The following is a 57,671-nucleotide window of genomic DNA, read 5'->3' as shown; positions in this document are numbered from 1 at the left end:
TGAGCCCGTTCTGCAGGCGGGCTTGGTTTACTTTCCGAGGACTCCAGATGGCATACTCATATACCGAAAAGAAACGGATCCGTAAGAATTTTGGTAAATTGCCCCAAGTAATGGATGCACCGTACTTACTATCGATTCAGGTCGATTCGTACAGAACATTCTTGCAAGATGGCAAAACTCCAAAAAACCGCGAAGATATCGGTCTCCAAGCCGCATTTCGTTCAGTTTTTCCTATCGAAAGTTATTCTGGCAATGCTGCTTTAGAATTTGTTGAGTATAGCCTTGGTAAACCTGAGTTCGATGTACGCGAATGTATTCTTCGTGGTTCGACTTATGCGGCACCAATGCGCGTTAAAATTCGTTTGATTATTAAAGATCGCGAAACTAAATCAATTAAAGACGTAAGAGAACAAGAAGTCTATATGGGTGAAATTCCACTCATGACTGAAAACGGTACATTCGTCATTAATGGTACTGAGCGTGTAATCGTATCTCAATTACATCGTTCACCAGGCGTTTTCTTTGATCACGATAAAGGTAAAACCCACTCAAGTGGTAAAGTGTTGTATTCAGCACGTATCATTCCTTACCGTGGTTCATGGTTAGACTTCGAATTTGATGCGAAAGACTTAGTTTACGTACGTATTGACCGTCGTCGTAAATTACTTGCTACTGTTGTGTTACGTGCACTAGGTTATAACAACGAACAAATCTTGAACTTGTTCTATGAAAAAGTACCTGTGTATCTTGATATGGGCAGTTACCAGATTGACCTAGTACCTGAACGTTTACGTGGGGAAATGGCTCAATTTGATATTGCTGACAATGACGGTAAAGTTATTGTTGAGCAAGGTAAACGTATTAATGCTCGTCATGTACGTCAAATGGAAGCTGCTGGTTTAACAAAACTTTCAGTTCCTGATGAATACTTATATGAGCGTATCACTGCTGAAAACATTACTTTACGTGATGGTGAAGTAATTGCTGCGAATACTTTGTTAAGCCATGAAGTTATGGTGAAGTTGGCAGAAGGTGGTGTTAAACAGTTCAATATCTTGTTTACGAACGATATTGACCGTGGTTCGTTTGTTGCTGACACTTTACGTGCAGATACAACGGCTGGTCGTGAAGAAGCATTAGTTGAAATTTATAAAGTAATGCGTCCAGGCGAGCCGCCAACAAAAGAAGCTGCTGAAAACTTATTCAACAACTTATTCTTCTCTTCTGAGCGTTATGACTTATCTCCAGTAGGTCGTATGAAGTTCAACCGTCGTTTGGGCCGTCCATACGAAGTTGGTACTGACCAGAAGTCACGTGAAGTAGAAGGTATTTTATCGCACGAAGATATCATTGATGTATTACGTACATTAGTTGAAATCCGTAACGGTAAAGGTGAAGTCGACGATATCGATCACTTGGGTAACCGTCGTGTACGTTCTGTTGGTGAAATGACTGAAAACCAATTCCGTGTTGGTTTGGTTCGTGTTGAACGTGCAGTTAAAGAACGTTTAAGCCAAGCAGAAACAGATAACTTGTCTCCACAAGATCTAATTAACGCTAAACCAGTTGCTGCTGCAATCAAAGAATTCTTTGGTTCAAGCCAATTATCTCAGTTCATGGACCAAAACAACCCATTATCTGAGATTACTCATAAACGTCGTGTATCAGCGCTTGGGCCTGGTGGTTTAACACGTGAACGTGCGGGCTTTGAAGTACGTGACGTACATCAAACTCACTATGGTCGTGTATGTCCAATTGAAACGCCGGAAGGTCCAAACATTGGTTTGATCAACTCGCTTTCAGTATATGCAAAAGCAAATGACTTTGGTTTCTTGGAAACACCTTACCGTAAAGTGGTAGATGGTCGAGTAACCGATGCAGTTGAATACCTTTCTGCGATTGAAGAAGTAGGTACTGTTATTGCACAGGCCGATTCTGCAGTAGATAAAGATGGCAACTTAACAGAAGAGTTTGTTTCTGTTCGTCATCAAGGTGAATTCGTACGTATGCCACCAGAAAAAGTGACGCATATGGACGTTTCTGCTCAGCAGGTCGTATCTGTTGCTGCATCACTTATTCCATTCCTTGAACACGATGATGCGAACCGTGCGCTTATGGGTTCAAACATGCAACGTCAGGCAGTTCCTACTCTACGTGCGGATAAACCGCTTGTAGGTACAGGTATGGAAGCGAACGTTGCACGTGACTCAGGTGTGTGTGTGATCGCAAACCGTGGTGGTGCAATTGAATACGTAGATGCTTCTCGTATCGTTATTCGTGTAAACGAAGATGAAATGATCGCTGGTGAGGCGGGGGTAGATATCTACAACCTCATTAAATATACGCGTTCTAACCAGAACACTTGTATCAACCAAAATATTATCGTGAATTTGGGCGACAAAGTTGCTCGCGGTGATATCTTGGCAGACGGTCCGTCTACAGATATGGGTGAGCTTGCGCTTGGTCAAAACATGCGCGTTGCGTTCATGACTTGGAATGGTTACAACTATGAAGACTCGATCTTATTATCTGAGCGCGTACTTCAAGAAGATCGTTTAACTTCTATTCATATTCAAGAATTATCTTGTGTAGCGCGTGATACTAAGTTAGGTGCAGAAGAAATTACTGCCGATATTCCTAACGTTGGTGAAGCTGCACTTTCTAAACTTGATGAATCAGGTATCGTTTATATCGGTGCTGAAGTTACAGCAGGTGACATCCTTGTTGGTAAAGTAACGCCTAAAGGTGAAACTCAGTTAACTCCTGAAGAAAAATTGCTTCGTGCAATCTTTGGTGAGAAAGCAGCTGACGTTAAAGATTCATCTTTACGTGTTCCATCTGGTACAAAAGGTACAGTTATCGATGTTCAAGTCTTCACTCGTGATGGCTTAGAGAAAGATGACCGTGCATTGGCGATCGAAAAAGCACAACTTGATGCTTACCGTAAAGACTTGAAAGAAGAATACAAGATCTTTGAAGAAGCAGCTCGTGAGCGTGTAATTCGTTTGCTTAAAGGCCAAGAGTCTAATGGCGGTGGTTCAACTAAACGTGGTGACAAACTCGTTGAAGAAGTGTTATCTGGTTTAGAGCTTGTTGATTTACTTGAAATTCAACCGGCAGATGAAGCAATCGCTGAGCGTTTAACTCAAATTCAAGTGTTCTTAAAAGAAAAGAGCGCAGAAATTGATGAGAAATTCGCTGAGAAGAAACGTAAGCTTGCAACAGGTGATGAATTAACAACTGGCGTATTGAAAGTTGTTAAAGTTTACTTAGCTGTTAAACGTCGTATTCAGCCTGGTGATAAGATGGCTGGTCGTCACGGTAACAAGGGTGTTGTATCTAACATCTTACCTGTTGAAGACATGCCACACGATGCTAACGGTGTACCAGTAGATATCGTATTGAACCCGTTGGGCGTACCATCTCGTATGAACGTGGGTCAGATTCTTGAGACTCACTTAGGTATGGCGGCTAAAGGGCTTGGTGATAAAATCGAGAAAATGTTGAAAGAACAGCGTACAGTTTTAGAACTGCGTGAATTCTTAGACAAGATTTATAACAAAGTCGGTGGTGAGCAAGAAGATCTTGATAGCTTAACTGATGCTGAAGTCTTGGCACTTTCAGGCAACTTACGTGCTGGTGTACCTTTGGCTACTCCTGTATTCGATGGTGCTGAAGAAAGCCAAATTAAAGACTTGCTTGAGTTAGCTGGTATCTCTCGTACAGGTCAAACAGTATTGTTTGATGGCCGTACTGGTGAACAGTTTGATCGTCCTGTAACTGTGGGTTACATGTACATGCTCAAATTGAACCACTTGGTTGATGACAAGATGCATGCGCGTTCAACTGGTTCTTACTCTCTTGTTACACAGCAACCGCTTGGTGGTAAAGCACAATTCGGTGGTCAGCGTTTCGGTGAGATGGAGGTCTGGGCACTCGAAGCTTACGGCGCAGCATATACTCTCCAAGAGATGTTAACTGTTAAGTCGGATGACGTTGAAGGTCGTACACGCATCTATAAGAATATTGTAGATGGTAACCATTATATGGATCCGGGTATGCCTGAATCGTTCAACGTATTGACCAAAGAGATCCGTTCTTTAGGTATCAACATTGAACTGAAAAATGGTGATTAAGTCGTAAGACTCACGATTTTTTAGGTAAAAACAATATTTGTGACCCAGTCGGGTAAGCGTTGCTTCCCGACACACGGAGAAAAAAATTGAAAGACTTGCTCGATATCATGCGTAAGAAAACGGACTCAGATGGTCATGCACCAATTGAGTTTGACCGTATCCGTATTGGTCTTGCGTCACCAGAAATGATTAAGTCATGGTCTCATGGTGAAGTTAAAAAACCTGAGACAATTAACTACCGTACTTTTAAACCTGAACGTGACGGTTTGTTTTGTGCCAAAATTTTTGGTCCAGTAAAAGATTACGAATGCTTGTGTGGTAAATACAAGCGTATGAAATACAAAGGCGTCATTTGTGAAAAATGTGGCGTTGAAGTAACTACAGCGAAAGTTCGTCGTGAACGTATGGGTCACATTGAACTTGCTTCTCCAGTTGCACATATCTGGTTCTTAAAATCGTTCCCGAGCCGTATCGGTTTATTATTAGATATGACACTTCGTGATATCGAACGTGTATTGTATTTCGAATCATACGTTGTAACTGACCCAGGTATGACTCCGTTTGAAAAGTATCAACTTTTAACAGACGAAGAATACTTCAATGCACTTGAAGAACACGGTGATGAATTCACTGCGAAAATGGGTGCAGAAGCGGTTCAGGACTTGTTGAAAGATATCGATCTTGAAGCTGAAATCGCACGTTTACGTGAAGAAATTCCTCAAACAACTTCTGAAACGAAGTTGAAAAAAGCGTCTAAGCGCTTGAAATTGATGGAAGCATTCAAAGATTCAAACAACAAGCCAGAATGGATGGTGATGAATGTACTTCCGGTACTTCCACCTGATTTACGTCCATTAGTTCCACTTGAAGGTGGTCGTTTCGCGACTTCTGACTTGAACGATTTATACCGTCGTGTCATTAACCGTAACAACCGTTTGAAGCGTCTTCTTGACCTTGCTGCTCCAGATATCATCGTACGTAACGAAAAACGTATGTTACAAGAATCTGTAGATGCATTGCTTGATAACGGTCGTCGTGGTCGTGCAATTACTGGTTCTAACAAACGTCCATTAAAATCTTTGGCAGATATGATCAAAGGTAAACAAGGTCGTTTCCGTCAGAACTTATTAGGTAAGCGTGTTGACTATTCTGGTCGTTCGGTAATTACTGTAGGTCCTACTTTACGTCTTCACCAATGTGGTCTTCCGAAGAAAATGGCACTTGAATTATTCAAGCCATTCATTTTCGCGAAATTACAAGCTTCAGGTCAGGCAACAACCATTAAAGCTGCGAAGAAAATGGTTGAGCGTGAAACTCCGGAAGTTTGGGACGTTCTTGCTTCTGTAATTCGTCAACACCCAGTAATGTTGAACCGTGCGCCAACACTTCACCGTTTAGGTCTTCAAGCATTTGAACCTATTCTTATTGAAGGTAAGGCAATCCGTCTTCACCCACTCGTTTGTGCTGCGTTTAACGCCGACTTCGATGGTGACCAAATGGCGGTACACGTTCCATTGACACTTGAAGCACAGTTAGAAGCTCGTGCATTGATGATGTCAACAAACAACATCTTGTCACCAGCAAACGGTGAGCCAATCATCGTTCCTTCTCAGGACGTTGTCTTGGGTCTTTACTACATCACACGTGATGCTGTAAATGCCAAAGGTGAAGGCATGGTGTTCGCGGATACTCATGAAGTAAACCGTGCACTTGCTACTGGTCAGGTTGCGATCCATGCGCGTGTTAAAGTACGTGTACACCAAACTGTTATCAATGAAAATGGTGAACGTGAACACCAAACTATTATTGTTGATACAACACCTGGTCGTTGTTTGCTTTGGGAAATTGTTCCACAAGGCTTGAGCTTTGACATGATCAACCTTGAGATGACTAAAAAGAACATCTCTAAATTGATCAACTCTTGCTACCGTAAACTTGGTTTGAAAGATACAGTTATCTTTGCTGATCAATTAATGTACTTGGGCTTCCGTCAAGCGACTCGTTCAGGTGTATCTGTAGGTATGGAAGACATGCTCATTCCACCTACTAAGCACACAATTATTGATAAAGCAGAAACAGAAGTTCGTGAAATCGAACAACAGTTCGAACAAGGTTTCGTAACTGCTGGTGAGCGTTATAACAAAGTTGTCGATATCTGGGCGCGTACAAACGACCAAGTTGCTAAAGCAATGATGGATAACTTGTCTTATACACTTGTTAAAAACAAACAAGGTGAAGACGAGAAACAAAAATCATTCAACAGCATCTATATGATGTCTGACTCGGGTGCCCGTGGTAGTGCGGCGCAGATTCGTCAGCTTGCTGGTATGCGTGGTTTGATGGCAAAACCGGATGGCTCGATTATTGAGACTCCGATTAAAGCGAACTTCCGTGAAGGTTTAACAGTACTTCAGTACTTTATTTCAACACACGGTGCGCGTAAAGGTTTGGCCGATACAGCATTGAAAACTGCGAACTCTGGTTATTTGACTCGTCGTCTTGTAGACGTAGCGCAAGACTTGGTAATTACTGAACCTGACTGTGGTACAGCGGGTGGTTTAGTAATGACTCCATTCATTCAGGGTGGTGATGTCATCGAGCCATTACGTGACCGCGTATTGGGTCGTGTAACTGCTGAAGACGTACGTCGTGCATCTGATGATGAAGTTGTATTACCTCGCGGTACGTTAATTGACGAGAAAATCGCAGCTCAGCTTGAAGAAGCTGGTGTCGATGAAGTTAAAGTACGCTCAGTAATCGCATGTGAATCAACATTCGGTGTTTGTGCCCGTTGTTATGGTCGTGACCTCGCACGTGGTCACTTGGTGAACCCAGGTGAGTCAGTCGGTGTAATGGCTGCACAGTCAATCGGTGAGCCGGGTACACAGTTAACGATGCGTACGTTCCACGTTGGTGGTGCTGCGAGCCGAACTTCTGCTGCGAACAGTGTTCAAGTACGTAACAAAGGTACTGTACGTTTCCATAACGTGAAAACTGTACAACATGCAAAAGGCCACTTGGTTTCAGTTTCACGTTCAGGTGAAATTGGTATTGCCGATGATTTAGGTCGTGAGCGCGAGCGTTATAAACTTCCGTACGGTGCAAGCATCTTGTTGAAAGATGGTGAAGCTGTAGAAGCTGGCGGTATCGTAGCGACTTGGGATCCGCATACACATCCATTAGTAACAGAAGTTGCTGGTAAAGCGCGCTTCAGCCAAATCGCTGATGGCGTAACTGCAACATCGAAAACTGATGATGCAACTGGTATGACTACTGTTGAAATCTTGCCTGTAACAGCTCGTCCTGCTTCTGGTAAGGATTTACGTCCTGCAATCGTGTTGGATACAACAGATGGCGGCGAACAGTTCTACTTCTTGCCACAAAATACAATCGTAACTGTCCGTGACGGCGAAACGATCGGTGTGGGTGACGTTATTGGTCGTGTACCACAAGAAACATCACGTACTCGTGATATTACCGGTGGTCTTCCGCGTGTAGCTGACTTGTTCGAAGCGCGTAAGCCAAAAGAGCATGCAATTCTTGCTGAAGTATCAGGTGTTGTAAGCTTCGGTAAAGAGACTAAGGGTAAAAACCGTTTGGTAATTACTCCTGATGATGGTTCTGAGATTTACGAAGAATTGATTCCAAAATGGCGTCAAATCAACGTATTCGAGGGCGAGCATGTGAACCGTGGTGAGACTATTTCTGATGGTCCACAAAACCCACATGACATCTTGCGTTTGAAAGGTGAAGTTGCATTAACTAACTACATCGTGAACGAAGTTCAAGACGTTTACCGTCTCCAAGGTGTAAAAATCAACGATAAGCACATTGAAGTTATCGTACGTCAAATGTTGCGTAAAGTTGATATCACTGATGGCGGTGATACAAGCTTCATTAAAGGCGAGCAAGTGGATTACATCCGCGTTGTTCAAGAGAACCAAGCTGTCTTGGCTCAGAACAAGTTCCCTGCGAAGTTTGAACGTCAATTGATGGGTATTACGAAAGCATCGCTTTCTACTGACTCGTTCATCTCTGCTGCATCGTTCCAGGAAACAACTCGTGTGTTAACTGAAGCGGCTGTAACAGGTAAAGAAGATGATTTACGTGGCTTGAAAGAAAACGTTGTAGTAGGTCGTTTGATTCCAGCAGGTACTGGTCTTGCATATCACTTAGAGCGTCGTCGTCAAGAAGCAGAAGCTGCAGAGCATGAGCTTCATAATGACTTCAGCGAAGTAGACCAAGCATTTAGCCAAGCATTAAACTCTGAACAATTCTAAGTTTAGACTGGCACTAAAAAAGGCACCTTAGGGTGCCTTTTTTATATACATTTATTTATAACAATTTTAAATTGTAATTACATAAACATATTAAAGAGCCATTATTTTATTACTTAAGCGGGATAAAGACTCCACAAAAACACATTAGGCTACCTGCTTATGAAGACTGGAGTAAATCTAATGAAAAAAATGATGATGATTGTTAGTGTTGGCCTGATGTCTACAACTTTGTTTGTTGGTTGTCAGAATGCAAGCCCAGAAAGTCAACGTATTGGTTCAGCTGCTATTGGTGGTGGTGCAGGTGGTGCAGTAGGAAAACACGTGGGCGGTAATATAGGTGCAGGTCTAGGAGCGGCACTCGGTGCAGGTGTTGCGGCTAATGCAAAAGGGTCTAGCAGTAAAACTGTACGTAATAGTGCAATTGGTGCTGGTGTCGGCGCTGTATTAGGTGGAGCAATTATTGGTGGCGATGCTGGTGCTGCTACAGGTGGAGCATTGGGTGGTAGTGCCGGTGCAGCCTATGAAGAGAAGAAAGGGAAGTATTAAAAGTATCCTTAATAATTGTTAAACTATAGAAGTCTTTATGTGATTAAAGACTTCTTTTTTATAATTAAAATTTTGCTTAATAAATATAAAAGGCAGAGCTTTACAAAATATCAATCGATTAGGACAGACGGATAACACAATCTGATCAAATTCCTCATAAAAGGGGATTATTCTTTTCTCTAGAACAGATCATTGTGAGAACGGTCATGAAAAAAACAATTGGATTAGTTTCTGCTTTAATGTTGTCTACACTTATGTTCACAGGCTGCCAAAATATGAGCCCATCTGACCAACGTATTGGTGCAGCAGCAGCAGGTGGAGCACTTGGTGGTGGTTTAGGTAACCATGTAGGTGGAGGTATTGGTGCAGGCTTAGGCGCAGCGGTAGGTGCAGGCGTAGGCTCTAATACCCAAGGCGGCAGTAAACAGACAACGACTAAGAGTGCGATTGGTGCTGGTATCGGTTCAGTCGTAGGTAAAGCACTGATTGGTGGTGACTCTGGTGCTGCAATTGGCGGTGCGATCGGTGGTGGTGCTGGTGCTGCGATTGAAGAGAAAAGATAAAAAATTAACAAATAAAAAAATAAGCGCTTTTAGCGCTTATTTTTTATTGAGGAAAAGGTTTCGCTTTTTTACGTCTGATATAAAGCGTTTTTTGAACCTCTGCAATTCTTACCCCAGATTCATCAAAAATGTTTAGATGATATGTTCTTAAAACAGGTTCATAGTTCTCGGCAAGTTCACGAATTTGTTCTATTTCAGCTAAATCAACTCGAATATCTGCATGTACAGTACTGCGTCCTGGAGAAAGAAAATTGATTTCGGCAGCTTTGTCCCAAACAATATATTTTGATCCGAGATGATGCATAAGAATCATCATATAAAATGGGTCAACCATTGAATAAAGGCTTCCACCAAAATGTGTACCAACTAAATTTTGGTTTTTCCAAGTCAGCGGCATTTTTACACGCACATGGCAAAGTTCTAAATTCATGATTTCAATATAAATCCCTGCACCACGATAAGGGGGATAGTGATTAAATAGAAATTTTGAAATCGTAGGATTGTTCTGAAGTCTTCTTAAAATAGCCATAATAGTCAATTTTTTTTATTGCAACAGTATTCATACTAGATAAGTATCATCTTTTTTATATTGATGGCAATGCTCTATCCGACTAACGACATGATCGATTGAAAAACAAGATAGGAAATGATTATGCAGCCAAAAGTTCATACAGTAACAACAAGTGATCAACAAACGCTTTGTGCTAAAACATGGGGTGACGAAAAAAATACTCCCTTAGTTTTAGTACATGGCTATCCAGACAATCAAGAAGTATGGGAATCAATCATTGAGCATTTGATCAATGACTTCTATATTGTTACTTACGATGTGCGTGGAGCTGGTTTGTCATCTATACCAAAACGTATACGTGATTATCGTTTAGAGCGTTTATCTCTAGATCTCCAAGAAGTTGTTGATGAGTTATTACCAAATCGTCAATTCCATATGGCTGCACATGATTGGGGATCAATTCAGTCTTGGGAGTCGGTCACCGAGCCTAAGTTCAAAGGTCGTTTATTATCATACACCACCATTTCTGGACCATGTCTTGATCATGCCGCTTTATTTTTACGTGATAAATTTAAATCTTCACCAGCTCAAATCTTAAAAATATTAACCAAATCTTGGTATATCGGGGCATTCCATCTTCCGTTATTAGCACCCATAGTATGGTCTCTATTTAGCCCAGAAAAATGGGGTAAAGTTCTTACTCAGCTAGAAAGGAAAAGTAATTTACCTTTAAATAATAATATTAATGCTGATGGTAAATATGGCATTAATTTATATCGTGCCAATTTTATTCCCCGCTTAACTGACCCACGTCAACGTTATGCGCAGTGCCCAGTAAAAGCTGTTATTTTAAAATATGATACTTTTGTAAGCCCAGAATACATTACTGAGGCCATGCCAAAGTGGGTTGAAAAATTTGAATATGTAGAGCTTAATGCAAATCACTGGGCCATTCTGAGTGAGCCAGAGAAAATAGCAACTCATATTCGTGAGTTTATTAAAGCTCAAGCGTAACAGTGAAATAACTGCATAAAACTGTTAATTCGGCGATATTTTCGGCTTCATAGATATGAATCTGCTAGAATATCGCCTTTTGTTTTGCTCTGAACTTATTCATGAATGCTGTCGTTATTGCGATTGCAGTGATGTTCTTATTATCACTGGCGCGCGTTTCTGTCGTACTGACTTTAGTGGTTTCTGCCATTGTGGGTGGCCTCGTAGCAGGTTTAAGCCTTTCTCAAACCGTTGAAGCTTTTAACGCTGGTCTTGGCGATGGTGCTGAAGTTGCACTTGCCTATGCAGTGTTAGGGGCATTTGCTCTGGCGCTATCAAAATCTGGTTTACCTGATTTACTTGCCCATAAGCTGATTGGTTTATTGGGAATGGAAGCCGGGAAAAGCCGTCAGACTAAAGTGAAGTATCTCCTCTTAGGTATTTTATTAATTTCTGCTATTTTCTCTCAAAACCTTATTCCAGTTCATATTGCCTTTATTCCTGTACTGGTTCCGCCACTGTTACGGGTAATGAACCATTTAAAATTAGACCGCCGCGCCGCAGCCTGTGTACTTACGCTAGGTTTGGTTGGTACTTATATTTTTCTTCCGGTTGGATTTGGTGCAATTTTCCTTGAACAGATTCTGATGGGAAATATCAACAAAATTGGGGCAGCGTACGGCTTACATGTTGATCGGGCAATGATGCCAATTGGCATGGCCATTCCTGTTTTAGGTATGGTGTTAGGCACCTTGGTTGCTGTATTTATTAGCTACCGTAAACCAAGAATTTATGCTGATCGTGCGATTACACCTGTGACCACGATTGATCTAGATAAACCTCTTCGCGCAACAACCCAGGATGAAACAGCTGACTTAAAAGCAGATGCTGAAGAGTTAAAGCATGAAGCAGAGCAAGCACCAGTTATTGCAAAGAAAACGATCTTGATGGCATTGCTCGCAATTGGCTTGACGCTTGCTGCGCAGCTATATTCAGGTTCGATGATTTTGGGTGGTTTAGTCGGTTTTGCTGTTCTATCTACCGCCGGAATTTTTAAATGGCAAGATGCAGATGATGTCTTTGTACAAGGCATGCGAATGATGGCTTTAGTGGGCTTCATCATGATTTCTGCTGCCGGTTTCGCCTCAGTAATGACTCATACTGGTGATATTAATCAGCTAGTAAATGGTGTAGTCGAGATTATTGGAGATAACCGCGCGCTTGCTGCTTTCCTAATGCTTTGTATTGGCTTATTTGTGACAATTGGTATTGGTTCATCTTTCTCAAGTGTTCCTGTATTAGCTGTTATTTACGTGCCTTTATGCGTGCAGTTTGGTTTCTCACCATTAGCAACGATTGCACTTATTGGTACAGCAGCAGCATTAGGTGATGCTGGCTCACCAGCCTCTGATTCAACCTTAGGGCCAACAGCTGGTTTAGGCGTAGATGGGCAACACGATCATATTTGGGATACAGTCGTACCTACCTTTATTCACTTTAATATTCCGCTATTAATTTTTGGCTGGATTGCTGCAATGGTTTTATAAAGTTTTTATAAAATATTAAAGTATAAACCTTCTTAATCATGATCTTTAGATTTAAATTAAGAAGGTTTTTTATTGTCTAAATAAAACATGTATTTAAAATAAATTATATTAAAATACTCGGAATTTGAAAGTATATTAAAATAGTTGGTAATATAAAATAATCTTGATTAATGAGGTTGGGATAAAAACCTATTAAAATAGTTGGATAATATATAATTTTATTTAAAACAGTAGTTTAAAAATAAACTATAAAATAATTTTATAATGAGTATTGCATGGTTTTAAAATAAATGTTTATTATAAATATAAATAAGGTTGGAGATATTAAAGTGTTCAAAAAAGCTTTGGTTATTGCATTAATGGGGATGTCTTCTTTTACTTTTGCTGGTAACTGGCAAGTGAAATTTGGTGGTAGTGTTATTGCTCCATCTGAAGATACAACAACACCTTTAGGCGTGGTAAAAGCAGATCATGAATATGCATTTACACCATCGGTAGAATACTTTTTTGGTCAGTCTCCATTTTCGGCAGAATTATTATTAGCAACGCCTATTAATCATGATGTATTGCTAGATGGTAAAAATGCAGCACGTATAAAACAATTACCACCAACAATTACTGCAAAATATCATTTTAAAAACTCTACACGTTTCACACCGTATATTGGTATTGGTGCTACAGCATTTATTCCTTGGGATGAAGAAGGTGCAGCGGTAAAGGTTAAAGAAGATTTTGGTTTGGCAGGTCAAGTTGGTTTTAATTTCCAACCTGCTGATGCTAAAAACTGGGGTGTATTTGTAGATGTACGTTATGCTGATATTAGTCCGGAAGTAACAATTGATCCATCAATTGCTAACTACAAGTTTGATCTAGATATTAATCCTTTTGTTTATACTTTGGGTTATAGCTATAAATTTTAAGCATAATAATAAATAGAAAAATATAATAATAAACCTAGACTCAGGCACCTCACATATATTTTATGTGAGGTTTTTTTATGGATTTTATATGCACTAAAAAAAGCATAAAACAGACAGTTTTACACATATTTTCTGCAAGTTTTTTTCTAAACTAATTTCTATTCATTACAAGCATGGGAATAAAAACATGAATAACAAATTAGCGATTTGTTTAGCACTTTTGAGCGGTATTGCTTTTACTCAAAATTTACAAGCTGCAAGTTTTTCGTGCGATGCTGCAAAAACGAAAACGGAAAAAAGTATTTGTAAGAACCGTTCTTTAAATGATGCAGATGTAAAAATGGCAACGACATATCAAATCGTTCTGCATGCTTTACCTATGGGTGGGCGAGATAACCAGAAAGATACCCAGCAGCAATGGCTGAAAAAAAGAAATGCTTGTGCTGCCAATGTAAGTTGTATTAGCAAAGCTTACCAACAACGTCAAAAGCAGTTAGATACGATATTGCAAGATAGGGTGTTAAGCCACGGCCCATTTTAATTAGAGTAAAAATTTTTAATATTCAGGATTGAAAAATTCTAGAAGTACTCCATTCATAAAGCATTCGAGAACAAACAGCTTCAAAATTTAAGGAGTGATTTATGAGTGAACAAGCATCACAAAATTATAGTTTCCAAGCAGAAGTTGCCCAGCTTTTACATTTAGTGACGCATTCTCTCTATTCTAACCCTGAGATTTTCTTACGTGAGCTTATCTCTAATGCATCAGATGCATGTGATAAGTTACGTTTTGAAGGAATTAATCATCCTGAATATTATGAAAATGATCCAGACTTACATGTACGAATCAGCTTAAATAAAGAAGATAAAACCTTAACGATTTCTGATAACGGTATTGGTTTAAGCCAACAAGAAGCAATTGATAACTTAGGTACAATTGCTAAGTCAGGCACTAAAGATTTTATGTCAAAATTGACTGGTGATCAAAAAGCAGATGCTCAATTGATTGGTCAATTTGGTGTTGGTTTTTATTCAGGTTTTATTGTTGCAGACAAGATTACGGTTGAATCACGCCGTGCGGGTCTAGATGCATCTGAAGGGGTGCGCTGGATTAGTGGCGGTACAGGTGAGTTTGAAGTTCAGCAAATTGATAAAACTTCCCGTGGTACCGACATTATTCTTCACTTACGTGATGATGCGCTTGATTATTTAGAATCTTATAAAGTTAAGCAGATTGTTAATAAATACTCTGACCACATTAGCTTGCCAATTGAAATGCAAAAAGAAGTTTGGCAAGAAGAAGAGGTTGCGGAAGGTGAAGAGCCTAAAGGCGGCCAAATGGTTAAAACTGACGAGTGGGAAGCGATTAACTCGGCAAGTGCTTTATGGACACGTAATAAAAGTGAAGTGACTGAAGAGCAATATATTGAGTTCTATAAAAACTTAACTCATGACTTTGAAGCACCACTGGCTTGGGCACATAACCGTGTTGAAGGTAGTACGGAATATACCCAATTACTCTATATTCCAAGTAAAGCTCCACATGACATTTTTACTCGTGAAGCAAAAGCGGGAATTAAACTATATGTAAAACGCGTCTTTATTATGGATGATGCGGATAATTTAATTCCGAACTATTTACGCTTTGTTCAAGGTGTAGTGGACAGTGCTGATTTGCCGCTTAATGTTAGCCGTGAGTTGTTGCAAGAAAGCCGTGATGTCAAAACGATTCGTGAAGGTAATGCACGCCGTGTATTAACTGTACTTGATGGTTTGGCTAAATCGGAAGATGAAAAAGACCAAGAAAAATTCAAGACTTTCTACAGTGAATTTGGTTCAGTACTTAAAGAAGGCTTGGGCGAAGACTTTGGTAACCGTGAACGTATTTTAAAATTATTACGTTATGCGACTTCAACAAATGATGAAGTAACGACTTCTTTTGCTGATTATAAGGCACGTATGAAAGAGGGCCAAAAAGCCATCTATTATGTGACTGCTGACAGTCTAGCAGCAGCGAAAAACTCGCCGCAGCTTGAGTTGTTTAAGAAAAAAGGTATTGAAGTGTTATTAATGGCAGAGCGTGTTGACGAATGGGCAATGAATTTTGTCCAAGAGTTTGACGATACGCCATTAAAGAATGTATCTAAAGGCGCGGTTGATTTAGGTGATTTGCAAGATGCCGAAGAGAAAAAGGCACTTGAGCAAGCGGCTGAACAGTTTAAGCCTGTGGTTGAGAAATTAAGTGATTCGTTGAAGGCTAAAACTAAAGAAGTACGTGTAACAACTCGTTTGGTAGATTCTCCTGCATGTTTAGTAACAAGTGAGGGTGAGTTGTCTCCTCAACTTATTCGTATGCTTAAACAAGCGGGGCAAGCTGTACCTGAAATCAAGCCAATTTTAGAAATTAACCCTGAGCATCCTTTGGTGAAAAAACTTGAAGGTTCAGAACAGTTTGATGATTTGGCAAACGTGATTTTTGATCAGGCTGTGATTGCAGAAGGTGGTTTACCAGAAGACCCAGCAGCTTATGTGAAACGTATTAATAGCTTATTGTTGAAATAATTTTTTGATATAAAAAAGCCTCTGAACTGTCAGGGGCTTTTTTTTGTGGATAAAGAAAGAGTTATCCACAATTTGGGAATTTATGATTAAAAATTAGCTTCTAGATTTATTTGAACGCTGAGTTGGTGTTTCGGATCATCATCAATATGGTTAAAAAAATTAAGATCATTTTGCATAAAAATCCAATCTCTCCATATCGGTTGGCGCCATGAAATATAAGGACCCCAGCTATTTAGTCGAATATCATTTTTAGTATATACGCCACCGCTATAAATACCGTAAGTCAGGCTATTATCTTTCACAAACTCAAATTGTTGAAAAGTCCAATTGCCCCAGTTGTAATCTTCATTTTCGCTCTTGTTCACATTAAATTTATTAGAAAATAATGTGTTATCTTGCATTTTTTGCGTTAGGTTTAGCGTGGTTTCAGTGTAGTTTCGGCTGGTAGAGCCGTAACGAAAGATCTGTTCTGTATCAATTCTAATGTTATGTCTCAAATTCCATTTCTTCTTTGCTAAAAATTGTACGTAGATATCACTATCTGAATTTGAGCCTAAATCGAGGTCATTTTCAAAAGGCATCCATGTTGAAATGGTGGCCCAGCTCGCACTCAGTGGATTTGTGACTGAAACCTGAGTTGATGAATTCTTCTTCTTTCTTTTACCCAAAGCTTTATACGTTTGTTCAGGTTGAGTCGCACGTTTCCATAACGTATCATTTCCAAATACAGCCATAAGCTCTTGAATTAAACCAGCATCAGATAAAGTATTGTTTGCTTCTACTTCACAAGGTGAGCGTGAAAGTGATTGTCTTTTTACTTTAGCGAAACTCGTAGAAGAATAGGGATAACGCCGTGACCGTTGGTGTTTTAAAGAGTTATAAAAAAAATGAGTATGTGGAAGTAAAGCTAATACACCTAAACTATAAATACAAATGAAGACTGTCGATTTATTTTGAAATGGAGAAGAAAATTGATTCATTTTTAAAGATAAGGAATCAAAAACAAAAATTAGAACAGTACTTTAGAAGGCTAAGCTTAAAATTTTATTTAAAAGTATTTTGTTATTTATCACCTTGGATGAGGTCCAAGGTGATGTTTGCTAGCTTAGAAAAGTGCTTCTAAACGTAAGAAGGTGCTGACAAAATGATTACGGTCTTCGCGGTGGTCATTAAAGTAATTTACATCGCCTTGTACAAAGAACCATTCACGTAAAACGGGTTGGCGCCATGAAACAAAGGGTCCCCAACTGTTTAAACGTAAGTCATTGTCGTTGTAATAACCGCTAGTATAAATACCATAGTTAAAACGGTTGTTTGCAAAGAAACTGTGCTCGCGGAATGTTCGGTTTTCCCAAGCTAGATCGTCATCTTGATCATCGGCATAGGTTAGGCTGAACTGATTGGATAAAATCGGTTGATTCGGTCTAGCATGGGTAAGTTCAAGATTAGTACGTAAGTAGTTTTCGCTGTCTATGCCGTAACGATAAATTTGTTCAGCATAAAACTTAAAATCATTACGAAGTTGCCAATCTCTCGATGCTTTTAAACGAACATAAATATCGTCCCCAGAACGAATACCTAAGTCGGCATCGGTTTCGAAAGGCAGTTTTTTAGAAAAATTTGACCAACGTAAGGCAATTGAGCTGTTGTCATCTCGAGTTCGTTTGCCATCTAATTTTTTATTTGGATCTTGATTCGGATTCTGATTAATATTGGCTGGACTGTTATTAAATTCATCATCTAAAGAATCATCACCAAATACCACGCTTAAACGTTTTTCTAGCGTAGGGAGCTTAATTTTACCGCGAATTCTGGGCTTAATTTCAAAGTTGTCGTATTCATTCCAATAGTTATCCACCATTACCCGAATAGTTGCACTAGCTGGTTTTTGTGGATCAACTTCACCAAACCAATTATCAATTTTTTCAGAAGTACGATCGGCCCAATTACGAATTTTCTTTTGCTTACGGTCAACCCAGGTTTGATCTTCTGTTTGTTCGGTAGGTGGAACAATAGGTTGATTAGACTGCTCTGGAAAAATGGTTGGAGTCGCGTCCACCCAGCGCGGAATTTGATCTAACAGATTTTCATCTGAGTTAACTTCGGTTTGTACTCCAGATGATGTACTTCCTACTTGTTGGTTTGTAGAAGAAGAGGCAGTCTCTGCATGAGCGATGCATACTGAACCAAATCCAATAGTTAAAAGTGCAAAAAGCTGCCGGTATGGCATTACATGAAATGTTTTCATATCTATCTTTATGTTTTGTTGTTGTTTCCACTTTTGTTGATTTTTCTAATAAAATCAAGAGGGAGACACAAAAGTTAAGTAAATTTAACTTTTTTTACATATTTGAAATAAATGAAAAAGTTTAAGCTAGTAGCGGTTATTTTTAGCCAAAAAAAATCCCCCAGTGAAGGGGGATGATAGATCAAGGAAACTTTAAATTCCGATCATTAAACACATAAAAAACAGAACATTACAGCGCGAATATTCTAAGCGGCAATAATAAACTGATTTTTAGCAATTAGATAGTTCTTTTTTTAGAACGCTCTATTGCTAAAATGGTGATAAAACATACGATTTGATCACATTTTAATTGTGTTGATCTATTTCTGTGGAATATCACATGATTCATCAGTACAAACAGCTGCATCATCTTGCTCGACTTCTTCAGTATTTGCTTTGATTTGTGCTTTTTCCAAAACTTGTAAAAAGACTTCACGTGGTTGAGCGCCAGCAAGAGCGATTCTTTGGTCGAATACAAAAAATGGCACGCCAGTTACATTAAGCTGCTCACGTGCAATTTTTTCATCATGGCGGACAAAGTCAGATAGTTCGTTGGTATCTAGTACGTATTCAACTTCAGCATTGTCTAAACCAATACGAGATGCAATTTCTTCTACAACTTCACGTTCGCCAATTGCGAGACCTTCGGTCATATAAGCATGGAAAAAAGCTTCTTTAGCTTCATTACCTAAACCTTTGCTTTGCGCAAGGTGAATAATACGGTGTGCATTGAAACTATTGCCTGAGTTCGCCTTTTGCCATTGGAAATCAATACCTTCAGAAGCAGCCATGGCCGCAATATTGCGCTCCATTTCTTCCATCTCTTCATAGGTACGGCCATATTTTTTAGCTAGACGTTCAGTATTTGAAGTGTCATGTTTAGCTGGCGCATCAGGATCTAATTCAAAACTATGCCAGTGAATTTCAAGATCAATACCTGCTTCAGCAGCTACATGCTCAAGGCGTTTTTTGCCGATATAACAAAAAGGGCAAACTACATCAGACCAGACATCTACACGCATGGGAGAATCTCATAAATTTTAATTACCCATCATAATAGGGATGATGGATCAGGATTTAAAGCTTTGAGTAGCGAATACAGTGTTGCGTATTGTGAAATAAATGGCATATAAAGAAGAATAAGCTCTATTTTATAACTATAAAGAGCAAAACTATAAGAAGGGAAATAGGAGGTGTGTATGCGCCGAGTTTTGATTGCGATTGCAAGTCTGATTGTTATCACAAGCATTATTTTTTTCACCTATCAGCATATCAAACAGCAGCAAGCCAAAGACAGTAGTCAAATGTTTGATGTCGTCATGACTGAAAAAATGAATCAGCTTTACGAACAAGCACAAGACTGGTCTAAACCCGTCCAGCTCGATATTCACGATAAGCGTTTGGCAGGACACTATAAGCAAATTTCAGAATTCCTTTTAAGTTATTGGATTCAAAATATTAATGCACGTAATGCATACTTAAGAGAACTCAAAGCAGCCAAATGGGATACTTTCTTAAATGTGGACCGTTTAGATATTGATAAAAAACAGAAGTATGCAGAAACCGAAAAGATGCTAGCCGATGTCCGTAAAGCTTCGGATCAGTATCAGAGTGAATATGAAAAGATTCATAAGACTTTCTTAGCAAAGGTTCAAGAGTTATCTGTTGATGCAGAGATGAGGCAACTCCTTGAAATGAAATTGGGAACACAGCAAAAAGCCGATCAAGATCATGCAATTTTTATGATTGAACTAGAAATTTTAGATAAAGCTGAACAAATGTTTAAGCTTCTAAAAAATTATGAATGGCAAAAAAAAGATCAGATGATTCTTTTTCATGAAAATGCTCAGGTCAAACAGTTTAATGGGCTTTATCAAGATGTTCTAAAACTAAATGCAAAAATTGAAAAAATTAAGAAAAAGAATGTGGCCGCTCTCGAAGGAGATTTAAAAGAATAAGCAAAGCATGAGCATCAAAAATTATGGTTTGGTGCTTTCGACTTTTCCTTTGGTTAAAAAAGATTGTAATAAACTTTGAGAAGTTTGTAGTTTGTTTAACTGCTCAGACACATGCATGAGCTCAGTTTGCAGCTTTTCTTGAACTACTGAACATAGCGTAAATACGCGTTCATCTAAATCAAAACAAGGCAGCAAGACCTGAATATCTTTTAAGTTCATGCCTGCATCATTCAATATTTTAATTTTCTTAATATTTTCAATATCTTTTTGCGTATAACTTCGATAGTTATTACTTGCTCGATGAGGCTGTATAAGCCCTAAACTCTCATAATAACGCAGCATACGAGGGCTTACCTTTGTGAGTTCGGCAACTTTGGCAAGGTTCATAAAATAGGGTTGACCTTAACAGTGGTGTCATAGTTTAGCATGTTTATATCTTTCAAAATGGTACTTGTTCCATGATTAGAAAACTCATTTTATTGGTGTTATTCGGCTTCATGTCATTTGTTGCAAATGCCAAAACAATTGAACTTCAGGAGAAGAGCATGCGTCAAATATTTGTACTTCATGGTTATTCAGCTTCTATAGATGATCACTGGTTTTTAGACCTAAAACATCAAATAGAAGATGAGCATACAACCGTTACCTTAATTCCATTTCCAGATTCTGAGAATCCTGATGTAAATGCATGGCAAAAGGTTTTAGATCAACAGGTCCCTAAGGTGGATGAAAATACCTATTTTGTTGCGCACAGTTTAGGGGTGATTACGTTACTGCACTTTTTACAAAGACATGATTACCAAAAGATTGGAGGAATGATTTTAGTATCTGGATTTTCTGGACCAATCTCAGACTTTTCTCCACTCGATGCTTATATAACAAAAAGTAAAGTCAACACGGATTACTTTAAGGACATAAAGAAAAAGCTGGTGTATTTGTCTGATAATGATGATTTGGTTCCGCCCAAACTGACGATTGAATTGGCGAAAGAAATTGATGCGCCGTACATTACCGTTCCTAATGGTGGACATTTTTTAGGTCGTGAAGGGTATACGTCGTTTCCACAAGTCGTGAATTCTCTAAAAGAGATGCTAGACAGTAAATAAAACTTATAAGATGAATAGCACACTATAAACTAGACACTTTTGCCTAATTTATAGTGTGCTTTATATAGCTTGCAGGTTTTAATAAATAGAAGAACCCTACTATTACATTAAAAATTTTAATTATATTTACCGTTTATCTGAGCCTTACTGAATCAAATTCGACTTTGTTGTAGCCTATTTATAGATACTTTTAATTTAATCATCATCTTTTAGTTGAAATAGGGTGAGTGATTTTTGGAGCAAGTTATGAACTTTCTAAAACAATCAGCCTTCATTGCTGCATTTGCTTTTATGGGTTTACCGACTGTTCAAGCAGAGGAAGTAGCGACTTTACCAACAATTCGCGTTATGGCTGAATCTGAGTTACGTGAAGAGGTGGGTTTTGTACCTTTCCAAGAAGATAAAAAAGTACGTCAGGCGCTGCAACATCATGAGTATAAAATTCATAACGATATACAGAATGCTTTAGTCCCTGAAGGCATGACTACGGTAGATTATCAGCCAGTTATGGCACAGCCTGATTTGTCTCAACTTTCTCCATTCTTACAACAATACATTTTAGCGGTAGCGGGTGGAATACAGTCTTCTGATCCAACCAATGGTATCTTTGAAATGTTAAGACCTTTGAATATTAATCGAAGTAATGTCGATGCTTATCGTGAGGGTACGATGAAAGTTAACCTTAATGACCTCATAAATTTACAACAGCAAATTCAAGATGGGTTAAAAGGCCGATAGATTAAAGAAATAGATTATAAATAATAGTTAGACTATTCAATAAGTAATGAAAATATTTAAAAAAATATATATAACCTTGGTTATATTCGATAAAATTAGAATGGGTTATTTTATAAATTTTATCTATGAAACGTTATCAAGTCTTAGATTTGTTTTCAGGTGCAGGGGGAATGGCTGAAGGATTTCTTCAAGCTGGTTTCGACATTCCTTTTGCTTCTGATAGAAGTCCACAAGCAGCGTTGACTTATGAATATCGTCATAGAGAACAATTAGGTTATAAACTTGATTATTTTTGTGGTGATGTACAAGAATTAGCTGAAGAAAAAAAATTAAGAGAATTTTTAGGGAAAGAGTTTTTTAATATTGATGTTATCTGTGGAGGGCCTCCCTGTCAGGGTTTTAGTATGGCAGGTAAAAGAAATCCAGATGATTTAAGAAATCAGCTTGTCCGTAGTTATATCAATATTCTCAAACAAGTACAGCCAAAGTATTTTGTGATGGAAAATGTCACGGGTATTTTGTCTGCGAAATTTTCTGTATATCAAGGTCAATATCAAGACTATGAAAATGAATTAGTGACTAAAGTTCTATTAAAAGAATTTAGAGAGATTGGTTATGAAAATGTTGTCGTAAAAACTTTGGATGCTAGTGACTATGGTGTTCCCCAACGTAGAAAGCGCGTTATTTTTTTAGGCACACGAGATGATATAAATATCCATCTTCTTCATCCTGAACCATTAAAGACAAATAAAATTTCTGCCAAAGATGCACTCTCTGATTTAGAAAATATAGAAATTGGTTCAAAAGAAGAAGAATATAGAAGAGAGGTTGAATCTGAATATCAAAGGGATTCAAGAAAAGGTCGTACTCCTAACTCTAAAAGTAAAAAAGTTAAAAGCCAAAAATTAGTTAATCATGAGACAAGTAAACATACTCCTCTTGTTATAGAGCGTTTTAATTTACTTTCTCCTGGAGATGACTTTAAAAAAATTTATAATAATTTATCTGAAGATCAGCAAGAACGATATAAAACACGTAAACATAACTGTCGCCGTATGCTACCAAATGAACCCTCACCAACGGTGTTAACGTTGCCTGATGACATGGTTCATTATTCAAAGAATAGGATATTGACAGTTAGGGAGTTAGCACGTTTACAGTCATTTGATGACAGTTTTGAGTTTTTGGGTAAGAGAACAACCGGTGGGGTACTTAGAAAGCAAGAAACACCACAATATACGTTAGTAGGTAATGCTGTCCCACCATTATTAGCAAAAGCTATAGCTTTAGAAATTAAGAAGAATTTAGATTTATTAGGTATAGAAAATTATGACCATAGAAAAGTTGCACTTTAAAACGAGTTCGGGGATTAAAAGTATTGTTGGTAAAGATTTAATTACTGACAAATTTGTTGCTATTTTTGAATTAGTTAAGAATTCTTATGATGCAGGGGCTAAACAAGTAACTATTACCTTTGATAAAGATAAAATCACTATATTAGATGATGGACATGGTATGTCCAAAAACGATTTAGTTGAAAAATGGTTAAATCTTGCTTACTCAGAAAAAAAAGAAGGAACATTGAGTAAAAAAGATCGAGTTTATGTTGGTTCTAAGGGGATAGGCCGTTTTTCTGCAGATCGTTTAGGAGCTAAACTTAAAATAACAACTAAAACTCAAACTGATAAATCTCAGCATGAGCTTCTAATTGATTGGGAGAAATTCGATCTGGATCTAAAAAGCTTATTTGAGGAAATAAGTATAGATTATAAGGAAATTTATGTATCAAATAGTAAGTTAAAAGCATTTACACAAATTGATATTTTTGAATTACATGAAAATTGGTCTCATGATGATATTGCAAAAGTTAAAGAAAGTCTAAGACGATTAAAAAACCCCTTTGTTGATGATGATGGATTTAAAATTCTTTTTATTGATTCAACTGATTTATTAGATGTTAAAGAATATATTAAAAGTAATATTGCAGAAGTTTTAAAAGATAAAAGTATTACGGTTGAAGCAAAATTTGAAGAAGATATTAATGTTAAGCTGTTTGACCGAGGTGAAAAAATTTATGAAATTGAAGCAGATAATACTACCGTACTAAGAACATGCCCCATTAAAGTAAATGTTAACTATTTGACAATATCAGCCAAATCGGCATTTACTAAAAAAATGAAAGTTGAGCCTGTGAATTACGGTAATATATTTATTTATAAGAATAATTTTAGGGTATTACCATATGGGGATACAGATTATGACTTATTTGGTTTAAATATGAGAAAAACACAAGGCCATAGTCGTTATCTGGGTACGAGAGAGATTATAGGGTTTATAGAAATCTATGATAAGAAAAATTCCTTTTTTAAAGAAACTTCTTCAAGAAATTCAGGATTTGTGAATAGTATTTATTTACAAGAACTTCAAAATCTCTTCATGGATTATATTATTCGCCCATTAGAGCACTATATGGATCTGATTTCATGGGGAGAATTTAAACTAGATAAAAATGCAGAGGAAACTCAGGAGGTTTTTTTTGATGAATTAGACCTAAGTGAAACTGAAAAATTTAAAAGATATATTTCACGAAAGAAAAAAATAGTTTTTTTCAAAAATGAATTGAATTTTGAAAATAACAAACCAGAAAAAAAATTAGAAATTTTAGTTGAAAAAATTTCTAAGGATGAAAAGAGAATTATTGAACCAATAGTTAGAGAAGTTAAGAAACAAGTTACCGATTTAAAGAAAGTATCTAAAGAGCAAGAAATAAAGTTTCATAAGCAGGAAAAGGATATTAAGTTCTTAGAACATCAAAATCATAACTTGGCTGCCAGAAACCGGACTTCAGAATCTTATATAGAGCAGATTACACATCATTTTACGGACTTATCAGAGCGAATATATTATGATGCTTCTGATCTTTTTGAAGTTCATAATAAAATTGAGAATGCACAACTGCAGTCCGAAATATTATCGGTAATAAAAAACTTAAAAGGTTATATTATTGAGCTTGAAGATTTTAAAAGTATATTAATTGACACTAATTATGATGTTAAATCTGCTGTTAGTAATTTAAATTGGATTGATATGGCAAGATGGTTCTTTGAACGCAAAAAGAATAATAGAGACTTTAAAGTAATCATTAGTGTAGATGAGAGTTTGAAATTAAAAAAATGGCTGAGAAGTACAAGAGTGCTAGATTTAACAATGATGTTTGAAAATTTTTATAAAAATTCTAAAGAACATGGAGCAAGTTTTTTAAATATCGAATTTTTAGAAGAAAAGATTATATTTTCTAATAATTCAACACCTATCCCTGAAGAACTTTTGTTAAAAGTTTTTGATGATGGTTTTTCAACGAAATATAATGGAAGTGGTATAGGCCTGAATCAAGTTAAAAAATTTTTAGATAGCCAGAGCTTATCGGTAGATGTAAAAAATAGTAATGGTTTAGTAGTTTTTGAGATTTTATAAATGAGATTAGATTTTAATATAGTTCTGATTGATGATGATAAGGATGACTATCCAAGAAATAGAGGGGTTAATAGATTAAAGCAATTGTTAGAAGATCATGTTCGAAAGAAGGGATTTAAACCACTTATTCGTTTTGAAAAGTCATCTCAGCCTATATTAGATCTTAATGAATCTGATAAAAAGAGAGTTGATTTATACTTAAGCGACAATAACTTAAGTAATAACTCTCAAGAAAGAAATATTAATGAAGAAGATGGGGGGATTGAACTATATTTAAATTTAAAAGATCTATTTATTTGTGAGTTTATTCTTTATTCTCGTTCTGATAAATCAACAATTATTAAGAAACTTATTGATGATTTGAATGAAAAGCAAAATCCAAACTTATTTACAAGGTTCTCATTTGTAGAAAGAAATAGTACGAATGAAGAATGGATTAATGATATTTTACGGATTATTGATCATATTATTACAAAGAGGGAAGAGTTAAATAACTTAAGGGGGATTTTTGCACAAGTGATGTCACGTGTACATCATAAGATGGTCGAGAGATATAGAGTTCCAGCTCCTGAAAGTAGCGCTTTAGCTGATACAATTAAGTATGCATTTGATACCAATAAAATTAATCAAGCTGATTACACTGAATTGTTAAGCTTGAAAAATATAAGGAATGGTCTACTTCATAATGATGAGTTTATTTGTCCCACAAGATCAGTACGATGTATTAAGTATATAAAAGTAAGTTATTCTCCTTTAAGAAGAGCAATTACGGAAAATGAAGATTTTATATATGAAGATGAGAGCTTTGAACCTTACCGTAGACGGTTAAATACTCTTTTTGAACGTTTTAGATAAAAAATCCCCGCATTGAGCGGGGATTTTTTTTATCTTGGTGTTAATTAAACACGTTCGATCACTGTTGCAATACCTTGACCAAGGCCGATACACATGGTCGCAAGACCGATTTGAGTATCTTGTTGTTCCATTACGTTCAATAACGTAGTGGTGATACGCGCACCAGAACAACCTAGTGGGTGACCCAAAGCAATCGCACCACCATTTAAGTTAATGATGTCTTGCTTGTCATAAATACCTAAGCCTTTCATTACTGATAAGCCTTGAGCAGCAAATGCTTCGTTTAACTCGATAGTTTGAATATCAGCCATCGTTAAACCAGCACGTTTAAGCGCTTTTTGAGTTGCTGGAACTGGACCGTAACCCATGATTGCTGCGTCACAACCTGCAACTGCCATAGAGCGAATTACAGCGCGTGGTTTTAAACCTAATGCTTGGGCGCGTTCAGCAGACATAAGTAACATTGCAGAAGCACCGTCAGATAAAGCTGAAGATGTAGCCGCAGTTACAGTACCGCCTTTCGGATCGAATACAGGACGTAATGCTTTGAACGCTTCAAGGTTTGCATCTGGACGAATTACTTCGTCGATGTCGCAAAGGATTTTAAAGCCATTTGCATCGTGGCCTTCAACACCAACGATTTCGTTTTTGAAACGGCCTTCTTGAGTTGCAGCCCAAGCACGGCGGTGAGATTCAACACCAAAAGCGTCTTGTTCTTCACGGCTAATGCCATTCATACGACCTAACATTTCAGCAGTTAAGCCCATCATGTTAGATGCTTTTGCATAGTGTTTAGATGCCTCTGGGTTTAGGTCGATACCATGCATCATACCTACGTGGCCCATGTGCTCTACACCACCAATAATGAAAATATCACCTTGGTTTGTTGCAATCTGTGCAGCAGCAGTATGAAGCGCTTGCATAGAAGAACCACAAAGACGGTTTACTGTTTGACCAGCAACAGTTTTTGGTAAGTCAGCCAATAGGCCGATGTTACGGCCAATGTTCATACCTTGTTCTAGAGTCTGGTTTACACAGCCCCAGATCAGGTCTTCAACTTCGTTTACATCAAACTGGTTACGAGCAACGAGTGCACGAACCAATTCAGCAGATAAGCTGTCAGCACGTACATTACGGAACATACCGTTTTTGGTTTTACCCATTGCAGAACGTACGCCATCAACGATGACAACGTCACGTGGATTTAAAGTAGCCATTCACGTTGCTCCTTAACCGTAGAATTTTTTGTTGTTAGCAGCCATGTCGCGCAACATTTGTGGCGCTTCATAAGCCTTACCTAAGTGTGCATATTTGTCGCAAAGTGCAACGTATTCAGCAACACCTGTTTGGTCGATATAACGACATGGACCACCACGGAATGGAGGGAAACCTACACCCATAATCATTGCCATGTCTGCTTCAGCAGCAGTTGCAACGATGTTGTCTTCTAAGCAACGAACTGTTTCGTTACAGAAAGCAAGCATCATACGGTCAATGATTTCTTGGTTATCAAACTCGCGTTTTTCACCAGTGACGAAAGGAGCAATGATTTCATACGCTGTTGGATCAACAGTTTTTGCTTTCTTGCCTTTCTTATCGAGTTCGTATTTGTAGAAACCAACGTCATTCTTTTGACCAAGACGTTTAGCTTCGTACATTGCTTGGATTGAACCTTTGTAGTCTGGCTTCATACGGTCTGGGAAACCTTCAGCCATGACTTCTGCACCATGTACACCCGTGTCGATACCTACAACGTCGATAAGGTAAGCAGGACCCATTGGCCAGCCAAACTTAGACATTACATTGTCAACTTGCTGGAAGTCTGCGCCGTCTTTTACAAGAAGGTCAAACGCACCAAAGTAAGGGAACAATACACGGTTAACCAAGAACCCTGGGCAGTCGTTTACAACGATCGGTGTTTTACCCATTTTTTGAGCAAGCACAACAGTAGTTGCAATCGCTTCTTCAGAAGTCTTTTCACCACGAATAACTTCTACAAGCGGCATCATGTGAACTGGGTTGAAGAAGTGCATACCAACGAAGTTTTCAGGACGTTGTAATGCTTTTGCTAAACGTGTGATTGAAATCGTAGAAGTATTAGAAGCAATAATCGTATTTTCACGAACATTCTTCTCAGTATCCGCAAGTACCATTTCTTTTACTTTTGGATTTTCTGTAACTGCTTCGATCACGATATCAACTTCTTTAAACTCATCGTAGCTTAAAGTAGGACGGATACGTGCAAGGGTTTCACCCATTTGCGCAGGTTTCATTTTCTTGCGTTCAACTTGTTTAGTTAACAAGCTGTTTGCTTCTTTCATACCTAGAGCAAGTTGTGGATTACCAATATCTTTCATGATAATTGGTGTGCCTTTACTTGCTGCTTGGTAAGCAATACCACCACCCATGATACCAGCGCCAAGTACAGCTGCTTGGTTTACAGGGTGTGCACCTTTTTCATATTTTTTAGCAGTTTTCTTAACAACTTGGTCATTGAGGAATAAACCAATCAATGCACCAGCTTGTGGCGTAATCGCAGCTTTTGCAAAACCTTCCGCTTCCGCTTTTAATGCTTCGTCACGCGCAAGGCTTGCACCCGCTTGTAATGAATCAAGTAATAATTTTGGAGCAGGGTATTGAGCAGGGTTTGCTTTAGCAAGCACTGCACCTTTTGCAGTATTGAACGCCATCATTTGTTCAAGTGGGTTCAATTTTACAGCTTCAAGCTTTTCTTGACGTTTTGCTTTCCAGTTTAAACGACCAGAAATTGCCTGCTTAACTAAGTCAGTTGCAGCTTCAAGTAATTTATCAGCAGCTACAACCGCATCTACCGCACCATCTTTTAGGGCAGCAGCCGGTTTTTTAGGAGCAGCCATCGCCATCCATTCAACCGCGTTGTCGATACCGATCAGACGGCTTAAACGTACGCTACCGCCGAAACCTGGGTAAATACCAAGTTTAATTTCCGGTAAGCCCACTTGTGCAGCTTCTGACATCACACGATAGTCACAAACTAAACACATTTCAAAACCGCCACCTAACGCCATACCGTTAATAGCAACAACTTTTGGAATCTCTAAATCTTCAAAGCTATTGAAGATTTCGTGAACAGGCATAAGCCAGTCAACAATCGCTTTTTCGCCTTGTGCGAAGTTTTCACCAAATTCGGTAATGTCTGCCCCAACAATAAATGTCGATTTGCCTGAGGTAACAACTAAGCCTTTAATATCATTATTTGCTTTTACCGCAGCAATAGCAGCTTGGAAATCTTCAATTGTTGCACGGTTAAATTTATTGACCGACTCACCTTGTAAGTCAAAGCGGAATTCTGCAATTCCGTCCGAAAGCATTTGGACGGTAATGGCATTGCCAGCGTGGATCATGCCTGATCTCCTTAGTTTTGGAGGACTTCTAAGTTGATGTTATGAAGCGTGTGCACATCTTAGGTACACATTTATGCTTCGCTAATCTTACGATAACTATATCTAAAAAAAACCTGACAAGTTGTATCAAGCCGTGACGCAAGGGTCATCTTATTTACTATTCAATTCATCTATATGAAATGCATAAAAGAAATCATAAAGATAGGTGCTAGTCCAACACATTTGTTTTAATTTAATTTTTTCTTTATAACGCATCGCAATTATCAAATTTTTATATAAAAACGAGTAACTTTTAAAAGTTAATTTTTTGTCAAAAATGTCAATTGTTAATAGGGTCATCTGTAAATAACAGTAGCAATAGTGATAAATTTTCACTTCCTTAAAGTTATGGAAAAATACACAATATTTAAAATTTTTATTACAACAGTATTGTCTATTATTTGACTTAATTTTTTTACATTCGCTTTTTCTAAGTCAATTTTGTTAAAATTTGCGCCAATTAAATAAACTTCTGGTTTCTTTTACCTTAAATATAAGGTGAAGTTGCCCCTAATCTTTTGAAAGAGTAGCAATATGATTAAGTGGATCATATTAGCGATTTTTGTGATATCAGCATTGTATATCCAACATCGCGGCAAAGTGCGTCACTCGTTTTATCGTCAATTTTTTGACCATTCAACCTTGCTCGCACCGATTAACTTTTTAATGTACATCTTTTCAAAGGTGCCGAATCAGCCTTATATCGACACACAGCATTTTAAAGATTTAAAAGTGCTGGATGAAAATTGGGAAATGATTCGTGATGAAGCGAAAGCTTTATATGACCAAGGTGGGATTAAAGCTTCAAGTACCTATAACGATTTAGGTTTTAACTCATTCTTTAAAACAGGTTGGAAGCGTTTTTACCTCAAATGGTATGAATCGAGTCATCCATCTGCTGCTGAGCTTTGCCCAAAAACTACAGCACTTCTTAAAACATTGCCGACAATTAAAGCAGCAATGTTTACCGAGCTTGCACCTGACAGCCGTTTGGTAAGACACCGTGATCCGTATGCAGGTTCATTGCGTTATCACTTAGGTCTAATTACACCAAATGATGACCGTTGTTTTATTGATGTCGATGGCGAAAGATATTCTTGGCGTGATGGTCAAAGTGTCGTGTTTGATGAAACTTATATTCACTATGCTGAAAATAAGACTGACCAAAACCGTATTATTTTCTTTGCAGACGTTGAACGTCCAATGAAAGTAAAATGGATGGAGCGTTTCAACCATTGGTTTGGTCGTAATGTAATGACTGCGGCAAGTTCACCGAATGAAACAGGCGACCAAACAGGTGGTCTAAATAAAGCTTTTGGTTATATCTATCAAATTCGTATTAAAGCTAAGGCTTTAAAAGCTAATAACCGTAAGTTGTATTACGTCTTAAAATGGTTCTTGATGCTTGGAATTTTCTTCCTGATTTTTGTTCGACCATATGTATTTTAATTAAAGCGCCCGAAAGGGCGTTTTTTTATTTTGATTATTTAAATAATTTGCATTTATTTTATGCATTTAGAAAAAGATTATTAGCATGAATAGTACTTTATTTAAAATTTTAGGTGAATTTTATATTAATTATTGGGATGATAATACAACTGGTAAATATATACCTTTCTTGTACTTAAAAAATTTAAAAATTTGCGTGGAATATAAATGAATACGGTGATAAAACAAGCTTTAGTAATAACTACATTCAGTGCAGCAGTAATATTGACTGGATGTGATAAATCTAAGCCAGAGCCAAAATCAAAAACAGAAAAAGTTGAGGTAGTTTCGGATTGGAGTTGTACACACCCTGAGAATTTAAAACAGATTCAAACTTCTTTGAAAAAAGAATATTTGAAGCAAATTGAACGTAGCTTAAGACAAAGTCAATATCAGGTTGATGCAGATATTCTTAATAAAATTAATCAAGGTTTGAAGTTTGAAATTAAAAATATCCGCACTTTACCATTAGAAGACGAAAGCCAAAAAAATACACAATTAAGCTGTGAAAGCCAATTGGTCATTTCACTGCCGAAAGGTTTACAAAAACGTGCGGAAAAAGCATATATTGAAGAGCTGCGTCATTCTGATGAAGAATCACAGACGCTCAATGACTATTTTTCGGATAATGAATCATCTTTGACTCTTGAAAATGACCAATTGAAAGGTGACTTTTTCTATAACATCACAAAAACAGATAAAGAGGGTTTGGTGTTTGACTTGCCAACTCAAAATAGTGTGATTGAAGGATTGGTTTTTGTTGCCACTAAAGCTGTGCAATATGCAGCCTATGTTAAACAAAATGAGTTGATCGAAGAAAATATTGAAGAAAATCAGCAAATATCTGAACAAAATAATGAAGAGCAGACTGTTTTGGCTCAGGAAGCCATGGATGTTCGTAAAAAAGAATTGGATAGTGACAAAGCGAAGCAAGTGGACCGCTTAAATCAGACTTGGGACAAATTGAGTGCTGAGAAAAAAATTCAATTTAAACAAGATCAATTGGATTGGTTTAAAAAACGTGATGTTGAATGTAAGGTGCTGGCACAAAAGACTGTAGATGAAATTCCTGAAAAAGACTTAGAAACTTACCAAAAGCAATCCGATTATTGGACGGCTGATATGCGTAAACAAAACCAAGAGATGCAATATACACAGTGCTTTACTCAAAAAACGATAGAGCGAACGGTTTATTTAAATAATTTAAATTAATCCTAAAACTCTTTATAAATGCTTAGTCAGTCGTATTGAAAGGAATGCGATTAACCAATTACGGGCAAATACTCTACTTTTACAAGTAGGGTTTTAAGCTCAGTAATTGAATTTGATTTGTAATGTATATTTATACAAATATTAAAGCGCCCGAAAGGGCGTTTTTTATGACATAAAGCATTTAATAACTTTTGTGACCTATTTCACAGTGCTGGCAATTTGTTACAACTATTAAAAGCCAATAGGTAATTTTGATTCTACAATGGCGCGGTTTTTTCGAAGACTGGTCAGCGGAAGTAGGTTTTAAAATGGCTCATGCTCATCACGCAGCTCATGCACATGTTCATCATATCGAAGAGAGAAAAGAAGACCGTTCTCAAGGCGATTTAAAAACAAAAGTGATGTTAAGACAAGCCGCTTCGACGACTGAAAAATCTAAACGATCTAGAACTAAAAATCATAAAACTGAAGATCAAAATATTAATCTGCATAAGTTCTCGAGTAAGCTCGAAAGTATCTCTGCCAACCATAGTAAAGAGAAATGCGCCCAAAATATCCGTATTGCTCTACAAGCGGCTGGAGCAGATGTGTCAAAGCATCCTGTAGCTGCTTCTGATTGGGGGCAAACGCTAGAAAAGAATGGTTATAAGAAAATTAAACCTGCTTTCAACCGTCCACAAGAAGGTGACATTTACATTATTGAGCGAACTAGTGGCCACACTTATGGTCATATTGCAGGCTATACAGGCAATGGTTGGTTCTCGGATTTTCGTCAAAAAACCTATGCTGTCTACAAAGAAAAAGACGTTAAATATAGTTACTATCGTCTAGACTCTTAAGCAAGTACGACACAATCTGTCGGACCATATTTAAATCGCTTTCCAAATTTATGTTCTGGCACAGTAAAGCACTTGAAAAGTAAGGATGAAAACATCACATTAGGTATTCAGTATTAAGCCATGCATGCCAATAGTGAATCAAAACGCTCGTCCTCATATTGAAAAAATTTTAGCCAACATGACCCAGCTTCCAGGTGTTTATAAAATGCTAGGGAAGGAGGGTGAATTGTTATATGTCGGTAAAGCAAAAAATCTAAAAAATCGGGTGTCGAGTTATTTTGTTAAAACGATTGAGCATCCTAAAACACAAGCTTTAGTTGCGCGAATTTATGATATTGAAACTTTGGTTACTCGTTCAGAAACCGAAGCTTTACTCTTAGAACAAAACTTAATTAAACAACACCGCCCGCCGTATAACATTATGCTGCGGGACGATAAGTCTTATGTCTATATTTTTGTTTCGGCTGATAAGCCTTATCCTCGGCTTGCTAGTGGGCGTGGTAAAGGTAAGCACCAAATTGGTAAGTTTTTTGGCCCGTACCCAAGTGCCTATAGTGCACGCGATACGTTACTGGTTTTGCAAAAACTTTTTAATGTGCGTCAGTGCGAAAATAGTTATTTTGCACAGCGCAAGCGTCCATGTTTGCAATATCAAATCAAGCGATGTTCAGCCCCTTGTGTAGGTCTGATTTCACCCGAAGATTATAAAGAAGACGTTAATAATAGTATTCGCTTTTTGCAAGGTGATACCAAAGAGCTTAATCAAGAACTCATTGCCAAAATGGAACAAGCAGCGGCTGAGCTTGAATTTGAAAAAGCTGTTTTTTACCGTGATCGATTGTCTTTACTGCGTGAAGTTCAAGCGCAACAAGCCGTGTTTAAAGTCAAAGGCGAAGCGGATATTCTGGCAATTGCATACCAGGCAGGTGTGACATGCGTGCAAATTATGTATGTACGCAACGGGCGAATGCTGGGTGGAAAAAGTTATTTCCCAGACATGCTCGGTGATGATCTTGGGCAAATGCTCAGTGACTTTATGGCGAATTTTTACTTTCAGGTTGCAGATGAAGTTCCCAATGAGCTTATCGTAAATATTGCTTTGCCTGACTGCAAAGAATTAGAAGAAGCATTGGCACAGCAGTTTGGCAAAAAAGTTCAGATTAAGAATAATGTTCGAGAAACTCGTGCCGAGTGGCTGGAGCTAGCCGAAATGAACGTTCAACATGCCATTAAGGGGCAGTTGAGTAATCATTTAGAGCTTAATGAGCGTTTCCATCAGTTAGAGCAAGTAGTGGGAAGACCTGTCGATCGTATTGAGTGTTTTGATATTAGTCATACCATGGGGGAAGCCCCAATTGCCTCATGTGTTGTGTTTGATCAAGGGGGCGCTCGTAAGCGTGACTATCGCCAATTTGCGATTCAAGACATTACAGCAGGCGATGACTATGCTGCTATGCGTCAAGCCTTAACACGACGTTATAAAAAGGCCATATTGCCTGATTTGCTGTTGATTGATGGTGGTAAAGGCCAGCTCCATATGGCAATGGAAGTCATGCAAGAGCTTGGGCTGGACGCTTTTATGGTAGGTGTATCTAAAGGTGAAGGGCGTAAACCCGGACTTGAAACTCTGCATTTTACCGATGGCACAAAAATCCAGTTACCGGAAGACCATAAGGCATTGCATTTAATTCAGCAGGTGCGTGATGAGGCCCATCGTTTTGCGATTACCAAGCATCGTGCTAAACGTGACAAACGTCGAAGTACCTCAGTTTTAGAAGCAATTCCAGGGTTAGGGCCAAAGCGCCGTCGAGATTTATTAACCCATTTTGGTGGGATTCAAGGTGTTTTAAAAGCATCTGAAAAAGAGCTTACCCTTGTGCCTGGTTTTGGTGAAATGATGGCAAGAACGATTTATAAAATTCTGCATGAATAACGATAGGTTTCTATGCCGAGTGACCAAATAGTTGGCATATAAGTAGAAGAATGATCATTCACATTCTCTTTAAAATGATGAAAGATGTTTCATCAAGAGTCGGAGTGCTTTAGGGAAGTGAATGTCATTACTGCAATTGTTTGAAGAAATAAAGCAAAAGGAATCGATTGAAATACCCGAAGGGTGGTTACAAGGACGAACTGTTTTTGGTGGTCTTGTTGCTGGACTACTCATGCAAAAAGCTTGCTGCAATATTCAAGATCCAAATAAAAGATTATTAAGTTGTAGTGTTACTTTCGTGGGCCCTGTACAGCAGGGACCTGCCCAATTGACTATTGAAATTTTAAGAGAAGGAAAGTCGGTCACTACACTTGAAACACGTTTATGGCAAGATGGGGCGGTACAAACGATTTTGGTCGCAAGCTTTGGTGTGCCTCGTGCATCGAATATTGAAGTGCGACATGAGCCTATCGTTCCAGTTTATAGGCAACCTGAAGAGTTGCAACCTATTCCTTTTGCTAGACAAATGCCAGAATGCTATCAACATTTTGATGTATGTTGGGCAGAAGGTCATTATCCTGTTACAGGAAGTCAGTATGCTGACTTTGGAGGATGGTCAAGGTTTAATCCCGATAAGCATGAAAATCGTCAAATGACTTTGCCAGATTTAATTGTTTTGATGGATATTTGGCCGCCTGGTGTCTTGCCAATGTTTAAGCAAGTTGCTCCTGCGAGCTCTTTAACTTGGCACATTACCTATGTACATCCGTTTCCACATCAATTGTGTGACTGGTTTAAATATAAAGTGGTAACTGAATATGCAGGTGAAGGTTATTCCACAGAATATGCCCATCTTTGGGACCAAAATGATCATTTAATTGCAATTTTACGGCAAACTGTTACGGTATTTACCTAAGCAGTCCACTTCCTCGATTCATATATTTCGTATAAAGTGGCTGTTACAGATAGATACAATATTGAAGAAAGTATTTTTGTCTGTTACAAGATGCATGAAGACTTAATTGGCGGTGTTTATGACCACAGGGCGAATCCTGAATATCCCAAATATCCTAACATTAGCGCGTATCGCGCTTATTCCTGTATTTTTGGTGATCGCGTATTGGCCGCCTGCAATGGGTATTGGTGAGCATGAAGGAAGTATGAGTCGTCATATTATCTTGACGGCTATTTTTGTGTTTGCTGCTATTACCGATTGGTTTGATGGCTATTTGGCACGAACTTTAAACCAAACTTCAGCATTTGGCCGTTTTTTAGATCCAGTTGCAGATAAGCTCATGGTGGCGGCTGCACTGATCGTTTTAGTACAGTGGAATCCAACGATCTCAATGGCTTTTGCAGCAATTGTGATTATTTCACGCGAAATTACAGTTTCTGCTTTACGTGAATGGATGGCGGAACTTGGCGCACGAACCAGTGTGGCAGTATCGACTGTAGGTAAATATAAAACAGCCTTTCAGATGATTGCCATTAGTGTGTTCTTACTCAATTGGCAGCCTTTAGAAATGCTCGCATATGCTTTGTTATATACGGCAGTCATTTTAACTTTATGGTCAATGTTTATTTATCTTAAAGCAGCTTGGCCTTATTTAAAGCAACCTTAAGTGCTGCATATTGAATGATTAAGCCTTTCTACAATGAAAGGCTTTTTTTATTTTTAAAGAGTGCAAGAATTGGGTCGTCATAGGGCTTTGGCTACTTTAATGTAAGATATAAGTGCTAAGGAGGTGACACATGCAAATGCTTTCTTCTCGGCAATTTGCTGTAATTGCCACTGTGATTGAATATTTATATGAACATCTAGATCAGCAACCCAGTCTTGACGATGTTGCGAGTCATATGAATTTAAGCCCAAGCTATATTCAACGCCAGTTTCAGGAATGGGTAGGGATTAGCCCCAAAAAATTTGTGCAATATATGAGTTTGCAACAGGCCAAATATCATCTGTTGCAACAACGGAGTTTATTGGAAACTGCTTTAAATACGGGGTTATCTGGCACAGGACGTTTACACGATCTGTTTATTCAGCTTGAAGGCATGACGCCTGGTGAATATAAACTGCAAGGTGAAGGGGTTACACTTAATTATTCGATTGAGGCAAGCCCCTTTGGTGAGTTGTTGGTGGTCAGTAGTGAAAAAGGGATATGTTCTATTCGATTTATCGAAACTCACGACAATATTGAACATCTTATTCAACAGTCCTTTCCAAAGGCTCGATTAAAAAATCAGTCGCCGATTTGGCATCAACAAATTGCAAAGTGGTTTGAACAGGATTTTTCAGAACATTTACAGCAAAAACTTCCTCTTAATTTGGCTGGAACTCCATTTCAGCTACAAGTATGGGAGGCCTTGCTCACAATTCCAGAAGGCCAATTGCGTACTTATCAAGATATTGCAGAGCAAATCGGGAAGCCTAAAGCAGTTAGAGCCGTTGCTACTGCAATTGGACAAAATCCGATTGCATATCTGATTCCTTGCCATCGAGTGATCCGTGCCACAGGCATGGTTGGAGAATATCATTGGCAAAAGGGGCGTAAATTGGCATTGTTAGCTTGGGAGATGTCAAAGCAACACGGAGAAACTGTATGACCTTGGATTTATTTTCTCCAGAGCCTTGTGAGAATTTATTACCCTACGATGGTGAAGTTCAGGACTATGGTTGTATTTTAAGCCCTGAAGAAGCTGAACAATATTTTCACTACCTTTACCGACACCTCGCATGGAAACATGATGAGGCTAAGTTGTATGGCAAGCACTTTATTACAGCTCGAAAAGTTGCATGGTATGGAGATGACTACTATCAATATAAATATTCGGGTGTCGCACGTGATTCTTTACCTTGGGACAAAGCACTCGCCAAACTAAAACAACAGGTAGAGCAAATACTTTCAGAAAAATTTAATTCTTGTTTGGCAAATCTTTATGAAGATGGAACTCAAGGTATGGCTTGGCACAGTGACTCGGATGTTTCTTTGGCAAGAACGACAACAATCGCTTCTTTAAGCTTTGGTGCTACCCGTAAATTTTCTTTTAGGCATATTCAAAGTAAAGAGAAAGTTGAATTGTGGCTACAGCCAGGCCAACTCATTGTGATGCGTGGTGAGACTCAACAATATTGGCAACACCGTTTAAATCGCTCAACAAAGATTTTACAACCACGTATTAATCTTACTTTTCGGCAATTTAAGTTTTTATAACCTTCATTAAAAAGCGGGCAAGAAAAAAGCCCATGATGGCAGCATGAGCTTATTCCTCTGAGGGGGATGCTTCTACTGATGAGCTGCTGATGAAAAGAATCATCAATAGGAGCTAAAATCATAATATGAGAATATTATGAGATATTCAATGTTTTAAAGTGTAAGAAAAGTTTAAATTATCATAAGATGGGGTTTTAGATTTCACCTTTTTCAGATAATTCCATAAAACGTTGTTCAATAAGTGCTGCATTTTCTTGCAAAATTTCGATGAGCTTTTCAACATTTAAAAAATCAAAACGATTTTTAGAGGCAACTAAAGTCAAAGCTAAAGGTACTTCTTTGTTTGAAAAACGAACAGGAACCGCTAGACCTGAAACATTTGGGTCAATCTCACCTTGTGAGAAATAGAACCCTTGTTTTTTAATTTTACGCATACGCTGAATAAAGCTTGGTTCATCTTCAGCAAAACCTGATTGTTTTAATTCTTGCTGGTAACGGTGGTAGTAGTCTTGCATGCGCTGCTTACTTAAATGCGAAACCATTGTTTTTGGAGATGATCCAACGTAAATCGGTCTTGGGCAGCCTCGGCCATATGAAAGTAGCTCAGTGTCTTTAAATATTTCATGATGTATGTCAATGCAATAGTCATCATTTAAATAGGTAAGCAAACAGCACAGTTCGGTACGCTCTACAATATTTCGCATAAATGGCGTGCTGATTTGAACCAGTGGGTCGGTTGTTCTAGATATATAGTCAAGAACTGCAATTTTTGAGCCTAAGGTATAATCGCCAGAGGTTCCATTAATGCGTTTTAATAGATCAGCTGATACTAGCTCTTTGAGGTAACGGTAACTCGTTGGTTTGGACAAGCCAAGTTCTTCGCAAATAATATCGACATTAATGATTGGACGCGAAACTGAAAATAGGTCCAGTACGGTTAAAATTTTGCCAAAACTTGAAATTGCCATAATGTCTTGTTCGTATCCTTTAACAACGAGTCATCTTTGAGTTTTTATAACAGAAAAAAAGAAGATTTGTCTCAATTCTAAAATAAATGCCTGATTTGAGTATTTTACTCTGACAAAGAGAAAACTTCTCTCGGCTTATACATCATATACGATAATTAAAAAATATATCAAATTATCAAATAGAGATATTTTAGTTGACTAAATCGCTTTATTTTGAAAAAATTGCCAAACAAAATATCTAATCGAGAAATTGGTCGGTTCTAGATTGATTTCTTGATACCTCTTCTTTCCAAAGCTTGGCCGTTTAAATGGCGCCCAAACTGAAATCATCTCTGCCAATCAGGCGAGATGTGGAAAAATCATTGTATTGAAGGATGCTCCTCATATCATTTGCTTTGAGGCAAATGGCAAAGTTGTGTTGTCTTTAGAAAGACAATCAAATATTGAAGGGCATGCTCATCAGTTCAAATCTGTATTTGAGATGAGTTCATGTTATTAAAGCAAATACTGGCGTTCCGCCCGAGTAGGCTTGATCTGATCTTTGCCTTAAAAACATTTATTGCCGGAATGTTGGCTCTATTTGTTTCGTTTGAATTAGATCTGATTAACCCGATGTGGTCGATTGGTACGGTCCTGATTATTGCCAATCCATATTCAGGAATGGTGTCCTCTAAATGTGTCTATCGAGTGGTAGGGACAATTGGCGGAGCTGTGATTGCCTTAACTCTAACACCACATTTAATTAATACACCTTGGATATTTACCGTGGTGTTGTCGTTGTGGGTGGGTTTTGCGCTTTATGTGTCGTTACTTGATCGTACTCCACGTAGTTATGCTTTTATGCTGGCGGGTTACTCGACAGCCATGATCGTCTTCAATGCGATTACCTATATTGATCAATACAATATATTCGATATTGCTTTAGCTCGGGTTATAGAAATTTCGATTGGTGTGATTTCAAGTGCAGTGGTTTCTGCCACGATTCTTCCAATGCATATTGGCTCGGCAATTAAACAGCGGGGGATAAAAACCCTAAAAGATACAGAAAATCTGTTTGCTAATTTATTAAATACAGATTCGCAGCAGAACAATACTCAGCTCTTGGCTGCCATTACTCGCGACACCACAGATATTCATGCTTTGGCAGTACATTTGAGCTATGAAAAGGGCGAACTGCATGGTATGACCAAACCCTTGCAGGAAATGCTTCATCAAATCTCAATGGTGGTGGCTAATCTAGTCGCTTTATCTGAGCGTATTAAGCAGCTTAAAGAACTTCGGTTTATCGAGACTCATGCAGAAAAACTGCAACAGCTTTCAGCTCATGTTGTACAGTTTTTAGAGCAAAAAGATCTGATTATTGATGAAAATATTTTGCAGTTGCCTGATGGGTTTGAAAGCGATTTTGCAAGTTTGATGGAGTCGGCTTCTACACATCAACAAGTTTTGGTTGCAGCCATGAAAATGGATGTGCGCCATTTCATTAGCAATGTGTTAGCCGTTAAAGTCTTGTGGCAGCGAATTCAGCAAGGTAATAAAGAAATTCCTGACAACATTACCCCAATGACGACCAAATATCCAAGTTTGCACCGTGACCATGGTGTGGCAATACGAGGTGGTATCAGTGCAGTCCTTATTACATTTATTGTGACTGGAGTCTGGATTGTTTCGGGGTGGAAAGCTGGATTTATGATGGCACAGATGGGCGCAGTAACCGCCTGTATTTTAACGGCCTTAGATAACCCGGTTCCGGTTCTGCGTATTTTTATCTGGGGCAGTATAGCTTCAGCAGTTTTAGTCTTTGTTTATGCATTTGGTATTTTTCCGCATGTCACAACTTTTTGGGAACTTGGACTAGTTTTATTACCGATGTTCTTATTCGCAGTGTCTATGATGGCTAACCAGATGCTGATGCCAGTAGGTATGGTGTTGGGTATTAATACCATGATGGGACTAAACCTGCACAATGCTTATAGCATGGATGCAGTGTCTTATCTTGATAGTTCATTTGCCATGATCTTAGGTGTTTTAGTGTCTTTGATTGTCATTGATGTTGTTCGCGCCATGTCACCAGACACGAGTGCAAGCCGTATTTTAGCCTTGCATTACCGTGCCATGCGACAAGCGATCTATCTGCCATATGGTCTTGATTTTAAAGTTCATCTACGCAGTATGCTAGATCGGATTGGGATTCTAAACAGCAAAATGGTGCAATCAGACGAGATTAAAACTTCAATTCATCAGGCCCTGATTGAGTCGAGTAGTATTGTTGATTTAAGCCGATTGCAAGAGTTAGCCAATCAGTTTCCTCAAGCATCTGAACTCACTCAGCATATTGGCGATTTGCAACAAAATCTGGATGAGCTGTTTAGAGCTAAAGAAAACGATGAAAATGATACGACCGCTTTAGTAGAGCGAATCTACCGAGCGTTATTTGAATTAAAACAGCTTGCTTCAAATGTTGAAGATATGACTATGCGACAAAGACTACTCATTTCACTGAACAATATTGCTTATAGCATGTGCCACGTTTCATCAGAGCAAATGAATGAAAACAGCACCCTGAGAGGAGCCACAGCAAATGGGTGAGTTTAATGTTTATGGTATTTATGTGCCTTCTTTGCTCGTTCAAGCACTCTTGGCATATATCTGTTTCCGTGGGTTAAGTCCTTTAACAAATAAGTTGATTGCACAAGACTGGATTGCATTACCTAGTATTTTTAATTTGTGTTTTTACCTATTACTGCTTTTGGTAATACATCAAATTTTTGTTGGGGTCGGTGCGTAGAGATGTTTGCGAAATTAAAGATTGAGTTAGGTGAGTGAAATGAATCAGGTGGATTTGAAAAAAGTCATCCGTCCAGTAATTTTGATTGTCGCATTAATGGTGGCGGTCTATACCATTGTGCATTTATGGAATTACTATAATGCAGCGCCGTGGACGCGTGATGGTCGAGTTCGTGGTGACGTTATTCAAGTATCTTCGGATGTCGCGGGGCTTGTGACAGAAGTATTGGTTCAAGATAACCAGACTGTGAAAAAAGGTCAGGTGCTCTTTAAAATTGATGTTTCTCGCCGAGCTTTAGATGTAGAGCAGGCAAAATCTGATTTAGCAAAAGCAAATGCAGCATTTGCCCAAGCGCAAGCTGGTTTAGCACAAGCAAAAGCGAACCTGATTAAATCGGATACGAATATTAAGTTAGCCGAAAAAAACGCAAGCCGCTATTCAAACCTTATGGATGGCGCCATCTCTAAACAAGAACAAGATCAGGTTTTTGCAACACGTGATCAATCTCATGCTGAACATGAGCAACTCCAAGCTGCTATCCAACAAGCGGAAGCAACTGTTAAGCAACAACAGGCTCTTATTGAGGCGGCAACGAGCAATTTGCATTTGGCTGAGCTTAATATGCATCGTGCTGCGGTAATTGCCCCAGCTGATGGTACTTTATCTAACTTTGATATGCGCCCAGGTAACTATGTTCAAGTTGGTCAGGCTGTTGCAGCATTACTTGACCGTAAACAACTCTATGTTGTGGGCTATTTTGAAGAGACTAAATTAAACCGTATTCATGTTGGTGATCAGGCCAGTGTACAGTTAATGGGGGATAGCCAGAAAATTAAAGGCCATGTACAAGGTATTGCATCGGGTATTGAAGATCGTGAACGCTCAAGCAGTTCTAAACTTCTTGCCAATGTAAATCCAACGTTCAGTTGGGTTCGTTTAGCGCAGCGTGTGCCTGTGAAAATCGTATTGGATGAAACACCAAAGAACCAGCTTGCTTTTGTCTCTGGACGTACGGCAACTGTACATATTATCGAGAAATAAAAAAGGAAGGCTTTAGCCTTCCTTTTTAATATTACGGGGTTAAACCGACCGGATTTCGATACCAACTCTGAATGAGTAAGGCGGCTGCAAAACTATCTGCAGAAAGTTTTTTTGCTCGACCTTGCTCTTGGTAGAAACCGAGTTCTTCTCGTGCTTCACGTGTAGTTAGACGCTCATCTACCATTAATGTTTCAATATTGGTTTGATGGCGTAAACGTCTCGCAAATTTGCGGGCACGTGTAGAAAGTTCTGACTCGCTATCATCCATATTCAGAGGCAAACCAACCAAAAATAGATCAGGTTGCCATTCTTTCACGATTTTTAAGAGCTGATCCCAGTTTGGAATTCCATCTTTCATCACAAATAGAGGGAGGGGATTGGCACTTTCAATTGAAGACTGGCCAATCGCCATTCCCATTTTTTGAGTACCAAAGTCAAAAGCCATAATCGATTTTGATTGTGTTTCGGTCATTAAGCATGTCCGATTTCAGATGCTAACCATGCACGATCTACACCGATCTTTTTATAAGCTGCATCCCAACGATCGTCATAAGGCAGGTTAAAAATTAGGTCCATATCGGCATCACAAATGAGCCAGTCACCGCGCGTAATTTCATCTTCTAACTGGTTTTTACCCCAGCTCGCATAACCTAAAGCAATTTGATATCGGCCGACACCTTCATTGTGGGCAATCGCATCAAGAATATCTTTACTGGTAGTAATACAAACATTTTCACCTACAGCAATAGATGAATGCCATGTCGGTTGTCCAGTATGAAGAACGAATCCAGCCTCGGGACGTAATGGCCCACCTTGTAAAACCACATGTGGATTTACATTGTCTGCTTCAATGTCGAGATCATTGAGTAATTCTTTAATTTGAATGCCGGAAGGGCGGTTAATAATAATGCCTTGAGCACCTTCTTCATCATGACGGGCAAGATAAATTACAGTGTTTGCGAAAAAGTCATCTGCCATTTCTGGCGGGGCAATCAGACAACGGTGAGTCAGATATTGTTTGGTCACCTAAGCGGTTCTCCCTCAAAAAATGTCACTAGAGGGTCTCTCGACCCTTTTATCTATATAGGTTCTTTTTATCAACATACAAGAGTTAATCGGATTTCGCCAATCTTTTTCTCTCATTTTTTATTAATTTGAAGAAGCCTGAAATTTAAGTTGGCGTAATTGTTTTGCGTGTTGCAAGGTTGTTTCATTAATTTCAACACCGCCTGACATGCGAGCTAACTCAAAAATGATTTGATTTTCGTCTAGTTCCACAATTGTACTGCTTGCCGGATCAGTTTGTTGCTTTTTAACTAATAAATGCTGATCTGATTGTGCAGCAACTTGTGCTTGGTGAGTAATACATAAAAGTTGAACATGTTGGGCTAAGTCGGCAAGTAAACGACCTACAACTTCTGCTGTACCACCACTAATCCCGACATCAATTTCATCAAACACTAACACTTCTGCTTCGGTTTTTTCAGCGTTCATCACTTGCATGACAAGTGCAATACGTGAAAGTTCACCACCTGAAGCTACTCGTGCTAATGGTTGAGGAGGAATACCTTTATTGGCAGTAAATAATAGTTGAATAAAACTCAAACCTTCAGCGGTAGGTTGCTCTAATGGTTCAAACTTAAACTCGAAGTGTGCCTCTGGTAACGCTAAAGGCTTCACTTGTTCAGTTAATTGCTTCGCAAGAGGAGCGGCAGCTTCACGACGAATATTGTCTAAATGCTGAGCTTTCTCCAAGAACTCCTCATGCGACTTTTCAACTTGTTCTGCCAATGTTTCTGGGTCTTCAAGTTGATGTAATTGCTCAAGCTCGCTTTGCCAAGCTTCATACTCTTCTTTAAGCGTTTCTGGTTGAGTGCGGTATTTACGTGCTAAACGATGGAAAACTTCAAGTTTAGAGTTGAGCTCCTCCATTCGTTCTGGATCAAAACTTTGACGATCAATAAATTGACGCAAGTTTGCCGTTGCATCATCTATTTCACTTTGAGCATTCAGTAAAGAATTATAGATCTCGGAAAGTTGTTCGCTACGGCCCGCGTGGGATTCTAATCTACGAATAATCGAAGACATTTCTTGAGTAATGTTTTGCTCAGCTTCATCAAGCACATTTAAGCTGTAGCTACAATCTTGCATGATATGTTCATGATGACTGAGGCGATCGAACTCTTGCTCAATTTCTTTATAGTCAGTTTGAATGACCTCTTCGAGCTCTTCAATTTGATGCTCTAAAGTACCAATGCGTTGTAGGCGGGGTGCTTGCGCATCTAAGGCTGCTTGATGCAAACGAATGGTACGTTGCCATGTGCTATAGGCTTCACGTACATCATTTGCTTCAGCATAAAAATTGTTATAACGATCTAGCCAATGCTTTGGATAAGGTGGTTCAAGCAGCTGCTGCTGGCTGTGCTGACTATAGAGCTGAACCAGCAAACGGCCTAATTCTTTGAGTTCAGATAGACTACTTGGGCGTCCATTGACCCATGCTTTGCTGCGTCCAGTTGCGAAAATCACACGACGTAAATGAATTTCCCCAGAATCATCATCTAGCTCGTGGTCTTGGAGCCATTTTGCTTCAGGACTATTATGTTGATAGGTAAAAACAGCGGTAATATCCGCTTTGTCCGAACCATAACGGACATAATTTGTATCTGTACGTTCCCCTAGGCAGGCAGAGAGTGCATCCAGTAATAATGATTTTCCGGCACCTGTTTCGCCTGTTAGAACATTAAATCCTTGTTCTATATCAATAGCCAAATGATCAGCTAATGCAAAATTAATTAAAGTTAAATGTGTGAGCATAAACGCATCCAACGCGCCAAATTATGGGTTAAAGATAGAGAAGTTTTGAATTTGCTACAAGTGATCTATTATTCTAACTGAAATTATAGAACAGCAAGATTGCGGATATTTACAATGAAAAAAACATTAAGCTTACCGAAACCACCAATAGGGATGATCAACCGCCATAAAAAAAATAATCCTGCGGAAATGAATAAAATTCTAAATCAGCATTTTAATGCATTTAAACAGGCAGCAGCACAAGGGGATTATGCCAAAGCTTATCAACATGTTAAACAAGCTGTTAATTTGGTTCCCAAGCATGCTGGCGCCTTATCAGATTTAGCTTATACCGAATTGCGCTTAGGCCGTTATAACGACGCCTATCAACATTATTTACAAGCGATTCAAGCAAGTGGAGCTAACGTAAATACAAATTTATATGATGGACTCACAGAAGTTTGTCATCATTTAAAGAAAAAAGAAGAAACAATCAAATTTGGACGCTTGGCAATTGCAACTAAAAAAGAATTAGCGAAGAGCGAACCTGTTTTGGCAATTCCCAATCATGCACCACCAGCATTTAGTGCAAATCCTCAAGAAAATATTATTGCTTTTTCATTGTTTGGGGCAAACCCTCGTTATTGTGAAACCTCTATTTTAAATATTCAGCTAGCCAAACAAATTTATCCTGAATGGACGTGTCGCTTTTATGTCGATGATACTGTGCCAGTACTGGTGCAACAGCGTTTAAAAGAGAAGGGCGCGCAAGTTATTCAGGTTACAGATTCTCAAAAACAGCTATCGGGTCTGTTTTGGCGCTTTTTGGTAATGGATGATCCGACAATTAAGCGTTTTCTGATACGTGATGCCGACTCCATTGTCTCGCACCGCGAAAAAGCAGCTGTAGATGCTTGGCTCAAGAGTGATAAATGGTTTCACTTAATACGAGATAATTATTCTCATACCGAGTTAATTTTGGCGGGAATGTGGGGTGGATGTACGGGGATTTTTCATAATATTGAAGCACATATCAGGGATTATATTGCCACCGGACGTTATCTGGATAATCGGGTGATGGATCAGCATTATTTGCGCTACTGTATTTGGCCGACTTTAAAACAAAGTGTGCTTATACACGATAGCCAGCAATTTGATTCAGATGCTATCGATTTTCCAGATTATGATCTGGCGTTAATGCAAAGCGACAGCGAAAATTTTCATGTAGGAATGAATGACGGTTCACCGGTAGTTGCTACAGCAGTTGCCCATCCAACTGCACAGAGAGTGTGTTGGGTACTTCTAGATGAAAATCAGGTCGAAGTTTGCAGATACGATGCAATTGTGTCGAATAGTCGAAATATTGAGATTAACTTACCTTATGCTTTTGCCAAAAAAATTCAGGCACAGCAGTGGAAATTACAAGTCTATCCGTATGAAAACTGATTGATTAGTTATTTAGGCACAATTAAACTACATTCATCATAATTTATATAAATACGGCATTATCTGGAGAGTGTGCATGAGTTCAACCCAATTTGATCATGTAACGGTCATCAAAAAATCAAACGTTTATTTTGGTGGAGCATGTATCAGCCATACCGTGCAATTTGAAGATGGAACAAAAAAAACACTAGGTGTTATTTTGCCGACTGAGCAAGCTTTAACTTTTGAAACCCATGTTCCTGAGCGTATGGAAATTATTTCAGGTGAATGCCGTGTAACAATCGCGGACAGTAATGAAAGTGAGTTGTTCCGTGCAGGCCAATCATTTTATGTGCCTGGTAATAGTCTTTTTAAAATCGAAACTGATGAAGTGCTCGATTACGTGTGCCATTTAGAAGGCTAAGAAATTCCTATTCAAATCGGGTACACTATGCCCAAAGAAATCCTGTGAAGTTGGCTTTGCAGGATTTTTATTTTTTTGCTCAAACGTTGTTAGAGGTCATGCATGGCAAAACCGGAATATTATTATGGCGTTCATTCAGTGGAGTCATTGTTAGAACTTGAGCCGGAACGTGTGCTAACCCTGTTTACTTTAAAAGGACGGGATGACCAGCGTTTGCAAAAGATTTTGCAATTGGCAGAGCCTTTTGGAATTAGTGTACAAAAAGCAAGCCGTGATAGTCTCGAAAAGCTTGCAGGTCTACCGTTTCATCAAGGCGTGGTTGCAGCAGTACGTCCGCATCCGACTTTAAATGAAAAAGATCTAGATCAGATCTTGGCTGAAACCCCTGATGCTTTATTGCTGGCATTAGATCAGGTGACAGACCCGCATAACTTAGGGGCTTGCATCCGTACCGCTGCTGCAATGGGCGTGCAAGCAGTGATTGTACCTCGTGATCGTTCGGCAAGTTTAACCCCAACAGCTCGTAAAGTTGCAGCGGGTGGAGCTGAAAAAGTTAAATTCATTCAAGTCACAAACTTGGCTCGTACATTAGCCCATCTTAAAGAGACGACTCATACACATGTGATTGGCACTATGCTTGATGAAAGTGCAATGCCAATTCAAAAATGTGATTTCTCTGGCCCAGTCGTGATCGTGATGGGAGCCGAAGATACAGGTTTACGCCCAATTACACAGGCACAGTGTGATCATAAAGTTTATATTCCGATGTCTGGAAATTTACAAAGCCTAAATGTGAGTGTGGCAACGGGTATGGCACTTTATGAGGCTTGTCGTCAGCGTTCTAAGGTATAATCTAGCTGCCTTTCTAGTTTGTAAGCAGTCTTGATATGTCTCCCCGTAAGCAAGGTTATTTTTTTGTATTGGTGACCATGTGCATTTGGGGCGGGTTTACACTTTTTGCCCGTTTAAATGCACAGTGGCACATCAGTGCTTGGGACATTGCTGCACTGCGCTTTGCTATCGCCTTCCTGATTTTGATGCCGATTCTGATCTATAAGAAAGATCTCGCTTTTTTATGGAGTAAGCACGCTGTTATTTTGGCGCTCATTGGCGGAGTTATTTATTGTCTTACCGTCTATACCGCGTTTCTCTATGCTCCCGCTGCACATGCTGCCATTTTTTTAAATGGTTGTATCCCAATTTGTACTGCAATTGCAGCATACATTTTATTTAGACAACCATTTGATAAGCATACATGGGTGAGTCTGGCAATTATGATCACTGCCTTGGCTCTCATGAGTGTGTTGATGTTGCAAGGTAATGCTTCTGCTTTTGGCATGGGGGATTTACTTCTTTTTATTAGTGCGATTTGGTGGGGCATTTTCACTGTATTACTTAAACAGTGGAAACTTTCCGCATGGCACTCTATGGCGAGTGTTGCGATTTGGTCTGCAATTATTTACTTACCCATCTATGCTTTATTTTTGCCTAAACATTTCATGGAAGTCAGTCCTGTTCATCTAGCGATACAGGGCATTTTCCACGGTGTGTTTGTTGTTATTATCGCAACTTTGACTTATGTAGCAGCGATTCAGCGACTTGGTGCTTTTAAAACGGGAAGTATTGTTACTTTGGCACCGTTTATTGCTGCCATTTTGGCTGTACCTTTACTTGATGAGTCATTAAGTCCATCGATTGTTGTGGGCTTGGTTGGAATGGGAATCGGGGCCTTACAACCTTGGCGCTGGTTTCGACAAGATAGCTTGGCACAAAAGATTCAGCAGCAAAATAAGCAAGATTAGTTGGCGCGCTTCAAATAGCTTTGATGTAAAGGTTCTAATTGCTGATATAAATGTTCGAGTAATCCGTCATTAAACACAATGTCATTGGCAAGTTCACGTTTACGCTCGCGTGGCATTTGTGCTGCAATAATTTTCTGGATTTGTTCTTGGTTTTGCCCATCTCGCTGACTTGCACGCTGAATTTGAGTTTGTTCACTCGCATCAACTAATAGAGTGTGATTAACCAATTCATGCTGGTTGGTTTCAAAAAGTAGGGGTGAAACTAAAATCACATAAGGACTTTTGGGGTTCTGTAGCTGTTGAACAATAGATTGGCGAATGGCTGGATGCGTGATTTTCTCAAGTATTTGCCTTGCTTCAGGGTTTTGAAAAATATATTCACGTAGTGCACGACGATCTAGATTGCCGTCGGGTTGAAGCACCCAATCTCCAAAAGTTTGTTGGATTTTTTGGAGGGCAGGTTGGCCTTTTTCAACCACTTCGCGAGCAACAATATCAGCATCGACGACTTGTATTCCTTGGGATTCAAACCATTGTGTTGCAGCAGATTTCCCACTGCCAATACCACCTGTGACTCCCAGAATAAAAGCCATCTTAACCTCCCAAATAAATTTTCATAATTTGGTCACCCCATAAAAAGGCAACCCAACCCGCAATGGCAATATATGGCCCAAACGCAAAGGGCTGATTATCATTACGTAATTTTAGTAAAATGATGCCAATAATTGCACCGAGTAAAGATGACAATAGCACAATTAATGGCAGCATCAATGGCCCCATCCACGCGCCTAATGCGGCAAGCAATTTAAAGTCGCCGTAACCCATACCTTCTTTGCCTGTAATCACTTTAAATAAGTAATACACAATCCAAAGACATAAAAAGCCGATTAAATATCCCCAAATGGCTGAGTTAGGCGAGGTGTAAATATTAAAGGTATTAATACCTAAGCCGAGAGCAGCCAAAGGTAGGGTGAAACGGTCAGGTAGTAGCTGAGTATCAAAGTCTATAAATGTTAAAGCAATCAAAATCCAAGTGAGCACTAGCCCCCAAAGCATTTGTAGGGTTGGACCAAAAACCATGACGACTACTAATGAACATAGCATGGTGAGTAATTCAATCGCTGGATAACGAATGCTAATAGGGTGTTGGCAATGGCCACATTTTCCTCTTAACATTAACCAGCTTATAACTGGAATATTTTGATACCAACGGATCGGTTGCTGACATGCAGGACATGATGAAGCAGGTTTACTTAATGTCAGCTTTTCATGCTCAATGATGGGTAGTTCGGGATTAAGCAACATTTGACATTCCTGCTGCCAATCTTGTTCCATCATTTTGGGGGTGCGATAAATTACCACATTCAAAAAGCTACCAATACATAGGCTCAATAGTGCGACTGCAATATAAAGTGCAGTTAAGTTTTGAATAAAATAAGCAATAATTTCTTGCATTATATGACTGAGCCCATTTGGAAAATTGGAAGATACATAGCAATCACTAGACCACCTACGAGCACCCCTAAAATTGCCATGATTAAAGGTTCCATCATTGAAGTTAAACCATCAACGGCATTATCAACTTCATTTTCATAATAAGTAGCAACTTTATCGAGCATGCTGTCTAGCGCACCAGATTCTTCACCAATTGCGACCATTTGTATAGCCATAGATGGAAAACGATTTGAAACACGCATTGCAAATTGGAGTTGTTGACCGGTAGCAACATCTTCACGAATTTTCATGACGGCTTCTTCATAAATGACATTGTTGGTTGCACCAGCTGTTGACTCAAGCGCATCAATGAGCGGAACACCAGCGGCAAACGTGGTGGCTAAAGTACGGCTATAACGGGCAATAATCGCCTTATAAACCAGATCACCGAAGATAGGTAGTTTCAGGGTGAGTTTATCTAATCCATCACGGAATTTTTTACTGCGCTTCTTGGCTTCCAGAAAGGCAGCAATCACTGCTCCAATCACAATAATCATAATGAACCAGTATTCCTGCATCCATTTCGACATATTCACGACCATTTGGGTGAATGCAGGTAAATCTGCACCAAAAGAAGAAAACAGGTCTTGGAAAACAGGCACTACTTTAACCATTAAAATAATGGTAACAACCACAGCAACTACAATAACCGTTGCTGGATATTTCATAGCCTTCTTAATTTTCTGCTTAAGTAATTCACTTTTTTCTTTGTAAATTGCCACACGGTCCAACATGGTTTCAAGCGCACCAGATTGTTCACCAGACTCTACAAGAGAACAAAACAAGTTATCGAAGTGTTGAGGATACTTCCTTAAAGCTGAAGCAAAGGTACTACCACCTTCAACTTCACCTTTAATCCCGAGTACCACCTCGCGCATGGCTGGGTTTTCTAGACCCTCCGCTACAATTTCAAAGCCTTGTACCAGTGGGACACCAGCTTTCATCATGGTTGCAAGTTGTCGCGTGAAAATCGTGATATCGAGCGTTGATACTTTCTTCTTGAACAAACCCTCAAGAATATTTTTACGCTTTTCCCGAATATTACGGACAGTTACACCTTGTTTGCGTAGGGTGACTTTGGCTAAGGCCATATTCTTAGCTGGAAGTTCTCCCTTAATTTTTACGCCCTTACGGTCAACCCCTTCATAAGCAAAAGTCGGCATCATTTGTGCCTTTTTGACAGTCATGAATTATCCTTATTTTAAATTGTCTTTTATTCACTGGTCACGCGGTTGACTTCTTGTAAGGAAGTAACACCTTGCATGACTTTCTTTAACCCTGAACGACGCAGATTATTAAACCCCAGTTTTTCAGAAGCAGCAGCGATTTCTAAAGCATTGCCATCTTCCATAATAATCTTGGAAATTTCAGGTGTAACTTTCATCACCTCGTAAATACCTACTCGACCTTTGTAGCCTTCACGACACTCAGTACAACCTACAGGTTGAAAAACTTGAAAATCGGGATGGGTTAAATCTTGGTCGGTAAAGCCCATTTCTAATAGGCTCTGTTTAGGAATGTCGGCAGGGGTTTTACACTGTGGGCATAACCGACGCGCCAAACGTTGAGCAATCACCAGATTGACAGACGTTGCGATATTAAAGGATGGAACACCCATATTACGTAGGCGAGTAAGTGTTTCTGGCGCACTATTGGTATGCAGTGTGGACATTACCATGTGACCGGTTTGTGCAGCTTTAATCGCAATTTCAGCCGTTTCTAAGTCACGAATCTCACCGACCATAATAATGTCAGGGTCTTGACGTAAAAATGATTTAAGTGCAGCAGAAAAAGTCAGACCTACTTTTGGGTTGACGTTAACCTGATTAATTCCTTCAAGGTTAATTTCAACTGGATCTTCGGCGGTGGAAATATTCGAACTTTCAGTATTTAAAATATTTAAGCCAGTATATAAAGATACCGTTTTACCAGAACCGGTAGGACCTGTAATTAAAAGCATACCTTGTGGTTTATCGAGTGCTTCTAAAAAAAGAGCTTTCTGATCTTCTTCATATCCTAAAGCATCAATTCCGAGCATTGCGCTAGAAGGATCGAGAATACGCAGAACCAGTTTTTCACCAAACAGGGTTGGAAGTGAGTTCACACGAAAATCAATTGCTTTAGTTTTTGATAACTTAAGCTTGATACGACCGTCTTGAGGCACTCGTTTTTCGGAAATATCCATTTGAGACATGACTTTTAAACGTGAAGCCAAACGGTTAGCCAATTGCAAAGGTGGATTTGCAATCTGACGCAACACGCCATCGACTCGGTAACGGACCCGATATGATTTCTCGTATGGTTCAAAATGTAAGTCTGAAGCCCCCATACGAATTGCATCGATGAGTAATTTATTAATATATTTAACAATAGGTGCTTCATCGCCTTGAGGCGTTTCTTCCTCATCCTCTTGTGAGGGTGGAGCTTCTAGATCTACATCAAGATCAAACTCTTCATCACTAAATTCGAAGCTACTTTCTTCGGTAAATTGCTGCGCCAGAATTTTCTCAAGCTTATGGTGCTCGACAATAACTGGTTCAACCATGAGCTTGCTATTAAAGCGAATGGCATCAATCGCTTCAATATTACTCGGGTTGCTGGTCGCGACATATAAAATCTGTCCTCTTTGTATAAGAGGTAAGACCCGATGTTTTAAAATCAGTTTCTGATCAACCAAATCTTTGGGAATTTGGCTTGTGTCGTAAACATCCAGATCAAAATATGGTTCCGCAAATTCAATAGAAATTGTTTCTGCTAATAAAGAAGGGGAGAGATGAACCTCTTCAATCAGGTACGCAACCGTATCCCGTTTAGCTCTTTTTGCTGCATCTAATGCTGTTTGCATGGTCGCTGCCGACACATGTTTTTCTTCGACTAATCGCCGAAAAAACCCCGAAAATTTTGGAGATGTATTTAAGACTGACATCTGCCTACCTGTGCTCATATGCTTATAATTGGTATATAAAAAATTATACTTTTGTTATCTAAAATTACTACCTGAGAAAATGATGCTCTGGTCTTGATCCATTCGCCAAAGCTTGAACTAGTCGAAGTTTTTATTCATTAATTTTTGAAAGACGATTCTTTAGATTCAATAAAGTTTTATAACTGTTTTCAATTAGTAGAAAAGATATGGGCAAAGCCGTTAAAGAAAAGTATCTGAAATTTGTATAAATGCGTGTAGAATGTGCTGCATTTTTGATGAAAGGTGAGCCGTATGTCGGGTTCGACGATTACGCCTTGGGTAGTTGGCAACTGGAAAATGAACCCAATGCGTGCCAATGCCAAACAACTTATAGAAGAATTTAAACAACTATTGCAACAAAACCAAATTGCAGATGAAAGCTGTCATGTAGGGGTTGCTCCGGTTTCTATTGCACTTGCAATGGTACAAACACAATTGCAAGATGCTGCAAGAACAGTATATACAGTTGCACAAGATGTATCGCGTGTAGCGGGTACTGGCGCGTATACTGGCGAAGTCAGCGCAGAACTATTAAAAGATAGCCAAATTAATTTTGTACTTGTTGGACATTCTGAGCGTCGCGATATTTTTGGCGATAACGTTGAAATTTTGAAAGCTAAACTCCAAAATGCATTAAATGCGGGCTTGACTGTCATTTATTGTGTTGGTGAAAGCCTCGAACAACGTGAACAAGGTTTGGCAGAGCAAGTTGTATTGCAACAAATTTGTGATATTGCTCCTGTAGTGACTGTTGAGCAGTGGCAAAAGCAAATTGTAATTGCCTATGAGCCAATCTGGGCAATTGGGACAGGTAAAACTGCTTCTCCACAAGATGCACAGGCAATGCATGCTAAGATTCGTGAAGGTTTAAGTCAGATTACCTCAGCGGGTTCAGACATTGCGATTTTATATGGCGGTAGTGTAAAAGCTGAAAATGCGGTCGAATTGGCGGCATGTCCAGATATTAATGGTGCGTTGGTAGGCGGTGCTTCATTAAATGCAGCATCTTTTTATCAAATTGTACAAGCCTTTGCACAAAGTAAATAACGAGGATAGGGTATGCACTCTTTTGTACTGATCGTACATATTATTTTAGCGGTACTGATGATTGCCTTGATTCTAGTGCAACATGGTAAAGGTGCTGATGCTGGTGCTTCTTTCGGCGGTGGCGGAGCAGCAACTGTATTTGGTGCTTCAGGTTCAGGTAACTTCCTTACTCGACTTACTGCTATCTTAACAGCGTTGTTTTTTGTGACGAGTTTAACTCTCGCTGTTTTCGCAAAAAAACAGACGACTGAGGCATATAGTTTGAAAACTGTACAAACTACGGCACCAGTTCAAACGACATCGCCTGAAACTTCACCAAATGCACCGAAATCGAGTCAATAATTCGAAATAGGGCTTTCCTTTTGCAGTGGGAAGGACTAGAATGCGTCCCACAAGCTGCGGTGGTGGTGGAATTGGTAGACACGCTACCTTGAGGTGGTAGTGCCTTCGGGCGTGGGGGTTCAAGTCCCCCCTTCCGCACCAACTTTGAACCAGAAAGTTGAGTGCAAGCAGTTTTTTGATGCGGGATGGAGCAGTCTGGTAGCTCGTCGGGCTCATAACCCGAAGGTCGTTGGTTCAAATCCAGCTCCCGCTACCAATTTGATTAAGGTGCAACTTAATCAAGCGAATATTGGATAAGTTTACATTGACTTTTTTCGATATTTGTATATAATTTTTGCACGTTGATGCGGGATGGAGCAGTCTGGTAGCTCGTCGGGCTCATAACCCGAAGGTCGTTGGTTCAAATCCAGCTCCCGCTACCAATTTGATTAAGGTGCAACTTAATCAAGCGAATATTGGATAAGTTTACATTGACTTTTTTCGATATTTGTATATAATTTTTGCACGTTGATGCGGGATGGAGCAGTCTGGTAGCTCGTCGGGCTCATAACCCGAAGGTCGTTGGTTCAAATCCAGCTCCCGCTACCAAGTTTCTTAAAAGAGGCTCACAGACAGGTGGGCCTTTTTGCACAGTGGACTATTGTTTTCTGTGCTAAATAGGGGCGATTAACGCCCTTTTTTATTGGTTATCGTATCGCTATCGTGTAGTGTCGACATCAATTGGTCAAATAGTCATGCTTCACTATAGTAGGTCTGTGTCGGTTAAAACAACCGATTGAATCGCACGAGAATGACGAGAGTAAATGAAATTATCAAATAAATCCCAAGCATTGCATGACTTAATTGTTCCTGCAGTGGAAGCATGTGGTGTCGACCTTTGGGGAATCGAGTTTCTCCCACAAGGTAAACGTTCATTATTGCGTATTTATATCGATAAAGCGGTAAGTGAAGATGCTGAGCCTGTAATTAATGAAGATGGCGAAGTAGAACTAGGCCGTGGTATTGGTGTACAAGATTGTGTGCGTGTAACACAACAAGTTGGCGCAATGTTGGATGTTCATGATCCAATTTCAGGTGAGTATTCATTAGAAGTTTCTTCACCGGGTTGGGACCGTCCATTTTTTCAGCTAGAACAGTTACAAGGCTACATTGGACAACAAATTGCTTTGCGTTTAATTGCAGCAGTAGAAAACCGTCGTAAATTTCAAGCAAAACTTATCGCAGTAGACCTTGAAAATGAAGAAATTCAGGTTGAAGTTGATGGGAAGCATGTGCTTGTGATCGACAGCAACAATATCGATAAAGCAAACTTGATCTATCAAGATTAAATTTATTTAAATTTTATAAGAAATCGGTAGGTGACTTATGGGCCGCGAAATTCTTACCGTTGTTGAAACGGTTAGTAATGAAAAAGGTGTTAGTCGTGAAGCGATCTTCGAAGCTTTAGAACAAGCTCTAGTTGCTGCAACGAAGAAGAGATTTTACGAAGGTACGCATGCTGAAGAAGCTCAACTTCGTGTAGAAATTGATCGTAAAACTGGTGATTACCGTACGTTCCGTCAATGGACTGTTGTAGCGGATGAAGATCATGAAATGCCGGCTTGCCAAGATGCAATTTCTGACGTTGATCCAGCTAAATGGTCAATTGGTGACGTGCGTGAACTCGAAGTAGAATCTATTGAGTTTGGTCGTATTGCTGCACAAATTGCAAAACAAGTTATCGTACAAAAAATTCGTGAAGCTGAGCGTGCTTTAGTTGCTGATGCATACGAGTCTAAAGTTGGTGAGTTAATTTACGGTGAAGTGAAAAAACAAACCAAAGATGGCTTCATTATCGACTTAGGCGACAACGCAGAAGCTTATCTTGCACGCGAAGAGATGATTCCAAAAGAAATTCTTCGTCCAAAACAACGTGTAAACGCTATTTTATATAATGTTAACCGTGAAGGTCGTGGCGCTCAGTTGTTGTTATCACGCGCTAAGCCTGAAATGTT

Annotated in this window: 52 protein-coding genes and 4 tRNA genes; 40 read left to right on the top strand and 16 right to left on the bottom strand. The window is 39.0% G+C overall.

All coding sequences use genetic code 11. The features are described 5' to 3' along the window. Positions 1-47 precede the first annotated feature (47 nt). The 4 genes from rpoB to J655_RS21050 all read left to right on the top strand — a co-directional run bounded on the left by rpoB (position 48) and on the right by J655_RS21050 (position 9,525). Positions 48-4,136 carry a DNA-directed RNA polymerase subunit beta gene (rpoB, locus tag J655_RS21065; protein WP_002114857.1) on the top strand — a complete coding sequence of 1,363 codons (4,089 nt, stop codon included), beginning with the start codon at positions 48-50 and terminating at the stop codon, positions 4,134-4,136. 86 nt (positions 4,137-4,222) lie between these two features. After that, positions 4,223-8,416, top strand: coding sequence for a DNA-directed RNA polymerase subunit beta' (gene rpoC / locus J655_RS21060; RefSeq protein WP_032015108.1), 4,194 nt, complete (start codon positions 4,223-4,225; stop codon positions 8,414-8,416). A 180-nt stretch (positions 8,417-8,596) separates the two neighbouring features. Further along, positions 8,597-8,962 (top strand): hypothetical protein, encoded by a 366-nt coding sequence (locus J655_RS21055; RefSeq protein ID WP_005065793.1) that lies wholly within the window; start codon positions 8,597-8,599, stop codon positions 8,960-8,962. A 206-nt stretch (positions 8,963-9,168) separates the two neighbouring features. Beyond that, positions 9,169-9,525, top strand: a complete 357-nt coding sequence (locus J655_RS21050) for a hypothetical protein (protein ID WP_002115127.1) — start codon at positions 9,169-9,171, stop codon at positions 9,523-9,525. A gap of 43 nt (positions 9,526-9,568) precedes the next feature. Here the strand turns inward: J655_RS21050 and J655_RS21045 are convergent, their stop codons facing one another. Continuing rightward, positions 9,569-10,054, bottom strand: coding sequence for a DUF4442 domain-containing protein (locus J655_RS21045; RefSeq protein ID WP_005079397.1), 486 nt, complete (start codon positions 10,052-10,054; stop codon positions 9,569-9,571). Positions 10,055-10,171: 117 nt separating this feature from the next. Between J655_RS21045 and J655_RS21040 the strand changes: the two genes are divergently transcribed. From J655_RS21040 to htpG, 5 genes are all read left to right on the top strand, one after another. Further along, on the top strand, positions 10,172-11,050 hold the full coding sequence (locus J655_RS21040; protein ID WP_081032073.1) for an alpha/beta fold hydrolase: 879 nt from the start codon (positions 10,172-10,174) through the stop codon (positions 11,048-11,050). 101 nt (positions 11,051-11,151) lie between these two features. Continuing rightward, complete coding sequence (locus J655_RS21035; protein ID WP_032005724.1) at positions 11,152-12,576, top strand: Na+/H+ antiporter family protein; 1,425 nt, start codon at positions 11,152-11,154, stop codon at positions 12,574-12,576. A 329-nt stretch (positions 12,577-12,905) separates the two neighbouring features. Next, complete coding sequence (locus J655_RS21030; RefSeq protein WP_005065804.1) at positions 12,906-13,496, top strand: OmpW/AlkL family protein; 591 nt, start codon at positions 12,906-12,908, stop codon at positions 13,494-13,496. Between the two features lie 187 nt (positions 13,497-13,683). Next, on the top strand, positions 13,684-14,037 hold the full coding sequence (locus J655_RS21025) for a lysozyme inhibitor LprI family protein (RefSeq protein WP_001060531.1): 354 nt from the start codon (positions 13,684-13,686) through the stop codon (positions 14,035-14,037). 101 nt (positions 14,038-14,138) lie between these two features. Further along, positions 14,139-16,058, top strand: coding sequence for a molecular chaperone HtpG (gene htpG / locus J655_RS21020; protein ID WP_032053020.1), 1,920 nt, complete (start codon positions 14,139-14,141; stop codon positions 16,056-16,058). Positions 16,059-16,144: 86 nt separating this feature from the next. Here the strand turns inward: htpG and J655_RS21015 are convergent, their stop codons facing one another. The 3 genes from J655_RS21015 to J655_RS21005 all read right to left on the bottom strand — a co-directional run bounded on the left by J655_RS21015 (position 16,145) and on the right by J655_RS21005 (position 19,367). Further along, the gene (locus J655_RS21015) at positions 16,145-17,038 is read right to left on the bottom strand and encodes a hypothetical protein (protein ID WP_032053017.1); all 894 of its coding nucleotides are present in this window, start codon (positions 17,036-17,038) and stop codon (positions 16,145-16,147) included. A 125-nt stretch (positions 17,039-17,163) separates the two neighbouring features. Next, positions 17,164-18,306 carry a hypothetical protein gene (locus J655_RS21010; RefSeq protein WP_032005717.1) on the bottom strand — a complete coding sequence of 381 codons (1,143 nt, stop codon included), beginning with the start codon at positions 18,304-18,306 and terminating at the stop codon, positions 17,164-17,166. A 359-nt stretch (positions 18,307-18,665) separates the two neighbouring features. Next, the gene (locus tag J655_RS21005; RefSeq protein WP_032005715.1) at positions 18,666-19,367 is read right to left on the bottom strand and encodes a DsbA family oxidoreductase; all 702 of its coding nucleotides are present in this window, start codon (positions 19,365-19,367) and stop codon (positions 18,666-18,668) included. Positions 19,368-19,544: 177 nt separating this feature from the next. Here J655_RS21005 and J655_RS21000 point away from each other — a divergent pair, with 177 nt between their 5' ends. Further along, a complete protein-coding gene (locus tag J655_RS21000; protein ID WP_032053015.1) occupies positions 19,545-20,303 on the top strand; it encodes a hypothetical protein in 759 nt (252 codons plus the stop codon). 21 nt (positions 20,304-20,324) lie between these two features. Here the strand turns inward: J655_RS21000 and J655_RS20995 are convergent, their stop codons facing one another. Beyond that, complete coding sequence (locus J655_RS20995) at positions 20,325-20,690, bottom strand: MerR family transcriptional regulator (protein ID WP_032053013.1); 366 nt, start codon at positions 20,688-20,690, stop codon at positions 20,325-20,327. A gap of 71 nt (positions 20,691-20,761) precedes the next feature. Between J655_RS20995 and J655_RS20990 the strand changes: the two genes are divergently transcribed. The 5 genes from J655_RS20990 (at position 20,762) to J655_RS20970 (ending at position 26,476) form a co-directional block, all read left to right on the top strand. Further along, on the top strand, positions 20,762-21,409 hold the full coding sequence (locus tag J655_RS20990) for an RBBP9/YdeN family alpha/beta hydrolase (protein ID WP_068541383.1): 648 nt from the start codon (positions 20,762-20,764) through the stop codon (positions 21,407-21,409). Positions 21,410-21,655: 246 nt separating this feature from the next. Next, entirely contained in the window at positions 21,656-22,147 is a 492-nt protein-coding gene (locus tag J655_RS20985) for a hypothetical protein (RefSeq protein ID WP_032053011.1), read from the top strand. A 125-nt stretch (positions 22,148-22,272) separates the two neighbouring features. Beyond that, positions 22,273-23,502: a DNA cytosine methyltransferase gene (locus tag J655_RS20980; RefSeq protein ID WP_032053010.1), complete on the top strand. Its 1,230-nt coding sequence runs from the start codon at positions 22,273-22,275 to the stop codon at positions 23,500-23,502. Then, the gene (locus J655_RS20975) at positions 23,477-25,621 is read left to right on the top strand and encodes an ATP-binding protein (protein WP_032053009.1); all 2,145 of its coding nucleotides are present in this window, start codon (positions 23,477-23,479) and stop codon (positions 25,619-25,621) included. The genes J655_RS20980 and J655_RS20975 overlap by 26 nt, the downstream gene beginning before the upstream one ends. Continuing rightward, positions 25,622-26,476, top strand: coding sequence for a hypothetical protein (locus J655_RS20970; RefSeq protein ID WP_032053007.1), 855 nt, complete (start codon positions 25,622-25,624; stop codon positions 26,474-26,476). A 44-nt stretch (positions 26,477-26,520) separates the two neighbouring features. On the opposite strand, the gene fadA is transcribed toward J655_RS20970, so the two are convergent. The 3 genes from fadA to J655_RS24825 all read right to left on the bottom strand — a co-directional run bounded on the left by fadA (position 26,521) and on the right by J655_RS24825 (position 30,126). After that, the gene (fadA, locus tag J655_RS20965) at positions 26,521-27,693 is read right to left on the bottom strand and encodes an acetyl-CoA C-acyltransferase FadA (RefSeq protein ID WP_005065826.1); all 1,173 of its coding nucleotides are present in this window, start codon (positions 27,691-27,693) and stop codon (positions 26,521-26,523) included. A gap of 12 nt (positions 27,694-27,705) precedes the next feature. After that, positions 27,706-29,859, bottom strand: coding sequence for a fatty acid oxidation complex subunit alpha FadB (fadB, locus tag J655_RS20960; protein WP_002114932.1), 2,154 nt, complete (start codon positions 29,857-29,859; stop codon positions 27,706-27,708). A gap of 150 nt (positions 29,860-30,009) precedes the next feature. Beyond that, a complete protein-coding gene (locus tag J655_RS24825) occupies positions 30,010-30,126 on the bottom strand; it encodes a hypothetical protein (RefSeq protein WP_086264367.1) in 117 nt (38 codons plus the stop codon). Between the two features lie 306 nt (positions 30,127-30,432). Here J655_RS24825 and lpxO point away from each other — a divergent pair, with 306 nt between their 5' ends. From lpxO to J655_RS20915, 9 genes are all read left to right on the top strand, one after another. Beyond that, positions 30,433-31,347, top strand: a complete 915-nt coding sequence (gene lpxO, locus J655_RS20950; RefSeq protein WP_032005703.1) for a lipid A hydroxylase LpxO — start codon at positions 30,433-30,435, stop codon at positions 31,345-31,347. A gap of 85 nt (positions 31,348-31,432) precedes the next feature. Then, positions 31,433-31,558, top strand: a complete 126-nt coding sequence (locus J655_RS24815) for a hypothetical protein (protein WP_081032075.1) — start codon at positions 31,433-31,435, stop codon at positions 31,556-31,558. After that, on the top strand, positions 31,555-32,598 hold the full coding sequence (locus tag J655_RS20945; protein WP_081032076.1) for a DUF1311 domain-containing protein: 1,044 nt from the start codon (positions 31,555-31,557) through the stop codon (positions 32,596-32,598). Before J655_RS24815 ends, J655_RS20945 begins: the two co-directional genes overlap by 4 nt. 308 nt (positions 32,599-32,906) lie before the next feature. Then, entirely contained in the window at positions 32,907-33,437 is a 531-nt protein-coding gene (locus J655_RS20940) for a peptidoglycan hydrolase (RefSeq protein ID WP_032005700.1), read from the top strand. Between the two features lie 133 nt (positions 33,438-33,570). Beyond that, on the top strand, positions 33,571-35,370 hold the full coding sequence (gene uvrC, locus J655_RS20935; RefSeq protein WP_032053005.1) for an excinuclease ABC subunit UvrC: 1,800 nt from the start codon (positions 33,571-33,573) through the stop codon (positions 35,368-35,370). A gap of 121 nt (positions 35,371-35,491) precedes the next feature. Then, a complete protein-coding gene (locus J655_RS20930; RefSeq protein WP_032053002.1) occupies positions 35,492-36,286 on the top strand; it encodes a thioesterase family protein in 795 nt (264 codons plus the stop codon). 118 nt (positions 36,287-36,404) lie between these two features. Continuing rightward, the gene (pgsA, locus tag J655_RS20925; RefSeq protein ID WP_002114808.1) at positions 36,405-36,992 is read left to right on the top strand and encodes a CDP-diacylglycerol--glycerol-3-phosphate 3-phosphatidyltransferase; all 588 of its coding nucleotides are present in this window, start codon (positions 36,405-36,407) and stop codon (positions 36,990-36,992) included. 130 nt (positions 36,993-37,122) lie between these two features. Then, complete coding sequence (locus tag J655_RS20920) at positions 37,123-37,977, top strand: methylated-DNA--[protein]-cysteine S-methyltransferase (RefSeq protein ID WP_032005695.1); 855 nt, start codon at positions 37,123-37,125, stop codon at positions 37,975-37,977. Further along, the gene (locus tag J655_RS20915; RefSeq protein ID WP_032005693.1) at positions 37,974-38,585 is read left to right on the top strand and encodes an alpha-ketoglutarate-dependent dioxygenase AlkB family protein; all 612 of its coding nucleotides are present in this window, start codon (positions 37,974-37,976) and stop codon (positions 38,583-38,585) included. The genes J655_RS20920 and J655_RS20915 overlap by 4 nt, the downstream gene beginning before the upstream one ends. Positions 38,586-38,779: 194 nt before the next feature. On the opposite strand, the gene J655_RS20910 is transcribed toward J655_RS20915, so the two are convergent. Further along, complete coding sequence (locus J655_RS20910; RefSeq protein WP_002114686.1) at positions 38,780-39,553, bottom strand: IclR family transcriptional regulator; 774 nt, start codon at positions 39,551-39,553, stop codon at positions 38,780-38,782. A gap of 367 nt (positions 39,554-39,920) precedes the next feature. On the opposite strand from J655_RS20910, the gene J655_RS24810 reads away from it, so the two are divergent. Genes J655_RS24810 through J655_RS20895 form a run of 4 tightly spaced genes read left to right on the top strand, consistent with a single transcriptional unit; the run spans position 39,921 to position 43,382 of the window. Next, on the top strand, positions 39,921-40,052 hold the full coding sequence (locus tag J655_RS24810) for a hypothetical protein (protein WP_002115031.1): 132 nt from the start codon (positions 39,921-39,923) through the stop codon (positions 40,050-40,052). Then, positions 40,043-42,142 (top strand): FUSC family protein, encoded by a 2,100-nt coding sequence (locus J655_RS20905; protein ID WP_032053000.1) that lies wholly within the window; start codon positions 40,043-40,045, stop codon positions 42,140-42,142. Before J655_RS24810 ends, J655_RS20905 begins: the two co-directional genes overlap by 10 nt. Next, entirely contained in the window at positions 42,135-42,341 is a 207-nt protein-coding gene (locus J655_RS20900; protein WP_032052998.1) for a DUF1656 domain-containing protein, read from the top strand. Before J655_RS20905 ends, J655_RS20900 begins: the two co-directional genes overlap by 8 nt. A 39-nt stretch (positions 42,342-42,380) precedes the next feature. Continuing rightward, complete coding sequence (locus J655_RS20895; RefSeq protein ID WP_002114928.1) at positions 42,381-43,382, top strand: HlyD family secretion protein; 1,002 nt, start codon at positions 42,381-42,383, stop codon at positions 43,380-43,382. 31 nt (positions 43,383-43,413) lie between these two features. On the opposite strand, the gene ruvX is transcribed toward J655_RS20895, so the two are convergent. From ruvX to recN, 3 genes are all read right to left on the bottom strand, one after another. Beyond that, a complete protein-coding gene (gene ruvX, locus J655_RS20890) occupies positions 43,414-43,854 on the bottom strand; it encodes a Holliday junction resolvase RuvX (protein WP_002115066.1) in 441 nt (146 codons plus the stop codon). Continuing rightward, a complete protein-coding gene (locus J655_RS20885; RefSeq protein WP_002114753.1) occupies positions 43,854-44,408 on the bottom strand; it encodes a YqgE/AlgH family protein in 555 nt (184 codons plus the stop codon). Before J655_RS20885 ends, ruvX begins: the two co-directional genes overlap by 1 nt. Positions 44,409-44,531: 123 nt before the next feature. After that, positions 44,532-46,199 carry a DNA repair protein RecN gene (gene recN / locus J655_RS20880; RefSeq protein ID WP_032052996.1) on the bottom strand — a complete coding sequence of 556 codons (1,668 nt, stop codon included), beginning with the start codon at positions 46,197-46,199 and terminating at the stop codon, positions 44,532-44,534. A 114-nt stretch (positions 46,200-46,313) separates the two neighbouring features. Here recN and J655_RS20875 point away from each other — a divergent pair, with 114 nt between their 5' ends. From J655_RS20875 to J655_RS20860, 4 genes are all read left to right on the top strand, one after another. Further along, positions 46,314-47,624, top strand: a complete 1,311-nt coding sequence (locus tag J655_RS20875; RefSeq protein ID WP_032052995.1) for a tetratricopeptide repeat protein — start codon at positions 46,314-46,316, stop codon at positions 47,622-47,624. 76 nt (positions 47,625-47,700) lie between these two features. After that, positions 47,701-48,027 carry a pyrimidine/purine nucleoside phosphorylase gene (locus J655_RS20870; protein WP_002115102.1) on the top strand — a complete coding sequence of 109 codons (327 nt, stop codon included), beginning with the start codon at positions 47,701-47,703 and terminating at the stop codon, positions 48,025-48,027. Between the two features lie 102 nt (positions 48,028-48,129). After that, positions 48,130-48,879: a 23S rRNA (guanosine(2251)-2'-O)-methyltransferase RlmB gene (rlmB, locus tag J655_RS20865; RefSeq protein ID WP_032052994.1), complete on the top strand. Its 750-nt coding sequence runs from the start codon at positions 48,130-48,132 to the stop codon at positions 48,877-48,879. Between the two features lie 35 nt (positions 48,880-48,914). Beyond that, positions 48,915-49,829 (top strand): DMT family transporter, encoded by a 915-nt coding sequence (locus J655_RS20860; protein WP_005079347.1) that lies wholly within the window; start codon positions 48,915-48,917, stop codon positions 49,827-49,829. On the opposite strand, the gene coaE is transcribed toward J655_RS20860, so the two are convergent. Genes coaE through pilB form a run of 4 tightly spaced genes read right to left on the bottom strand, consistent with a single transcriptional unit; the run spans position 49,826 to position 54,249 of the window. Further along, entirely contained in the window at positions 49,826-50,422 is a 597-nt protein-coding gene (gene coaE, locus J655_RS20855) for a dephospho-CoA kinase (RefSeq protein WP_002115011.1), read from the bottom strand. The two genes, J655_RS20860 and coaE, sit on opposite strands and share 4 nt — an antisense overlap. A 1-nt stretch (position 50,423) precedes the next feature. Beyond that, a complete protein-coding gene (locus J655_RS20850; protein WP_002114758.1) occupies positions 50,424-51,284 on the bottom strand; it encodes a prepilin peptidase in 861 nt (286 codons plus the stop codon). After that, the gene (locus tag J655_RS20845) at positions 51,284-52,510 is read right to left on the bottom strand and encodes a type II secretion system F family protein (protein ID WP_005079343.1); all 1,227 of its coding nucleotides are present in this window, start codon (positions 52,508-52,510) and stop codon (positions 51,284-51,286) included. The genes J655_RS20850 and J655_RS20845 overlap by 1 nt, the downstream gene beginning before the upstream one ends. Before the next feature lie 26 nt (positions 52,511-52,536). After that, a complete protein-coding gene (pilB, locus tag J655_RS20840) occupies positions 52,537-54,249 on the bottom strand; it encodes a type IV-A pilus assembly ATPase PilB (RefSeq protein ID WP_032052992.1) in 1,713 nt (570 codons plus the stop codon). A gap of 291 nt (positions 54,250-54,540) precedes the next feature. Here pilB and tpiA point away from each other — a divergent pair, with 291 nt between their 5' ends. From tpiA to J655_RS20800, 8 genes are all read left to right on the top strand, one after another. Further along, positions 54,541-55,335: a triose-phosphate isomerase gene (gene tpiA, locus J655_RS20835; protein WP_017481951.1), complete on the top strand. Its 795-nt coding sequence runs from the start codon at positions 54,541-54,543 to the stop codon at positions 55,333-55,335. 12 nt (positions 55,336-55,347) lie between these two features. Then, positions 55,348-55,677 carry a preprotein translocase subunit SecG gene (gene secG / locus J655_RS20830; RefSeq protein WP_032005670.1) on the top strand — a complete coding sequence of 110 codons (330 nt, stop codon included), beginning with the start codon at positions 55,348-55,350 and terminating at the stop codon, positions 55,675-55,677. A 56-nt stretch (positions 55,678-55,733) separates the two neighbouring features. Continuing rightward, positions 55,734-55,818 (top strand) — tRNA-Leu (locus J655_RS20825). 38 nt (positions 55,819-55,856) lie between these two features. After that, positions 55,857-55,933 (top strand) — tRNA-Met (locus J655_RS20820). 89 nt (positions 55,934-56,022) lie between these two features. Then, a tRNA-Met gene (locus J655_RS20815) sits at positions 56,023-56,099 on the top strand. Between the two features lie 89 nt (positions 56,100-56,188). Beyond that, positions 56,189-56,265, top strand: a tRNA-Met gene (locus J655_RS20810). 215 nt (positions 56,266-56,480) lie between these two features. After that, positions 56,481-57,005 carry a ribosome maturation factor RimP gene (gene rimP, locus J655_RS20805; protein WP_002114922.1) on the top strand — a complete coding sequence of 175 codons (525 nt, stop codon included), beginning with the start codon at positions 56,481-56,483 and terminating at the stop codon, positions 57,003-57,005. Between the two features lie 37 nt (positions 57,006-57,042). Next, the coding region (locus J655_RS20800; RefSeq protein WP_032052991.1) for a NusA N-terminal domain-containing protein at positions 57,043-57,671 on the top strand (629 nt) is incomplete at its 3' end.

The organism is Acinetobacter sp. 1294243 (assembly GCF_000588015.1).
GTDB lineage: Bacteria > Pseudomonadota > Gammaproteobacteria > Pseudomonadales > Moraxellaceae > Acinetobacter > Acinetobacter pittii.
This window is presented reverse-complemented; position numbering and strand designations above follow the sequence as displayed.

Coding starts and splice junctions, on each gene's coding strand:
- lpxO (WP_032005703.1), top strand. CDS start 30,433: ATGATTAAGTGGATCATATTAGCGATTTTTGTGATATCAGCATTGTAT.
- recN (WP_032052996.1), bottom strand. CDS start 46,199: ATGCTCACACATTTAACTTTAATTAATTTTGCATTAGCTGATCATTTG.
- rimP (WP_002114922.1), top strand. CDS start 56,481: ATGAAATTATCAAATAAATCCCAAGCATTGCATGACTTAATTGTTCCT.
- fadB (WP_002114932.1), bottom strand. CDS start 29,859: ATGATCCACGCTGGCAATGCCATTACCGTCCAAATGCTTTCGGACGGA.
- htpG (WP_032053020.1), top strand. CDS start 14,139: ATGAGTGAACAAGCATCACAAAATTATAGTTTCCAAGCAGAAGTTGCC.
- J655_RS20895 (WP_002114928.1), top strand. CDS start 42,381: ATGAATCAGGTGGATTTGAAAAAAGTCATCCGTCCAGTAATTTTGATT.
- J655_RS20975 (WP_032053009.1), top strand. CDS start 23,477: ATGACCATAGAAAAGTTGCACTTTAAAACGAGTTCGGGGATTAAAAGT.
- J655_RS21055 (WP_005065793.1), top strand. CDS start 8,597: ATGAAAAAAATGATGATGATTGTTAGTGTTGGCCTGATGTCTACAACT.
- J655_RS21035 (WP_032005724.1), top strand. CDS start 11,152: ATGAATGCTGTCGTTATTGCGATTGCAGTGATGTTCTTATTATCACTG.
- rpoB (WP_002114857.1), top strand. CDS start 48: ATGGCATACTCATATACCGAAAAGAAACGGATCCGTAAGAATTTTGGT.
- J655_RS20915 (WP_032005693.1), top strand. CDS start 37,974: ATGACCTTGGATTTATTTTCTCCAGAGCCTTGTGAGAATTTATTACCC.
- J655_RS20900 (WP_032052998.1), top strand. CDS start 42,135: ATGGGTGAGTTTAATGTTTATGGTATTTATGTGCCTTCTTTGCTCGTT.
- J655_RS20995 (WP_032053013.1), bottom strand. CDS start 20,690: ATGAACCTTGCCAAAGTTGCCGAACTCACAAAGGTAAGCCCTCGTATG.
- J655_RS20875 (WP_032052995.1), top strand. CDS start 46,314: ATGAAAAAAACATTAAGCTTACCGAAACCACCAATAGGGATGATCAAC.
- rlmB (WP_032052994.1), top strand. CDS start 48,130: ATGGCAAAACCGGAATATTATTATGGCGTTCATTCAGTGGAGTCATTG.
- J655_RS20845 (WP_005079343.1), bottom strand. CDS start 52,510: ATGACTGTCAAAAAGGCACAAATGATGCCGACTTTTGCTTATGAAGGG.
- J655_RS21010 (WP_032005717.1), bottom strand. CDS start 18,306: ATGAAAACATTTCATGTAATGCCATACCGGCAGCTTTTTGCACTTTTA.
- J655_RS20905 (WP_032053000.1), top strand. CDS start 40,043: ATGTTATTAAAGCAAATACTGGCGTTCCGCCCGAGTAGGCTTGATCTG.
- J655_RS21025 (WP_001060531.1), top strand. CDS start 13,684: ATGAATAACAAATTAGCGATTTGTTTAGCACTTTTGAGCGGTATTGCT.
- J655_RS20910 (WP_002114686.1), bottom strand. CDS start 39,553: ATGGCAATTTCAAGTTTTGGCAAAATTTTAACCGTACTGGACCTATTT.
- J655_RS20940 (WP_032005700.1), top strand. CDS start 32,907: ATGGCTCATGCTCATCACGCAGCTCATGCACATGTTCATCATATCGAA.
- J655_RS20920 (WP_032005695.1), top strand. CDS start 37,123: ATGCAAATGCTTTCTTCTCGGCAATTTGCTGTAATTGCCACTGTGATT.
- J655_RS21000 (WP_032053015.1), top strand. CDS start 19,545: ATGCGCCGAGTTTTGATTGCGATTGCAAGTCTGATTGTTATCACAAGC.
- J655_RS20860 (WP_005079347.1), top strand. CDS start 48,915: ATGTCTCCCCGTAAGCAAGGTTATTTTTTTGTATTGGTGACCATGTGC.
- J655_RS20850 (WP_002114758.1), bottom strand. CDS start 51,284: ATGCAAGAAATTATTGCTTATTTTATTCAAAACTTAACTGCACTTTAT.
- pilB (WP_032052992.1), bottom strand. CDS start 54,249: ATGTCAGTCTTAAATACATCTCCAAAATTTTCGGGGTTTTTTCGGCGA.
- J655_RS21040 (WP_081032073.1), top strand. CDS start 10,172: ATGATTATGCAGCCAAAAGTTCATACAGTAACAACAAGTGATCAACAA.
- J655_RS21050 (WP_002115127.1), top strand. CDS start 9,169: ATGAAAAAAACAATTGGATTAGTTTCTGCTTTAATGTTGTCTACACTT.
- J655_RS20945 (WP_081032076.1), top strand. CDS start 31,555: ATGAATACGGTGATAAAACAAGCTTTAGTAATAACTACATTCAGTGCA.
- ruvX (WP_002115066.1), bottom strand. CDS start 43,854: ATGACCGAAACACAATCAAAATCGATTATGGCTTTTGACTTTGGTACT.
- J655_RS20870 (WP_002115102.1), top strand. CDS start 47,701: ATGAGTTCAACCCAATTTGATCATGTAACGGTCATCAAAAAATCAAAC.
- J655_RS24815 (WP_081032075.1), top strand. CDS start 31,433: ATGAATAGTACTTTATTTAAAATTTTAGGTGAATTTTATATTAATTAT.
- secG (WP_032005670.1), top strand. CDS start 55,348: ATGCACTCTTTTGTACTGATCGTACATATTATTTTAGCGGTACTGATG.
- pgsA (WP_002114808.1), top strand. CDS start 36,405: ATGACCACAGGGCGAATCCTGAATATCCCAAATATCCTAACATTAGCG.
- J655_RS21015 (WP_032053017.1), bottom strand. CDS start 17,038: ATGAATCAATTTTCTTCTCCATTTCAAAATAAATCGACAGTCTTCATT.
- coaE (WP_002115011.1), bottom strand. CDS start 50,422: ATGGCTTTTATTCTGGGAGTCACAGGTGGTATTGGCAGTGGGAAATCT.
- J655_RS20980 (WP_032053010.1), top strand. CDS start 22,273: ATGAAACGTTATCAAGTCTTAGATTTGTTTTCAGGTGCAGGGGGAATG.
- J655_RS20970 (WP_032053007.1), top strand. CDS start 25,622: ATGAGATTAGATTTTAATATAGTTCTGATTGATGATGATAAGGATGAC.
- tpiA (WP_017481951.1), top strand. CDS start 54,541: ATGTCGGGTTCGACGATTACGCCTTGGGTAGTTGGCAACTGGAAAATG.
- J655_RS20985 (WP_032053011.1), top strand. CDS start 21,656: ATGAACTTTCTAAAACAATCAGCCTTCATTGCTGCATTTGCTTTTATG.
- J655_RS20930 (WP_032053002.1), top strand. CDS start 35,492: ATGTCATTACTGCAATTGTTTGAAGAAATAAAGCAAAAGGAATCGATT.
- J655_RS21045 (WP_005079397.1), bottom strand. CDS start 10,054: ATGGCTATTTTAAGAAGACTTCAGAACAATCCTACGATTTCAAAATTT.
- J655_RS21005 (WP_032005715.1), bottom strand. CDS start 19,367: ATGCGTGTAGATGTCTGGTCTGATGTAGTTTGCCCTTTTTGTTATATC.
- fadA (WP_005065826.1), bottom strand. CDS start 27,693: ATGGCTACTTTAAATCCACGTGACGTTGTCATCGTTGATGGCGTACGT.
- J655_RS20990 (WP_068541383.1), top strand. CDS start 20,762: ATGATTAGAAAACTCATTTTATTGGTGTTATTCGGCTTCATGTCATTT.